Annotated in this window: 52 protein-coding genes, 2 tRNA genes and 1 pseudogene (1 of these 55 running past the window's edge); 27 read left to right on the forward strand and 28 right to left on the reverse strand. The window is 66.4% G+C overall.

The features are described 5' to 3' along the window. Nucleotides 1–7: 7 nt before the first annotated feature. From AC07M7_RS07695 to AC07M7_RS07735, 9 genes are all read left to right on the forward strand, one after another. Entirely contained in the window at nt 8–3,241 is a 3,234-nt protein-coding gene (locus tag AC07M7_RS07695) for an efflux RND transporter permease subunit (RefSeq protein WP_495207070.1), read from the forward strand. Nucleotides 3,242–3,272: 31 nt separating this feature from the next. Further along, nucleotides 3,273–6,395 (forward strand): efflux RND transporter permease subunit, encoded by a 3,123-nt coding sequence (locus tag AC07M7_RS07700; RefSeq protein ID WP_136639171.1) that lies wholly within the window; start codon nt 3,273–3,275, stop codon nt 6,393–6,395. A gap of 326 nt (nt 6,396–6,721) precedes the next feature. Beyond that, complete coding sequence (locus AC07M7_RS07705; RefSeq protein WP_495207071.1) at nt 6,722–8,779, forward strand: TonB-dependent siderophore receptor; 2,058 nt, start codon at nt 6,722–6,724, stop codon at nt 8,777–8,779. A gap of 103 nt (nt 8,780–8,882) precedes the next feature. Continuing rightward, complete coding sequence (yccS, locus tag AC07M7_RS07710) at nt 8,883–11,060, forward strand: YccS family putative transporter (protein WP_136639169.1); 2,178 nt, start codon at nt 8,883–8,885, stop codon at nt 11,058–11,060. A 121-nt stretch (nt 11,061–11,181) separates the two neighbouring features. Further along, complete coding sequence (locus AC07M7_RS07715) at nt 11,182–11,976, forward strand: SDR family NAD(P)-dependent oxidoreductase (protein WP_136639168.1); 795 nt, start codon at nt 11,182–11,184, stop codon at nt 11,974–11,976. Between the two features lie 97 nt (nt 11,977–12,073). Continuing rightward, complete coding sequence (locus tag AC07M7_RS07720) at nt 12,074–13,963, forward strand: MFS transporter (RefSeq protein ID WP_495207072.1); 1,890 nt, start codon at nt 12,074–12,076, stop codon at nt 13,961–13,963. A 182-nt stretch (nt 13,964–14,145) separates the two neighbouring features. Then, entirely contained in the window at nt 14,146–14,433 is a 288-nt protein-coding gene (locus AC07M7_RS07725) for a CD225/dispanin family protein (RefSeq protein WP_012512303.1), read from the forward strand. 34 nt (nt 14,434–14,467) lie between these two features. Beyond that, nucleotides 14,468–14,746, forward strand: coding sequence for a CD225/dispanin family protein (locus AC07M7_RS07730; protein WP_005411298.1), 279 nt, complete (start codon nt 14,468–14,470; stop codon nt 14,744–14,746). Between the two features lie 43 nt (nt 14,747–14,789). Then, entirely contained in the window at nt 14,790–15,215 is a 426-nt protein-coding gene (locus tag AC07M7_RS07735; protein ID WP_006473646.1) for a DUF2752 domain-containing protein, read from the forward strand. A 385-nt stretch (nt 15,216–15,600) separates the two neighbouring features. Here AC07M7_RS07735 and ampE read toward each other — a convergent pair whose 3' ends face one another. The 5 genes from ampE to AC07M7_RS07760 form a co-directional block, all read right to left on the reverse strand. Continuing rightward, nucleotides 15,601–16,488 (reverse strand): regulatory signaling modulator protein AmpE, encoded by an 888-nt coding sequence (gene ampE, locus AC07M7_RS07740; RefSeq protein ID WP_046983698.1) that lies wholly within the window; start codon nt 16,486–16,488, stop codon nt 15,601–15,603. 146 nt (nt 16,489–16,634) lie between these two features. After that, the gene (nudC, locus tag AC07M7_RS07745; RefSeq protein ID WP_136639165.1) at nt 16,635–17,540 is read right to left on the reverse strand and encodes an NAD(+) diphosphatase; all 906 of its coding nucleotides are present in this window, start codon (nt 17,538–17,540) and stop codon (nt 16,635–16,637) included. 118 nt (nt 17,541–17,658) lie between these two features. Further along, nucleotides 17,659–18,051, reverse strand: a complete 393-nt coding sequence (gene erpA / locus AC07M7_RS07750; RefSeq protein WP_495207073.1) for an iron-sulfur cluster insertion protein ErpA — start codon at nt 18,049–18,051, stop codon at nt 17,659–17,661. Nucleotides 18,052–18,082: 31 nt separating this feature from the next. Further along, a complete protein-coding gene (locus tag AC07M7_RS07755) occupies nt 18,083–18,547 on the reverse strand; it encodes a bactofilin family protein (RefSeq protein ID WP_046983695.1) in 465 nt (154 codons plus the stop codon). Between the two features lie 4 nt (nt 18,548–18,551). Next, complete coding sequence (locus tag AC07M7_RS07760) at nt 18,552–19,295, reverse strand: DUF6776 family protein (RefSeq protein WP_012512305.1); 744 nt, start codon at nt 19,293–19,295, stop codon at nt 18,552–18,554. A gap of 179 nt (nt 19,296–19,474) precedes the next feature. Between AC07M7_RS07760 and AC07M7_RS07765 the strand changes: the two genes are divergently transcribed. From AC07M7_RS07765 to AC07M7_RS07775, 3 genes are read left to right on the forward strand one after another with little or no spacing between them, the layout of a single operon-like run. Beyond that, nucleotides 19,475–20,092, forward strand: coding sequence for a DUF4126 domain-containing protein (locus AC07M7_RS07765; RefSeq protein WP_046983694.1), 618 nt, complete (start codon nt 19,475–19,477; stop codon nt 20,090–20,092). 44 nt (nt 20,093–20,136) lie between these two features. Next, on the forward strand, nt 20,137–22,023 hold the full coding sequence (locus tag AC07M7_RS07770; protein ID WP_495207074.1) for an EAL domain-containing protein: 1,887 nt from the start codon (nt 20,137–20,139) through the stop codon (nt 22,021–22,023). A 1-nt stretch (nt 22,024) separates the two neighbouring features. Next, nucleotides 22,025–24,223 (forward strand): ATP-binding protein, encoded by a 2,199-nt coding sequence (locus tag AC07M7_RS07775; protein WP_495207075.1) that lies wholly within the window; start codon nt 22,025–22,027, stop codon nt 24,221–24,223. A gap of 58 nt (nt 24,224–24,281) precedes the next feature. On the opposite strand, the gene bfr is transcribed toward AC07M7_RS07775, so the two are convergent. From bfr to AC07M7_RS07790, 3 genes are all read right to left on the reverse strand, one after another. Further along, nucleotides 24,282–24,752 (reverse strand): bacterioferritin, encoded by a 471-nt coding sequence (bfr, locus tag AC07M7_RS07780; protein ID WP_006398834.1) that lies wholly within the window; start codon nt 24,750–24,752, stop codon nt 24,282–24,284. Between the two features lie 144 nt (nt 24,753–24,896). After that, a complete protein-coding gene (locus AC07M7_RS07785; protein WP_032951724.1) occupies nt 24,897–25,106 on the reverse strand; it encodes a (2Fe-2S)-binding protein in 210 nt (69 codons plus the stop codon). 108 nt (nt 25,107–25,214) lie between these two features. Then, nucleotides 25,215–25,835: an RNA pyrophosphohydrolase gene (locus tag AC07M7_RS07790; protein WP_006398836.1), complete on the reverse strand. Its 621-nt coding sequence runs from the start codon at nt 25,833–25,835 to the stop codon at nt 25,215–25,217. Nucleotides 25,836–25,955: 120 nt separating this feature from the next. Here AC07M7_RS07790 and AC07M7_RS07795 point away from each other — a divergent pair. Both AC07M7_RS07795 and AC07M7_RS07800 read left to right on the forward strand, forming a co-directional pair. Further along, a tRNA-Met gene (locus AC07M7_RS07795) sits at nt 25,956–26,032 on the forward strand. 58 nt (nt 26,033–26,090) lie between these two features. Then, nucleotides 26,091–26,165: transfer RNA gene (locus AC07M7_RS07800), tRNA-Gln, on the forward strand. A gap of 238 nt (nt 26,166–26,403) precedes the next feature. Here the strand turns inward: AC07M7_RS07800 and rpsI are convergent. Both rpsI and rplM read right to left on the reverse strand, forming a co-directional pair. Further along, the gene (gene rpsI, locus AC07M7_RS07805) at nt 26,404–26,796 is read right to left on the reverse strand and encodes a 30S ribosomal protein S9 (protein WP_005411311.1); all 393 of its coding nucleotides are present in this window, start codon (nt 26,794–26,796) and stop codon (nt 26,404–26,406) included. A gap of 2 nt (nt 26,797–26,798) precedes the next feature. After that, the gene (rplM, locus tag AC07M7_RS07810) at nt 26,799–27,227 is read right to left on the reverse strand and encodes a 50S ribosomal protein L13 (protein ID WP_006398837.1); all 429 of its coding nucleotides are present in this window, start codon (nt 27,225–27,227) and stop codon (nt 26,799–26,801) included. 196 nt (nt 27,228–27,423) lie between these two features. On the opposite strand from rplM, the pseudogene coq7 reads away from it, so the two are divergent. Continuing rightward, a pseudogene (gene coq7, locus AC07M7_RS07815) lies at nt 27,424–28,062 on the forward strand (2-polyprenyl-3-methyl-6-methoxy-1,4-benzoquinone monooxygenase); the annotation flags it as partial. A 9-nt stretch (nt 28,063–28,071) separates the two neighbouring features. On the opposite strand, the gene AC07M7_RS07820 reads toward coq7, so the two are convergent. Together AC07M7_RS07820 and speD are read right to left on the reverse strand one after the other, a co-directional pair. Continuing rightward, nucleotides 28,072–28,392, reverse strand: a complete 321-nt coding sequence (locus tag AC07M7_RS07820; RefSeq protein WP_005411314.1) for a DMT family transporter — start codon at nt 28,390–28,392, stop codon at nt 28,072–28,074. Nucleotides 28,393–28,559: 167 nt separating this feature from the next. After that, nucleotides 28,560–29,354, reverse strand: a complete 795-nt coding sequence (gene speD / locus AC07M7_RS07825) for an adenosylmethionine decarboxylase (protein WP_006473908.1) — start codon at nt 29,352–29,354, stop codon at nt 28,560–28,562. 149 nt (nt 29,355–29,503) lie between these two features. On the opposite strand from speD, the gene crp reads away from it, so the two are divergent. After that, nucleotides 29,504–30,193 carry a cAMP-activated global transcriptional regulator CRP gene (gene crp, locus AC07M7_RS07830; RefSeq protein WP_010482649.1) on the forward strand — a complete coding sequence of 230 codons (690 nt, stop codon included), beginning with the start codon at nt 29,504–29,506 and terminating at the stop codon, nt 30,191–30,193. 55 nt (nt 30,194–30,248) lie between these two features. After that, complete coding sequence (locus AC07M7_RS07835) at nt 30,249–31,010, forward strand: sulfite exporter TauE/SafE family protein (protein ID WP_046983690.1); 762 nt, start codon at nt 30,249–30,251, stop codon at nt 31,008–31,010. Between the two features lie 101 nt (nt 31,011–31,111). On the opposite strand, the gene AC07M7_RS07840 is transcribed toward AC07M7_RS07835, so the two are convergent. From AC07M7_RS07840 to AC07M7_RS07870, 7 genes are all read right to left on the reverse strand, one after another. Next, a complete protein-coding gene (locus tag AC07M7_RS07840; RefSeq protein ID WP_136639161.1) occupies nt 31,112–31,828 on the reverse strand; it encodes a haloacid dehalogenase-like hydrolase in 717 nt (238 codons plus the stop codon). Further along, entirely contained in the window at nt 31,825–32,619 is a 795-nt protein-coding gene (trpC, locus tag AC07M7_RS07845; protein WP_495207076.1) for an indole-3-glycerol phosphate synthase TrpC, read from the reverse strand. Before trpC ends, AC07M7_RS07840 begins: the two co-directional genes overlap by 4 nt. A 74-nt stretch (nt 32,620–32,693) precedes the next feature. Then, on the reverse strand, nt 32,694–33,725 hold the full coding sequence (trpD, locus tag AC07M7_RS07850; RefSeq protein WP_046983687.1) for an anthranilate phosphoribosyltransferase: 1,032 nt from the start codon (nt 33,723–33,725) through the stop codon (nt 32,694–32,696). Between the two features lie 16 nt (nt 33,726–33,741). After that, a complete protein-coding gene (locus AC07M7_RS07855) occupies nt 33,742–34,329 on the reverse strand; it encodes an anthranilate synthase component II (protein ID WP_065723589.1) in 588 nt (195 codons plus the stop codon). A gap of 2 nt (nt 34,330–34,331) precedes the next feature. Further along, complete coding sequence (locus AC07M7_RS07860; RefSeq protein ID WP_046983685.1) at nt 34,332–35,111, reverse strand: SIMPL domain-containing protein; 780 nt, start codon at nt 35,109–35,111, stop codon at nt 34,332–34,334. Nucleotides 35,112–35,178: 67 nt separating this feature from the next. Then, the gene (gene trpE, locus AC07M7_RS07865; RefSeq protein WP_480983118.1) at nt 35,179–36,654 is read right to left on the reverse strand and encodes an anthranilate synthase component I; all 1,476 of its coding nucleotides are present in this window, start codon (nt 36,652–36,654) and stop codon (nt 35,179–35,181) included. Nucleotides 36,655–36,830: 176 nt separating this feature from the next. Then, complete coding sequence (locus AC07M7_RS07870) at nt 36,831–39,212, reverse strand: Tle-like phospholipase domain-containing protein (protein ID WP_495207077.1); 2,382 nt, start codon at nt 39,210–39,212, stop codon at nt 36,831–36,833. Between AC07M7_RS07870 and AC07M7_RS07875 the strand changes: the two genes are divergently transcribed. Beyond that, nucleotides 39,150–40,175 carry an ankyrin repeat domain-containing protein gene (locus tag AC07M7_RS07875; protein WP_495207078.1) on the forward strand — a complete coding sequence of 342 codons (1,026 nt, stop codon included), beginning with the start codon at nt 39,150–39,152 and terminating at the stop codon, nt 40,173–40,175. The genes AC07M7_RS07870 and AC07M7_RS07875 overlap by 63 nt on opposite strands. 8 nt (nt 40,176–40,183) lie before the next feature. Here AC07M7_RS07875 and yegS read toward each other — a convergent pair whose 3' ends face one another. From yegS to AC07M7_RS07900, 5 genes are all read right to left on the reverse strand, one after another. Further along, complete coding sequence (gene yegS, locus AC07M7_RS07880; protein WP_253079260.1) at nt 40,184–41,116, reverse strand: lipid kinase YegS; 933 nt, start codon at nt 41,114–41,116, stop codon at nt 40,184–40,186. 257 nt (nt 41,117–41,373) lie between these two features. Continuing rightward, nucleotides 41,374–41,961 carry a hypothetical protein gene (locus AC07M7_RS07885; protein ID WP_495207079.1) on the reverse strand — a complete coding sequence of 196 codons (588 nt, stop codon included), beginning with the start codon at nt 41,959–41,961 and terminating at the stop codon, nt 41,374–41,376. A 26-nt stretch (nt 41,962–41,987) separates the two neighbouring features. Beyond that, nucleotides 41,988–42,467 carry a GNAT family N-acetyltransferase gene (locus AC07M7_RS07890; protein WP_223497320.1) on the reverse strand — a complete coding sequence of 160 codons (480 nt, stop codon included), beginning with the start codon at nt 42,465–42,467 and terminating at the stop codon, nt 41,988–41,990. A 12-nt stretch (nt 42,468–42,479) separates the two neighbouring features. Continuing rightward, nucleotides 42,480–43,157, reverse strand: a complete 678-nt coding sequence (rpe, locus tag AC07M7_RS07895; RefSeq protein WP_046983681.1) for a ribulose-phosphate 3-epimerase — start codon at nt 43,155–43,157, stop codon at nt 42,480–42,482. A gap of 57 nt (nt 43,158–43,214) precedes the next feature. Next, a complete protein-coding gene (locus AC07M7_RS07900) occupies nt 43,215–43,544 on the reverse strand; it encodes a J domain-containing protein (RefSeq protein WP_006399039.1) in 330 nt (109 codons plus the stop codon). A gap of 141 nt (nt 43,545–43,685) precedes the next feature. Here AC07M7_RS07900 and AC07M7_RS07905 point away from each other — a divergent pair, with 141 nt between their 5' ends. The 8 genes from AC07M7_RS07905 (at nt 43,686) to AC07M7_RS07940 (ending at nt 51,498) form a co-directional block, all read left to right on the forward strand. Further along, nucleotides 43,686–44,612, forward strand: a complete 927-nt coding sequence (locus tag AC07M7_RS07905; protein WP_495207080.1) for a phosphoribosylaminoimidazolesuccinocarboxamide synthase — start codon at nt 43,686–43,688, stop codon at nt 44,610–44,612. Between the two features lie 144 nt (nt 44,613–44,756). Beyond that, nucleotides 44,757–45,242 (forward strand): Mpo1 family 2-hydroxy fatty acid dioxygenase, encoded by a 486-nt coding sequence (locus AC07M7_RS07910; RefSeq protein ID WP_495207081.1) that lies wholly within the window; start codon nt 44,757–44,759, stop codon nt 45,240–45,242. Between the two features lie 333 nt (nt 45,243–45,575). Continuing rightward, complete coding sequence (locus AC07M7_RS07915; RefSeq protein WP_495207082.1) at nt 45,576–48,404, forward strand: monovalent cation/H+ antiporter subunit A; 2,829 nt, start codon at nt 45,576–45,578, stop codon at nt 48,402–48,404. After that, nucleotides 48,404–48,796 carry a Na+/H+ antiporter subunit C gene (locus AC07M7_RS07920; protein ID WP_046984823.1) on the forward strand — a complete coding sequence of 131 codons (393 nt, stop codon included), beginning with the start codon at nt 48,404–48,406 and terminating at the stop codon, nt 48,794–48,796. The genes AC07M7_RS07915 and AC07M7_RS07920 overlap by 1 nt, the downstream gene beginning before the upstream one ends. Then, nucleotides 48,793–50,328, forward strand: coding sequence for a monovalent cation/H+ antiporter subunit D (locus tag AC07M7_RS07925; RefSeq protein ID WP_046984824.1), 1,536 nt, complete (start codon nt 48,793–48,795; stop codon nt 50,326–50,328). The genes AC07M7_RS07920 and AC07M7_RS07925 overlap by 4 nt, the downstream gene beginning before the upstream one ends. Beyond that, nucleotides 50,325–50,831 (forward strand): Na+/H+ antiporter subunit E, encoded by a 507-nt coding sequence (locus AC07M7_RS07930; protein ID WP_006399169.1) that lies wholly within the window; start codon nt 50,325–50,327, stop codon nt 50,829–50,831. The genes AC07M7_RS07925 and AC07M7_RS07930 overlap by 4 nt, the downstream gene beginning before the upstream one ends. Then, nucleotides 50,828–51,112 (forward strand): K+/H+ antiporter subunit F, encoded by a 285-nt coding sequence (locus AC07M7_RS07935; RefSeq protein ID WP_006399171.1) that lies wholly within the window; start codon nt 50,828–50,830, stop codon nt 51,110–51,112. The genes AC07M7_RS07930 and AC07M7_RS07935 overlap by 4 nt, the downstream gene beginning before the upstream one ends. After that, entirely contained in the window at nt 51,109–51,498 is a 390-nt protein-coding gene (locus AC07M7_RS07940; protein WP_049443927.1) for a Na+/H+ antiporter subunit G, read from the forward strand. The genes AC07M7_RS07935 and AC07M7_RS07940 overlap by 4 nt, the downstream gene beginning before the upstream one ends. A gap of 143 nt (nt 51,499–51,641) precedes the next feature. On the opposite strand, the gene AC07M7_RS07945 is transcribed toward AC07M7_RS07940, so the two are convergent. Both AC07M7_RS07945 and AC07M7_RS07950 read right to left on the reverse strand, forming a co-directional pair. Further along, the gene (locus AC07M7_RS07945; RefSeq protein WP_046984827.1) at nt 51,642–52,607 is read right to left on the reverse strand and encodes a sodium:calcium antiporter; all 966 of its coding nucleotides are present in this window, start codon (nt 52,605–52,607) and stop codon (nt 51,642–51,644) included. A gap of 73 nt (nt 52,608–52,680) precedes the next feature. Continuing rightward, nucleotides 52,681–53,334 (reverse strand): hypothetical protein, encoded by a 654-nt coding sequence (locus AC07M7_RS07950; RefSeq protein WP_046984828.1) that lies wholly within the window; start codon nt 53,332–53,334, stop codon nt 52,681–52,683. A gap of 125 nt (nt 53,335–53,459) precedes the next feature. On the opposite strand from AC07M7_RS07950, the gene AC07M7_RS07955 reads away from it, so the two are divergent. Beyond that, nucleotides 53,460–53,987 carry a hypothetical protein gene (locus tag AC07M7_RS07955; RefSeq protein WP_495207083.1) on the forward strand — a complete coding sequence of 176 codons (528 nt, stop codon included), beginning with the start codon at nt 53,460–53,462 and terminating at the stop codon, nt 53,985–53,987. A gap of 81 nt (nt 53,988–54,068) precedes the next feature. On the opposite strand, the gene hmgA is transcribed toward AC07M7_RS07955, so the two are convergent. Together hmgA and hppD are read right to left on the reverse strand one after the other, a co-directional pair. Then, complete coding sequence (hmgA, locus tag AC07M7_RS07960) at nt 54,069–55,376, reverse strand: homogentisate 1,2-dioxygenase (protein WP_426354966.1); 1,308 nt, start codon at nt 55,374–55,376, stop codon at nt 54,069–54,071. 102 nt (nt 55,377–55,478) lie between these two features. Beyond that, nucleotides 55,479–56,237, reverse strand: partial view of a 4-hydroxyphenylpyruvate dioxygenase gene (hppD, locus tag AC07M7_RS07965; RefSeq protein ID WP_211195207.1) — the 3' portion only. Its footprint extends 354 nt past the window's final position; the window shows 759 of its 1,113 coding nt (coding positions 355–1,113); its start codon lies beyond the right edge, outside the window; the stop codon is at nt 55,479–55,481.

Consider the following 56,237-nt stretch of genomic DNA (forward strand, 5'->3'; position numbering starts at 1 on the left):
TCAGTCCGTGGGCTTTTCGACGATCTTCATCCGCCGTCCCATCGCCACCTCGCTGTTGATGGCGGGCCTGTTGCTGCTGGGCATCCTCGGTTACCGCAAGCTGCCGGTGTCGGCGCTGCCGGAAATCGATGCGCCCAGCCTGGTGGTCACCACCCAGTACCCCGGTGCCAACGCGACCACGATGGCCTCGCTGGTCACCACCCCGCTGGAGCGCCAGTTCGGGCAGATCTCCGGGCTGGAGCTGATGACCTCCGACTCGTCGGCCGGGTTGTCCACGATCATCCTGCAGTTCTCGATGGACCGCGACATCGACATCGCCGCGCAGGACGTGCAGGCGGCGATCCGCCAAGCCACCCTGCCCTCGTCGCTGCCCTACCAGCCGGTCTACAACCGGGTGAATCCGGCGGACGCGGCCATCGTCACCCTGAAGCTGACCTCGGACACGCGCCCGCTGCGCGACGTCAACAACTACGCCGACTCGATCCTCGCCCAGCGCCTTTCGCAGGTGCAGGGCGTGGGCCTGGTGTCGATCGCCGGCAACGTGCGCCCGGCCGTGCGCATCCAGGTCAATCCGGCGCAGCTGTCGAACATGGGCCTGACCCTGGAACAGCTGCGCAGCGCGCTGACCCAGGCCAACGTCAACGCACCGAAGGGTTCGTTGAACGGCAAGACCCAGTCCTACAGCATTGGCACCAACGACCAGCTGTCCAGCGCCGCGGAGTACCGCGACACCATCATCAGCTACAAGAACGGCCGTCCGGTGCGGCTGTCGGACGTGGCCCAGGTGATCGATGGCGTTGAGAACGATCAGCTGGCCGCCTGGGCCGATGGCAAACCGGCGGTGCTGCTGGAAGTGCGTCGCCAGCCCGGCGCCAACATCGTGCAGACCGTCGAGCGCATCCGCGCGATCCTGCCGCAGCTGCAGGGCGTGTTGCCAGCCGACGTGCACCTGGAGATCTTCAACGACCGTACCGAGACCATCCGCGCCTCGGTGCATGAAGTGCAGTTCACCCTGATCCTCACCATCGGCCTGGTGGTAGCGGTGATCTTCGTGTTCCTGCGCCGGCTGTGGGCCACGATCATTCCCTCGGTGGCGGTGCCGCTGTCGCTGGCCGGCACCTTCGCGGTGATGGCCTTTGCCGGCATGTCGCTGGACAACCTGTCGCTGATGGCGCTGGTGGTGGCCACCGGCTTCGTGGTCGACGATGCGATCGTGATGATCGAGAACATCGTGCGTTACATCGAGCAGGGCAAGAGTGGCAAGGAAGCGGCCGAAATCGGTGCGCGCCAGATCGGCTTCACCGTGCTGTCGCTGACCGTTTCGCTGGTGGCGGTGTTCCTGCCGCTGCTGCTGATGCCCGGCGTCACCGGCCGCCTGTTCCATGAGTTCGCATGGGTACTGAGCATCGCCGTCGTGCTGTCGATGCTGATCTCGCTGACGCTGACGCCGATGATGTGCGCTTACCTGCTCAAGCCCGACGCGCTGCCCGAGGGCGAGGACGCGCATGAGCGTGCGGCCGCCGCCGGCAAGCAGAACCTGTGGACGCGCACGGTGGGCCTGTACGAACAGAGCCTGGACTGGGTGCTGGGCCACCAGCGCCTGACCCTGGCCGTGGCCGGCGGCGCGCTGGTGCTGACCGTGCTGCTGTACGTGCTGATTCCCAAGGGCCTGCTGCCCGAGCAGGACACCGGCCTGATCACCGGCGTGGTCCAGGCCGACCAGAACATCGCCTTCCCGCAGATGGAGCAGCGCACCAAGCAGGTGGCCGAAGCACTGCGCCAGGACCCGGACGTGACCGGCGTGTCGGCGTTCATCGGTGCTGGCAGCATGAACCCCACGCTCAACCAGGGCCAGCTGTCGATCGTGCTGAAGGAACGCGGCGAGCGTGACGGCCTGGACAAGATCCTGCCGCGCCTGCAGAAGGCCGTCGCCGGCATTCCAGGTGTCGCGCTGTACCTGAAGCCGGTACAGGACGTGACCCTGGATACCCGCGTGGCTGCCACCGAGTACCAGTACTCGCTGTCGGACGTGGATTCGGCCACGGTGGCCACCCAGGCCACGCGCCTGACCGAAGCACTGCGCAAGCGCCCGGAACTGGCCGACGTCGACAACAACCTGTCCAACCAGGGCCGTGCGCTTGAGCTGAACATCGACCGCGACAAGGCCAGCGTGCTGGGCGTGCCGATGCAGACCATCGACGACACCCTCTATGATGCGTTCGGCCAGCGCCAGATCTCGACCATCTTCACCGAGCTCAACCAGTATCGCGTTGTGCTGGAAGTGGCGCCGGAGTTCCGCACCAGCACCGCGCTGATGGAACAGCTGGCCGTTGCCTCCAATGGTGCCGGTGCACTGACAGGCACCAATGCCACCAGCTTCGGCCAGGTCACCTCGTCCAACTCGTCGACCGCGACCGGCATCGGTGCGCAGAACACCGGTATCACCGTCGGTGCCGGCAACATCATCCCGCTGTCGGCGCTGGCCGAGGGCAAGGTCAGCAGCGCGCCACTGCTGGTCAGCCATCAGCAGCAGCTGCCGGCGGTGACGGTCTCGTTCAACGTGGCACCGGGCTATTCGCTGTCCGAAGCGGTGCGGGCGATCCAGGAAACCAAGGACACCCTGGACATGCCCACCCACCTGCATGCCGAGTTCATCGGCAAGGCTGCCGAATTCACCGGCAGCCAGACCGATGTGGTGTGGCTGCTGCTGGCGTCGCTGGTGGTGATCTACATCGTGCTGGGCGTGCTGTACGAGAGCTACATCCACCCGATCACGATCATCTCCACGCTGCCGCCGGCCGGTGTTGGCGCGCTGCTGGCGCTGATGCTGTGCGGGCTGAGCCTGTCGGTGGATGGCATCGTCGGCATCGTGCTGCTGATCGGCATCGTCAAGAAGAACGGCATCATGATGGTGGACTTCGCGATCGAGGCACGCCGCGCCGGTGCCAACGCGCACGAAGCGATCCGCCGCGCCTGCCTGCTGCGTTTCCGCCCGATCATGATGACCACCGCCGCGGCCATGCTCGGCGCCCTGCCGCTGGCGCTGGGTACCGGCATCGGTTCGGAGCTGCGCCGCCCGTTGGGCATCGCCATCGTCGGCGGCCTGCTGCTGTCGCAGCTGGTGACCCTGTACACCACTCCGGTGATCTACCTGTACATGGAGCGCTTCTCCGAGTGGCTGGCACGCCGCCGTGAACAGCGCGCACTGCGCGATGGTTCACTGCAGGAGCCGCAGGCATGATCCACGCCCCACTGCCGTGGCGGCCCGCACGATGAACCTGTCCGGCCCCTTCATCCGCCGTCCGATCGGCACCGCGCTGCTGGCCATCGGCCTGTTCATGGTCGGCCTGATCTGCTACCTGCGGCTGGGCGTATCGGCGCTGCCGAACATCGAGATCCCGGTGATCTTCGTGCACGCCAGCCAATCGGGCGCAGATGCGGCGACCATGGCCTCGACGGTCACCGCACCGCTGGAGCGCCACCTCGGCCAGCTGCCCGGCATCGACCGCATGCGCTCGTCGAGTTCGGAAGGCAGCTCGCTGGTGTTCATGATCTTCCAGAGCGGCCACAACATCGATTCGGCCGCGCTGGACGTACAGACCGCGATCAATTCTGCACAGGCCGACCTGCCCTCGGGCATGGGTTCGCCGATGTACCAGAAGGCGAACCCGAACGACGATCCGGTCATCGCCATCGCGCTGACCTCGCAAACGCAGTCGGCCGACGAGCTGTACAACGTCGCTGACTCACTGCTGGCCCAGCGTATCCGCCAGATCAGCGGCGTGGCCTCGGTCGACATCGCCGGTGCGTCGACGCCGGCGGTGCGTGTGGACGTCAACCTGCGCCTGATGAACGCGCTGGGCCTGACCGCCGATGACCTGCGCAACGCGGTGCGTGCGGCCAACGTGACCTCACCCACCGGCTTCCTCAGCGATGGCAACACCACCACCGCGATCATCGCCAACGATTCGGTCGCACGCGCTGCCGACTTCGCCGACCTGGTGGTGAAGACCCAGGGCGACGGCCGGGTGATCCGCCTGAAGGACATCGCCAACGTCTACGACGGCCAGCAGGACGCCTACCAGGCCGCGTGGTTCGACCACAAACCGGCGGTGGTGATGTACGTGTTCACCCGCGCCGGCGCCAACATCGTGGAGACCGTAGACCGGGTCAAGGCGCAGATCCCGACCCTGCGCGACTACCTGCAGCCCGGCACCACGATGACGCCGTACTTCGATCGTACGCCGACCATCCGCTCGTCGCTGCATGAAGTGCAGATCACCCTGCTGATCAGCCTGGCGATGGTGGTGCTGACCATGGCGCTGTTCCTGCGCCGGCTGGCACCCACGCTGATCGCCGCAGTGACCGTGCCGCTGTCGCTGGCCGGTGCCGCGCTGGTGATGTACGTGATGGGCTTCACCCTGAACAACCTGAGCCTGCTGGCGCTGGTGATCGCGATCGGCTTCGTGGTCGATGATGCGATCGTGGTGATCGAGAACATCATGCGCCACCTCGACGAGGGCATGCCGCGCATGCAGGCGGCGCTGACCGGTGCCCGCGAGATCGGCTTCACCATCGTCTCGATCACCGCCTCGCTGGTGGCGGTGTTCATCCCACTGCTGTTCGCCAGCGGCATGATGGGTGCGTTCTTCCGCGAGTTCACCGTTACCCTGGTCGCGGCCATCGTGGTGTCGATGGTCGTCTCGCTGACGCTGACCCCGGCGCTGTGCAGCCGCTTCCTCAGTGCCCATGATCACAAGGCAGCGCCGTCGCGCTTCGGCCGTTGGCTGGATGCCGGCCACGAGCGCATGCTGCGCATCTACACCGTATTCCTCGACTTCTCGCTGCGCCACGCGTTGCTGCTGTCGTTGACGCCGCTGATCCTGATCGGCGTCACCATCTTCCTGTTCGGCGCAGTGAAGAAGGGCGCGTTCCCTCCGCAGGACACCGGCCTGATCTGGGGCCGCGCCAACTCCAGTGCCACCGTCTCCTTCGAGGACATGGTCGCCCGCCAGCGTCGCATCACCGACATGCTGATGGCCGACCCGGCGGTGAAGACCGTGGGCGTACGCCTGGGCAGCGGCCGCCAGGGCTCCAGCGCACAGTTCAACGTCGAGCTGAAATCGCGCAAGGAAGGCCGCCGCGAAACCACCGCACATGCACTGGCACGCTTGAGCGCCAAGGCCGACCGTTACCCCGACCTGCAGCTGCGCCTGCGTGCGATCCAGGATCTGCCCAGCAACGATGGCGGCGGCTCCAGCCAGGGCGCGCAGTACCGTATCTCGCTGCAGGGCAATGACCTGGCGTCCCTGCAGGAATGGCTGCCCAAGCTGCAGGCGGAACTGAAGAAGAACCCGAAGCTGCGCGATGTCGGCACCGATGTCGACAATGCCGGGCTGCGCCAGAACATCGAGATCGACCGCGCCAAGGCTGCGCGCCTGGGCGTTTCGGTCGGCGCCATCGATGGGGCGCTGTACGGCGCGTTCGGGCAGCGCCAGATCTCGACGATCTACTCGGACATCAACCAGTACAGCGTGGTGGTCAACGCCCTGCCCTCGCAGACCGCTACGCCGGCAGCGCTGGACGAGGTGTACGTGCGGGCGCGCAACGGCGAGATGGTGCCGATCACGGCGATGGCCAAGCAGGTGCCGGGGCTGGCGCCGTCGCAGATCACCCACGAGAACCAGTACACGACGATGGACCTGAGCTACAACCTGGCGCCGAACGTGAGCATGGGTGAGGCCAAGGCGATCATCGACGCGACCGTGGCCGGCATGCGCATGCCCGGCGACATCCGCCTGGCCGATGATGCGGGCTTCGGGTTCAACTCCGATCCCAGCGACATGCTGATCCTGGTGTTTGCCGCGATCCTGACCGTGTACCTGGTGCTGGGCATGCTGTACGAGAGCCTGATCCATCCGGTCACCATCCTGTCCACGCTGCCGGCGGCCGGAGTGGGCGCGCTGCTGGCGCTGTTCGGCACCAACACCGAACTGTCGGTGATCTCGATGATCGCACTGGTGCTGCTGATCGGCATCGTCAAGAAGAACGCGATCATGATGATCGACTTCGCGCTGGTGGCGCAGCGCGAGCATGGGCTGGCGCCGCGCGAAGCGGCACGCGAGGCCAGTATCGTGCGCTTCCGCCCGATCATGATGACCACGATGGTGGCGATCCTGGCCGCCGTACCGCTGGCGATCGGCCTCGGCGAAGGGTCCGAGCTGCGGCGCCCGCTGGGTATCGCGATGATCGGCGGCCTGCTGTTCTCGCAGAGCCTGACGCTGCTCAGCACACCAGCGCTGTACGTGATCTTCTCGTGCCTGGCCGAACGCTGGCGGGCACGCCGCGCACGCAAGCGCGAAGCGAAGCTGCTCAAGCGCGCGCAGCGGGCGTAGAAGGGTCATCCACGCATGGCGTGGATCTACTACTGGTAGAGCCGGCCGCTGGCCGGCGTTCTCCATACAGCCAATCTGCCGGCCAGCGGCCGGCACTACCGTGGATGCAGATGGTGGGTGTGGATGGTGGGTGCGGACCGTTGGTCCGCACGCCTGCGGGTTTGACGCGCCGTAACGAAAAGAGAACAATTCTCATCCAGCCATGGTCCTGCGCCCTTTCGCGGCGCCCCGCTGCCATCTCCGGCCAGCCTGCGTGATCCCAGCCATTCCCCCTTCCCCCCACTGTGGGCGGATGGCCCGTGGCCGTCCGTCGAGGATCACCGTCGATGCTGCCATTCCGATTTCCCCGCCTGGCCCTGCTGGCCGTAGCCTTGTCCGCCGCCTGTGCCGCCCACGCCGAAGCGCCGGCCGGCAGCCGTAGCGCCACCGATCTGGATGCGGTGAAAGTCACTGCCGAGCGCACCCATACCGACGCCGGCGCACTGGGCGACCGCGCCCTGCGCGACACTCCGTTCGCGATCACCGCGGTTGGCCGCGAGCAGATAGAGCAGCGCCAGGTGGTCTCGCTGGGTGAAGCCTTCCTGCTCGACCCCTCGGTCAGCACCCAGGTCAGCGCCTATGCCAGTGGCTGGAGCTCGCCGATCCGCAACCGCGGTCTGGAGCTGAACTACGACAGCTACCGGGTCAATGGCCTGCAGGTCTCGTCCTGGGGCACCGAATGGCCACTGGAAGTAATGGAACAGGTCGATCTGCTGAAAGGCCCGGGCGGATTCCTGTATGGCTTCGGCACCCCCGGCGGCATCGTCAACTACATCACCAAGAAGCCAACCGACACGCCCACGTTCTCCGCCCAGCTGGGCTGGCGCGAACAGGGCATCGTCAGCGGCGGCATCGACGTTGGCGGCCGCTTCGGCAACGAGCAGATGTTCGGCTACCGCTTCAACGCCTTCCAGGAAAAGGGCGAGACCTTCAACGGCGGGCATGTCGATCGCAAGGTGGGCGCGCTGTCGCTGGATGCGCGCCTGAGTGATGCGCTCACCTGGACCTTCGACGGTGTGTTCCAGTCGCGCGACCTGCGCGAGGAATCGCCGCAGTACTACTTCCGTGGCCTGACCTCGTTGCCGCGGCCGATCTCTGGAGATACCGACAACAGCGTACCCGGCACCTACTACGACACACGCTCCAGCCTGCTGTCGACCGGCTTGAACTGGCAGATCAACAGTGACTGGAAGGCCAGCCTGAGTTATGGCGTCACCACTTCATGGAATGACGTCAACAAGATCTTCGCCTACATCGATGATCTCAACGGCGACTACGACGTCAATGTCTACGAACTGGGTGGCAAGAGCGAGTGGAAGCTGGCCCAGGCGATGTTGCAGGGCAGCTTCCACACCGGTCCGCTGCAGCATCAGGTGGTGGCAGGCATCAGCCACCAGACCGGGCTGGGCTGGGACCGTCCCTACGAGTGGAACCTGATCGGCCGCGCCAACCTGTACCAGCGCCATGCCATCCGCCACGACGCCGTCGGTTCGCGGGTGATGACCCGCGGCGACGAGACGGTGCAGCAGGCGGTGTTCGCAAGCGATACGGTGAACCTCGGCAGCGGCTGGTCGGTGCTGGCGGGCTGGCGCTACAACGACTTCGAAACCAAGGGGCGATACCACACCTACCCGGTCACCCCGACCTACGCCGTGATGTTCAAGCCCAGCGAGGCGGTCACCCTTTACGCCAGCTACATCGAGTCGCTGGAAGCGGGCAGCCGCGTAGGCAACAGCTACATCAACGCCGGTGACGTGCTCGATCCCACCATCAGCAAGCAGTACGAGATCGGTGCCAAGGTCGAAGCGGCGCGTTGGAATGCGAACGTGGCCGCGTTCCGGCTGGAACGTGGTGCCAACATCGATGAGCTCACGCCGGCCGGCAAGCGCCTGGTGCAGGATGGCGTCACGCTGTACGAAGGCATCGAAGCCAGTGCCGACCTGCACCTCAACGATGCACTGACGGTCGGCGGCGGCGTCACCTGGCTGGATCCGACCTACGACAAGCTGTCCCCGGGCAGCGCCGCACAGGAAGGCAACCGTACCGCCGGTGCTGCGCGCTGGAGCGGCGTACTGCACGCCACCTACCAGCTGCCCTGGGTAGACGGTTTGGAGACCTATGCCGCCGTGCGCTACTACGGCGATGTCTGGTACGACGCCGACAACACCCTGAAGCTGCCCGACTACACGCTGGTGAACGCAGGCATCGGCTATCGCCTGCTGGCGTCCGGCCATCCGGTGACCCTGCGTGCCAGCGTCGAGAACCTGGCCAACCGCAGGTACTGGTCCAACGCCGGCGCCGGCCTGCCGCGCACGTTCGCGGTGAGCGTGCGTTGGGAGATGTGATCCAACGGTAGCGCCGCGCTGCGCCCTCGCCGGGCACGGCCCGGCGCTACCGGATTTCACGCAAGGCCCGCAATAATGGGGGCATTCCGCCTCCCGAGCCTGCATGTCCGCCCGCCAATCCAGTCTCAGTCGCCTGTGGGCCCACGAGAAGGCCAGTTATGGCCTGCGGGTGTTCATCGCCCTGACCGCAGCTGTCGCCGTGTGCTGGCAGCTGGATGCACTGACCGCGCTACCCGGCGTGTTCCTGGGCATCATCGCCAGCGCCATCGCCGAGACCGATGACAACTGGTGGGGCCGGACCAAGGCCGTGGCGCTGTCGCTGTTGTGCTTCTGCCTCGCCGCGGCTTCGGTGATCTGGCTGTTCCCATGGCCGTGGATCTTCATCGCCGCGCTGGCGCTGTCCACCTTCGGCCTGACCCTGCTCGGTGCGCTCGGCGAGCGCTATGCGTCCATCGCCCAGGCCACAGTGACGCTTGCGATCTACACCATGATCGGCCTCGAACAGCACGGGGCCAGCGATCTGCACAGCGCGCTGGAAGCGGTCAGCCACCTGCTGGCCGGTGCGGTCTGGTACGGCCTGCTGTCGATCCTGTGGACCACGCTGTTCGCCAACCGGCCGGTGCGCGAACGGGTGGCGCGCCTGTATGTGGAACTGGGCCGCTACCTGCAGCTGAAGGCCGCGCTGTTCGAACCGGTGCGCGAGGCCGACCTGCAGCGTCGCCAGCTGGACCTGGCCGAACAGAACCGGCGCGTGGTCGGTGCGCTCAACGAAGCCAAGACCGCGATCCTGGCCCGCTTCGGTCGCTCCGGCCGGCCCGGCGTCAATTCCGGCCTGTATCTGCGCCTGTACTACATGGCGCAGGATTTCCATGAGCGCGCCAGTTCCTCGCATTACCCGTACGGCGCGCTGGTCGATGCGTTCTTCCACAGCGACGTGCTGTACCGCTGCCAGCGCCTGCTCGACCTGCAGGGCCAGGCCTGTGCGCGGCTGGGCGAGGCGATCCGCCTGCGTCGTCCGTTCGTGTATGGCGAAAGCAACCAGCAGGCCGGGCGCGACCTGGCCGATGCGCTGGCCTACCTGCGCGACCAGCAGCGTCCGCAATGGCAGCGCCTGCTCGGCTCGCTGGACCTGCTGGTGCACAACCTGCGCAGCATCGAGCGCCGCCTGCTCGATGCGGAGCGTTCCGAGGCCAGCCTCGACAACGTTGACACCCGCCTGCGCGACAGCAACCCGCATAGCCTGCGCGAGATGGGCGTGCGTATCCGCCAGCAGCTCACGCCGGGCTCGGTGCTGTTCCGCCATGGACTGCGCATGGCGCTGGCACTGATCGCCGGCTTCGCTGCGATCCGCTTGTTCAATGCACAGAACGGCTCGTGGGTGCTGCTGACCATCGTGTTCGTGTGCCGTCCCAACTTCGGTGCAACCCGCCAGCGCCTTGCACAACGCATCGTCGGCACGCTGTTCGGCCTGGTGCTGACCTGGGCACTGCTGCAGCTGTTCCCGCAGCTGCACGTGCAGCTGCTGATCGCGCTGCTGTCGGCGCTGCTGTTCTTCTTCACCCGCACCGATCGCTACCTGGTGGCATCGGCGGCGATCACGGTGATGGCACTGACCTGCTTCAACCTGATCGGCGACGGCTTCGTGCTGATCGTGCCGCGCATGGTCGATACGCTGCTGGGCTGTGCGATCGCCGCTGCGGCCGCGTTCCTGATCCTGCCCGACTGGCAGGGCCGGCAACTGCATCTTGTACTGGCGCGGGTGCTGGACACCGCTGCGCGCTATCTGGATTCGGTACTGGGCCAGTACCGCAGCGGCATGCGTGACGATCTGGCCTACCGCATCGCCCGCCGCGACATGCACAACGCCGACGCCGCGCTGTCTACCGCGCTGTCGAACATGCTGCGCGAACCCGGCCACGTGCGCCGCAACCTGGACGCCGGCTTCCACTTCCTGGCGCTGTCCAACACGCTGCTCGGGCACCTGTCGGCCCTGGGTGCGCACCGCGACCAGGTGGACAGCTACGCCGGCGATCCGCTGGCACTGGCTGCCGGTGAGCGCGTGCGCAAGGCGCTGCAGCAGCTGGCGACGGCCCTGACCGCACGGCAGCCGGTCGCAGAGGAGGACAATGATGCCGACCGCGCGGTGGCCGCCGAGCTGGAGCAGATTGACGAGGCGATGCCGCCGAAGCTGCAGTTGATCCGCACGCAGATGGCGCTGGTGCTGCGGATGCTGCCGAAGGTGCGCGCGGCGGCCAATGAGGCGGTACGCACGCTCACCTGACAGCCTGCCGCCGTGCATCGCCCGGTGCTACCGCCAACGCAACATCGCGTTGCATCCAGCGCTGCATCCCGATCACGCAGCCACGCGGATACTGCGTGATCCCCCTGCCCCGGATTCCTCCATGAAGATCGAACTCAGCGGCCGTACCGCGCTGGTCACCGCCTCCACCGCCGGCATCGGCCTGGCGATTGCCCAGGGCCTGGCCGTCGCCGGTGCGCGGGTCATCCTCAATGGCCGCAGCACCGACAGCGTCGAGCGCGCCCGCCAGCGCCTGCTCGACGCCGTTCCAGATGCCGACGTGCTCGGCGTGGCTGCCGACCTGTCCGATGCGGCCGGTGTCGATACGCTGCTGGCCGGCTTGCCCAAGGTCGACATCCTGGTCAACAACGCCGGCATCTTCGGCCCCGAGGACTTCTTCGAGACCGACGATGCGACCTGGGAGCGCTACTGGCAGACCAACGTGATGTCCGGTGTGCGCCTGTCGCGGGCGCTGCTGCCGGCGATGGTCGATGCTGGCTGGGGCCGCGTGCTGTTCATCTCTTCCGAGTCGGCCCGCAACGTTCCCGCCGACATGATCCATTACGGGGTCAGCAAGACCGCGCAATTGTCGTTGTCGCGCGGCCTGGCCAAGCGCGTGGCCGGCAGCGGTGTCACCGTCAACGCGGTGCTGCCCGGCCCCACCCTGTCCGATGGTTTCGCGGCGATGTTCGAAGATGAACGCCAGCGCAGCGGCAAGCCACTGGAGCAGATCGGCCGCGAGTTCGTGATGGCGCACCGGCCGTCTTCGGTGATCCGGCGCACCGCCACGGTTGAAGAAGTGGCCAACATGGTGGTGTACCTGGCCTCGCCGCAGGCCTCGGCCACCTCGGGTGCGGCGCTGCGCGTGGATGGCGGCGTGGTCGACGATATCGTCTGACACCTTTCAAAGTGTGCGGACCAACGGTCCGCACCCACAGGTCCGCACCCACAGCGGATAGGCAGGAATGCTAGGCTGCGCCGGTCAAGGAGGCTCCATGTCCGGTCACAACCAGTTCGCCCTGCTGCGCCAGCGCCGTTTCCTGCCGTTCTTCGTCGTCCAGGCGCTCGGTGCGTTCAACGACAACGTATACCGGCAGGCGATCATCAGCATGTTGCTGTTCATGGCCGTGCCGGAGGAAGAACTGGGGCTGTACGCCACGCTGGCACCGGCCATCTTCATCCTGCCGTACTTCCTGTTCTCGGCACTGGCCGGGCAGATCGCCGACAAACTTGAGAAATCGCGGCTGATCGTGATCACCACCAGCATGGAGATCGTGATCATGTCGCTGGCGGCCACCGGGTTCCTCACCCAGAGCCTGCCGGTGCTGCTGATCGCGCTGTTCTGTACCGGCATGCAGTCGACGTTGTTCGGCCCGGTGAAGTACTCGGTGCTGCCGTCGGTGCTCAAGCCCGAAGAGCTGACCGGCGGCAACGGCCTGGTCGAGATGGGCACCTCGATGTCGATCCTCTCCGGCATGATCGTCGGCGGTCTGGTATTCACCGTTGCCGGCAGTCATGGCACGGTGGTGGCGGCCTGCGCGATCATCGGCCTTGCGATCTGCGGCAACATCGCCGCGCGGCTGATCCCCAAGGTCGATGCCGGCGACCCGAACCTGAAGATCAACTGGAACCCACTGCCGGAGTCGCTGGCGGTGCTGCGCATGGCACGCCAGCAGAAAGCGGTGCGCAACGCGATTCTGGGCGTGTCCTGGTTCTGGTTCGTCGGCACCGTGCTGACCTCGCAGCTGCCGGCCTATGCGGTGACCAACCTCGGCGGCGAACCGACCCTGTACATCTTCGCCCTGGCCCTGTTCTCGGTGGGCACCGGCGTCGGCTCGCTGCTGTGCGAGAAGCTGTCGGCACGCACGGTGGAAATCGGCCTGGTGCCGCTCGGTGCGTTTGGCATGACCGCGTTCCTGCTCGACCTGTACTTCGCCCGCAGCGGCGAGGCGACCGTGCACGGGCTGTCCATCGGCCCGTTCCTGCAACAGCCTGGCAGCATCCGTATCGTCATCGACCTGGTCGGCATCGGCCTGTTCACCGGCATCTTCGTGGTGCCGCTGTTCGCGCTGATCCAGAGCCGCACGCCGAAGGCGCAGATGTCACGCGTGTTCGCCGCGCTGAACATCCAGAACTCCGGCTTCATCGTCGGCGCCGCGTTGCTGTCGCTGGCCGCGCACAAGCTGCTGCACTGGACCATTCCGCAGCAGTTCCTGGCGCTGGCCATCGCCAACGCACTGGTGGCGATCTACATCTTCACCATCGTCCCCGAATTCCTGATGCGCTTCCTCAGCTGGGTGATGGTGCGCACGCTGTACCGGCTGCGCCCTCACGGCATCGAGGCCAACGTGCCCGACGAAGGCGCCGCGCTGCTGGTCTGCAACCATGTCAGCTACATGGACGCGCTGATCCTGTCGGCGACGATCCCGCGCCCGGTGCGCTTCGTCATGTACTACAAGATCTTCAACATTCCGGTGATGCGCTGGATCTTCCGTACCGCCAAGGCGATCCCGATCGCTGGTGCCCGCGAAGACCCGGTGTTGATGCAGGGCGCGTTCGACGAGATCGACGCGGCGCTGGCCGAAGGCGAACTGGTCTGCATCTTCCCCGAGGGTGCGCTGACCCGCGACGGGCAGATGGCACCGTTCAAGTCCGGGGTGGAGAAGATCCTCGAACGGCGGCCGGTGCCGGTGGTACCCATGGCGCTGCGTAGCATGTGGTCGAGCATGTGGAGCCGGCGCGACACCCGGCTGGGCCGCATGCGTGTACCGCGCCGCTTCCGCGCCACTGTAGAAGTGGTCGCCGCGCCGGCCGTGGATGGCCACACCACCAGCGCCCCGGTGCTGGAGGCCCAGGTGCGGGCGCTGCGTGGTGACCACGCCTGACGGAATCGGCTCGCCTAGGCAGACCCGGCGACCTTCCCGCATACGCTACCGTGCAGTGGCGAACACGGAATACCGCGACTGTAAACGCATACATGCAACGCCGGTTGCGGTAGATTACGCACCCACAGGGGGGAGGTCCGGCCGATTCACAACGGCCGACCACCAAGGAATGGAGTCTCGCTTTGAATCAACCACCACCGCTCAGCCGTCCGGTCTACATCCCCAACCATCTGGTCTGGGCAATCCTGACGACGCTGTTCTGCTGCCTGCCGTTGGGCGTGGTGTCGATCGTCTATGCCTCCCAGGTCGATGGCCGCCGCGCGGCCGGCGACCTGCCGGGGGCCTACAGCGCGTCGCGCAAGGCGGGCTGGTGGGCGGTGGCTTCGGCCGTGTCCCTGCCGGTCCTGTTGCTGTTGTGGTTCGGGCTGTTCGGCGGCTTGGCCGTACTGGGCGCTCTTTCCGACCAATGATTCACCACCACCACCCATCAAGGAGCTTGAACCCATGAATACTGCTACTCCGCAGGTCCCGAACAACCTGGTCTGGGCCATCCTGACCACCCTGTTCTGCTGCCTGCCGGCCGGCATCGTGTCGATCGTCTACGCCGCACAGGTCAACGGCAAGCTGGCGGCTGGCGACATCGCCGGTGCCCAGGACTCCGCTGCCAAGGCCAAGAAGTGGGCCATCTGGTCGGCCATCGCCTGGGCCGTGCTGGTCGTGCTGTACGTGCTGTTCTTCGTTGTGCTCGGCGGCATGGGCGCGATGAGCAACAGCGGCTACTGATACGCCTGGACGGATCCGGCGCCTGCGCCGGATCCGTTGTTGCATGTCCGCGCTTCCCGCTCGTTCCCGACTCGCCCGCTGGGCACCGCTGCTGGTCTCCGCCGGCCTGGCCGTGGGTGCCACGGTGGTGTTGCGCAACGTCAATCCGTATGTCGCCGGCAATCCGCTGCCGAGCTGCCCGCTGTACGCGCTGACCGGCCTGTACTGCCCCGGCTGTGGCAGCACGCGCTGCCTGTATTCCCTGGTCCATTTCGACCTGCCCGGCGCGATGGCGATGAACCCGCTGCTGGTCATCAGCCTGCCGTTCCTGTTGCTGATGCTGCTGAACATCGCCGGCATCCGCCCCCGTGTGCTCGACCCGCTGATGCGGGTACTGGCCAATCCCGTGTTCTGGCTCTGGGTGCTGCCCGGGTATGCGCTGCTGCGCAACCTGCCGTGGGCACCGTTCACTGCGCTGGCACCGATCTAGGTTTCCAGCCAACGGCGCAGCCCCTCGTGGTGGGCGGCGTTTGAAGGCAGAAGCTTTGGGGTTGGCCGGGTGGGTGGCCTGCGCAGGGGGCGCTGCAAGTCCCCCTCCGGGGTCCGGCCCAGCCGCTGCCGGCTGGGCGTTCGGTCGCTTGCGAAGCAATGCTTCGCAAGCAAAGCGCCCTCACCCATGTAAGCTCGGTCGCCGCTTGCACGTGTGCGCTGTCCTGCGCGCACGAGCGAGGCGCCATCGAGCCCCCAGGGACGGGTTTACGGCGTGTCCTGCAGCCCCACACCGTCCCGCCCAACCATCAGCAATCCAGAGCTGCTGTTGCTGTTGCTCCGACCTTTGCCTCTGCAGGTGCAGGGCTGCAAGCCCGGCAAAGCCACTACGTCACCCAGCCTGCAATCACCAGCAGGGCGAGGATCGCCAGCCACAGCAGCAGCATCCGCCACACCAGGCTCATCGCATCGCGCAGGTCCGGCAGCCGCTGCCATACCGGCAACAGTCCCGCCTCGGTGTAATCGTGCGCATCCTCGCGCAGCTCGGCGTTGACGCTGGCCCGTGCCACCGCGCCAAGAAAGCCGATGTCACCGGCCAGGCGTTCGCCATGGGCCTGGCGCCAGGCCTTCCACGCCGTATCGAAGTTACCCACCAGCGCCATCGAGAACGCCATCAACTGCGCCACCGGCCACTCGATCCAGCCCAGTAGGCGTTGTGCCAGTGCCAGCGGCTCCACCGGCACGCGCGCGCGCATCGGGCTTTCCGCCATCAGTGCCAGCAGACGGTACCCCAGCGCACCGGCCGGGCCCAGCAGCAGGAACCAGAACAGCACCGCGAACCAGCGCCGCAGCGCGTTGAGTACGGTCGCCTCGACCAGTGACGGAATGTCCTCGCGCAGGCTGCCGCCGGCCGACTGCAGGTTGCGCACCGCCGCCTGACGCGTCGCGGCATCGTCGGCATCGATGATCGCTTCGATATCGCGGTCCAGGTCGCGCGGGCCCCAGCACCACGCCAGTACCGCCACGCCCAGCAGCAACGATGGCAGGCCGAACAGCGCGCCGCGCAGCAGCCAGGCCAGCAGCGCCATCAGCAGCAGCGGCGGCAGCAGCGCCAGGGCCACGCCTGCCGGCCCCTGCCAGGCCTTGCCACCCCGCGCGTCCAGCCAGCCCAGCCAGCGCCGGAAGCCATCGAAACGGCGCAGCGAAGCGGCAGCGGCCGGAGCCACATGGCCCAAGGCCAGTGCCACCAGCACGGCGGCCAGAGTGGTGAACATGGCAGGTCTCCCTACGAAACAGAACGCTAGGCGTCGCTACCTTACCTGTCGCAGCGACGCCTCCTGCGATGGATCGCACTGTAACCCGAGGCGTGTTCAGGTGGCGGCAATGCTGGCACCAGAACACGCCTGGCAGCCCCTGGCCATCACCCCTGCTGCTGGCGGTACCAATGCTCGATCAGGCCCCGCGAGATCGAGATCGGCGGCGACAGGCGGATGCCCTGACCATCGTCCTCGACATCACGTGCCAGCGCCGCGCCGACGTCTTCGGCGCTGAACCAGCGCGCGTCTTCCAGCTCTCCGTCCACGGTCGGCAGGTCATCCTGGGCCTGCGCACGGAAGCCGATCATCAGCGCACCAGGGAACGGCCACGGCTGCGAACCGAGGTATTGGCAGGCGGTCACCCGCACCTTGCTTTCCTCGTGTACTTCGCGCACTACGGTCTGTTCGAAGGTCTCGCCCGGTTCGACAAAGCCGGCCAGCACCGAGTAACGGCGCGGCGCCCAGTTCGACTGCCGGCCCAGCAGCAGCCGGCCTTGGTTCTCCACCGCCACGATCACCGCCGGATCGACCCGAGGGTAGTGCTCGGTGGAACACTGCGTGCAACGGCCGACAAAGCCGCCACGGGCAAATGCCACGGCACCGCCGCACACGCCACAGAAGCGGGTGCGCGAATGCCAGTAGGACATGCCGCGGGCATAGCTGAAGGCGGTCGCATCGGCCATCGACCACAGCAGGGCGGCCTGGCGCAGGTCGAGCCGGCGCGGCGCAGTAACCGAAACGCTGGCGGCTTCGACCGAGAACCAGGCCTGCTCGCCACGCAGGCCGAGGAAGACTGCGGCACCAGGGCCACCACCGATGTCGGCGCCGGTCAGCGCCAAGGGCTGGTCGTCATCGCCGGTGAAGGCGGTACCGTCCTGATCGAGCACGAGAATGCGCGCGCCCGGCCACAGGCGCGCCAGTGCATCGGCATCGTCGCGCAGGGCATCGGCGCGCTCCAGCGGTTCGCCCACGAAGGCGAAACCGGAAAGCGGCGAAGGAGTATTGGGCATCCGGCAAGCGTGCCGTCAATCGATGCGGGTGGCAAGCCGCAGGCTTTGCGGAAACCAGCTGTGGGGTGAAGCTTGCTCCACACACCTTGTCGCGCAGGGGGCAGGCCCCGCGGCCTGTTTACATGCTGAAGCTGCTGCCGCAGCCGCAGGTAGTCTTGGCGTTCGGGTTGCGGATCACGAACTGGGCACCGGTCAGGCTCTCGGTGTAGTCCACCTCGGCACCCATCAGGTACTGCAGGCTCAGCGGATCGACCAGCAGGGTCACCCCGCTGGTCTGCACCGCCAGATCATCCTCGGCACGGTTCTCGTCGAACTCGAACCCATACTGGAAGCCCGAACAGCCGCCCCCCTCGATGTACACGCGCAGGGCCAGGTCGAGGTTGCCCTCTTCCTGGATCAGGGATTTGACCTTGGCGGCCGCCGACTCGGTGAAGTTCAGCGGGCGCTCCAGCGACTGGTAATCGGGCGCGGCGACCGGGCTGGCGCCGGGCAGGGAGACTAGCGTGCTCATGGTCTCAGCATGGGGGCGTCGACGCTGGGTTTCAAGCCATCGCCTCGGCCAGCTTGCGGCGCGCGGCGGTATCGCCCTTGCCACCGTTGGCGTCGTCGCTTTCCGGGGCCGGCAGGGCCGCCATCGGGGCGCTGGCGTGGATCAGGCGTCCATTCAGCTGGGCCCCCGCATTCATCTCCACCACCTGGTAATGGACATTGCCGTTGACCCGCGCGCTCGGGGTCAGCTCGACCTTCTCGGTGGCGTGCACGTCGCCGTCGAGACGACCGCTGATGACCACCACCTGGGCGCGGATCTCACCCTCGATCACACCATGCTCGGCGACCGTCAGGGTCGCGCCACTGGCACCTTCAGCGGCGATCACCTTGCCATGGATGCGGCCTTCCACGTACAGCCCGCCACTGAATTCCACATCACCGCGGATCACCACCTGGTTGCCGATCAGGGCATCCACCACCAGCTGGCCTTCACGGTTGGATTTGCTGCTTCCGAACATCTGCCTACTCCCCTTTGGCGGCCGGCGCACCGGCCTGTTTCCAGTCGAATACCTGGGTGGTGCCCCCCGCACCACTCCCCAATGTCACCCGCACGCGTTGCGGGGTGAAGTCAGCCGGCAGCATCACGCTGCCGCTGATCTGCTGGAAGTACCGGAACGAGTAATCCTGTCCCGGCACCTTGCTGCGCTGGTGCAGATCATCCCAGCTGATCGTGGCCAGCTTGCCGTTCTTCACGCCTTCCACGGTGAAGCGCATCTGCCCCTGGCTGATGGCACCGCGGTTGAGGTTCTGGGTCAGCACGGCGGTGTACTGCCAGGTGCCGGCCGCTTCCGGGCTGAACTCGATGGAATGGGTGTTCAGGCCCTTGCGCTGGCTGGTCGAACCCACCAGTCGCTCATAGAAGGCGACGTCGGCGCGCAGGCCGGCGATTTCTTCGTCACGCTCGGCCAGCGAGGACTGCACCTCGGTATTGGCGGCGCGGCTGATGCGGTCGGAGGCTTCCAGCGTGGCCTGTTTCTGGCGCAACTCGGTCAGCTGCGTCTGCAGGCCCTCGGCACGCTTCTCGGCGGCCTGCAGGCGCTGGCCCTGCGCATCGCGCGGCGTGGCCATCCAGCAGCCACCCAGCGCGGCCAACACCAGGCTGAGCAGCCAGATGCCACCGATCACCAGCAGGCGGCGACGGTCCATCGGCGGTTGCGGCGCGCCGGGCAGGCGCACCTGCACGCGCATGGGTGGGCGGTTGTTCATGGGTGGTTTCCGGGGCATCGCGAGGGCGACACCGATACGGCCCCTGTGGCAAACGACGGGCTAGTGTATGACAGGACAGGTGGGTTTCCTGCGCAGGGACCGGCGGCGGTCTGTGGCGTTCAGGCACGCCATCGCCGATAGTGTGGCCCCCTGCACAGTTCCGTCGCCGGAGCATCGCCATGACCGAAGCCCACCTGTTCGTGATCGGCATCCTGCTGGCCTGGCTGGCCGGTATTCGCGTCTACCTCACCGTGTTCGGCGTCGGCCTGGCCGGCCTGCTCGGCTGGGTCGACCTGCCACCCGCCCTGCAGGCCACCGAGTCATGGTGGGTGCTGGGCACCTCCGCGGCGCTGGCCGTGGCCGAATTCTTCGCCGACAAGATTCCCGGCGTGGACTCGGCCTGGGACCTTGTGCAGACGCTCGCGCGCGTGCCTGCCGGTGCCTTCCTCGCCGCCGCCACGCTGTCGCCCGATGGGCAGCTGGGCACCGGCGCGCTTGCTGCCGGTGCCGGTGTCGCGTTGGCCAGCCATGGCCTGAAGGCCGGCACCCGCGCGTTGCTCAACACCTCGCCGGAACCGGCCAGCAACTGGGTCGCGTCCGCTGCCGAAGACACCGTGGTGATCGGCGGCCTGGCACTGGCCCTGGCACATCCGTGGATCGCGCTGATCGTGGTGCTGGCCTGCAGCCTGGCCGGTGCCCTGCTGGTGTGGCTGGTCTGGCGCACCCTGTGGAAAGGCGTGCGCTGGCTGGCACGCGGTGTCGCCGCAGACGGTCCGCGACAGCCCGGCACCGGTTGAACGCCGGGCTTGTCGCATAATGGACGCGAACACCAGGAGCACCGATGGCCGCAAACGAATCCCCCGCGGGCGCCCGCCCGGGACGCGCTGAAACCCCTCCGGCCGATCATTGGCAACGCTGGACCGCTGAACCGGCAAGTCCGGTCGCAGCCGCCGCGGCGGCAACCCCGTCGCTGGCCGCGGTTGACACGCCGGCGACGATCGGCAGCGCACCGCCGCCGCTGCCCGGCCCTGGCGCACTGGCTGAAGCAGGCAACAATGACCAGGCACCGCCGCCCTCCGATTCGCCCTACCGCGTGCTGATCGTCGAGGATGACCGCGCCCAGGCCCTGTTCGCGCAGAGCGTACTGCACGGTGCCGGGATGCAGGCGATCGTGCACAGCGATGCCGATGGCGCGCTGCAGGCCATCAAGGAACATCGCCCCGACCTGATCCTGATGGACCTGCACCTGCCCGGCCTGGACGGCATGCGCCTGACCGCGCTGATCCGCCAGCAGCCTGGCCTGCAGTTGCTGCCGATCGTGTTCCTCAGCGGCGATCCGGATCCGGAGCGCCAGTTCGAGGTGCTCGACAGCGGTGCAGATGACTACCTGAGCAAGCCGATCCGCCCCCGCCACCTGATCGCGGCGGTGGCCAACCGCATCCGCCGCGCACGTGCCCAGGCCGCAACCTTGCCCGGTGCCACCGGCGCACCGGCCACCAGCAATCCGGAAACCGGCCTGCCGACCCGCCACCACGTGCTGCAGCAGCTCAACACCGCGCTCGCCCACCGCGACCACGGGGGCGTGTTCTTCATTGAAGTGGCCAGCGCGCTGGGCCTGCGCGAGCGCTACGGCTATGCCGCGTTCGAGCGCCTGATGGTGCAGGCCGGGCAGCGCCTGGCCGAAGCCGGTCATCCGCACCTGCTGGCGCGCTTGAACGACAACAGTTTCCTGCTGCTGGCCCGCAGTGCTGACGAAGACAGCCTCGAAGGCATCGCCGCGACCCTGCGCGAGCAGTTGTCGGCGCGGGCCTTCGTGATCCGCGACGACGAATCGGTGCACCTGCGCGGCGTGGTCGGTTACGCGCCGATGTCGCCGGGCTTCGACGATGCCAACAGCGCGCTGGAAGCGGTCGAGCGCACCACCCTGCAGGCGCGCCTGCTCAGCGCCGGCGTCGCCGGCCATGTGCATCGCCAGGCGATCACCGAACAGGAACACCTGGCCCTGCTGGAAGGCCAACTGGAACTGGCCTACCAGCCGATCGTCGCCGTCGCCGGCGGCAACACCGCGCAGTACCAGCTGTTGCTGCGCCTGCGCCAGGCCGATGGCACGGTACTGGCGGCCGGCCAGGTGATTCCGGCTGCGGAAGCGGCAGGCCGCATCGCTGATCTCGACCAGCAGGTGATGGACCATGCGCTGGGCCTGCTCGATCTGTACCGGCATGCCACGCAACCGTTGAACCTGTTCGTGTCGCAGTCGCTGCGTACCCTGCAGCGCGATGCCTTCGCCGACTGGCTGCTGGAATCGCTGCAGCGGCGCGACCTGCCCGGTAGCGCGCTGGTGATCGACGTACGCCTGCCCGACGCGTTGATCCACACCGTGCCACTGCAGCAGTTCTGCCAGCGCATGGCCGGCGCCGGAGTGCGTTTCTGCCTGAGCCAGTTCGAACCCAGTGCCGACGCCGATGCACTGCTGACCCAGCTGCCGCTATCGTTCGTGCGCATGGCCGCGCGCTTCTCCAGCAGCCATGCCAACCCGGCCACCCGCGAAGAACTGCGCAGGGCGATCGAGCAGGCGCATGCCGCCGGCCTGCAGATCATCGGGCAGCAGATCGAAGACCCACAAGCCGCAGCCGCGATGTGGGTCGGTGGCGTCGACTACATCCAGGGCAACATGGTGCAGTCGGCCGGCAGTGACCTGAACTTCGACTTCCACAACGCGGTGCTCTGACGTGCCGCTGTGGGGCGCGCTGCTGGTTGCCCTTGCTGCGGCCGCCATCGTGCTGCTGATGGGCCTGCGCCTGCGTACGCGCAACCGTGCGCTGGCCAGCCTGCAGCGCGAGCGCAGCGTACTGGCCAGCGAGCGCGACCAGCTGCGCCGCACCACCGAACGCCAGGGCCAGCTGGAACAGCAGCTGCTGCAGGCCAAGCAGGCCGCCGAAGCGGCGGTGCTGGCCAAGGGCGAGTTCCTGGCCACGATGAGCCATGAGATCCGCACCCCGCTCAACGGCATCCTGCCGATGCTGGAGCTGATCGCACGTGGACCGCTGGGCGAGGACCAGCGACAGATGCTGGCCACCGCCTCGGCCAGCTCGCAGCAGCTGCTGCGCATCGTCGACGACATCCTCGATTACTCGCGCCTGGAAGCGCAGGCGCTGGAACTGGAGATCACCAGCTTCAACCTGCGCGAGCTGCTCGATGGCGTGGTGCAGCTGATGCAGCGCGCCGCCGATTCGAAGGGCCTGGTACTGGGCCTGCAGCTGGACCCGTCGGTGCGGCTGCCGGTGCGTGGTGACCCGGTGCGCCTGCGCCAAGTGCTCAGCAACCTGCTTGCGAACGCGATCAAGTTCACCGCGCGTGGCCAGGTGCAGCTGCGCGTGCAACGGCTGGGCGAAGGTGCCGCGCAGCACCAGCTGCGCTTCGAGATCACCGATACCGGCATCGGCATCGACCAGGCACTGCAGGCGCGCCTGTTCCAGTCCTTCAGCCAGGCCGATGCCTCGACCACCCGCATCTACGGTGGCACCGGCCTGGGCCTGGCCATCTGCAAGCGCATCATCGACCTGATGCAGGGCCGCATCGGCGTGCAGTCCACGCCTGGCCAGGGTGCCACGTTCTGGTTCGAGATTCCGCTGCTGAAGGTCCCCGGCGACCTGCCCGCGATGGCGCGCGCACCGGCAGCGCTGCTGTTGTTCAGCGCCGATGCCTCGCTACAGGCACGCGTCGAGCGCGTCGCGGCCCACCACGGCCTGCAGGTTCAACCGCTGCCGCAACTGGATACGCTGGTCGAACGCCTGCGCGCGGTACCGCGCCCGGGCCAGCAGGCGTCCGTCTGGCTGCTGGTTGATGCACGTGCGCGCCGCAACGGCGAGGTGACGCTGCAGCGGGCGTTGGCCGAACGTGGCGAGGACGACGCACTGCGGGTGCTGTGGCTGCAGGACGAGGCGCTCCCGCCGCACCCGCGCCAGCACCAGCTACCCGCCCATTTCGATGATGCCGCCCTGCATGCGCTGCTGGCCGTTCCGGTGGCGCATGCGCGCCCGGCTGCGCTGCTGGCCAACGCCGAAGATGGGCAGCCGGCAGCGGCATTGCCGCCGCTGCACCTGCGCGTGCTGCTGGTGGAAGACAACACGGTCAACCGCATGGTGGCCGAACAACTGCTGCGGGTGTTCCAGTGCGAGGTGCGCAACGCCAGCGATGGCGAACAGGCACTGCTCGCGCTGCGCGAGGGCGGCGTGGATGTGGTGCTGATGGACTGCCAGATGCCGGTGCTGGATGGCTACGCCGCCACCCGCCAGTGGCGCGCCGAGGAAGCGGAATCCGGTCGCCCGCGGTTGCCGATCATCGCAATGACCGCCAATGCCATGGCCGGTGACCGCGAACGCTGCCTGCAGGCCGGAATGGATGACTACCTGTCCAAGCCGATCGCGCGCGCCACGTTGCATGCGCTGTTGAAGCGCTGGGGGCAACGATCGAGCGATGTCGCAGCGTCGAGCTTGCTCGACGGCAACGCCCCCGCGGCCGGTCGAGCCCCGCCAGCCGAGCATGGCTCGGCTCTACAAAACACAAAAGGCCACGCCGCTCCGCAGTCGGTGCTTGACCGCGGTGTTCTGGACGAACTGCACGCGGTGATCGGCGATGCCGCGCTCCAGATCGTCGCGGTGTTCCTGGAAGATGCACCCGCAATGGTGCAGCAGCTTCAGCAGGCCGCGCAGAACGGCGACGAGCCGCGCCTGCAGGCACTCGCGCACACCCTGAAATCATCCAGTGCGAATGTGGGCGTGTTGTCGCTGTCGGCGGTCGCGCAGCGCATCGAGCATGAAGCCCGTGCCGGCAGCCTGCAGCGCCCCGCCGTGGCGGTGGCGCTGCTGGTTGCGGAATTCGCCCGGGCGCGCGTGGCGCTGACGGGCTACCTGGCACAGCATCGGTAGCGTCGAGCTTGCTCGACCATCGCCATGCTGGACACAGTCGAGCAAGCTCGACGCTAAGTCACTCTTCCAGCTTGCTCAGCAGGTACTTCGGCTCACCGATACGCTCGATCAGGTCGAGCTGGGTTTCCAGCCAGTCAATGTGTTCTTCCTCCGAATCGAGGATCTTCACGAACAGCTGGCGGCTGACGTAGTCGCCGACTGAATCGGAATAGGCCACGGCCTCGCGCAGGGTGACCACGCCGTCGCGTTCCAGCGACAGGTCACACTGCAGGATCTCGGTCGGGTTCTCGCCGATGCGAAGCTTGCCCAGCGCCTGGAAGTTCGGCAGGCCTTCGAGGAACAGGATGCGGTCGGCGAGCATGTCGGCATGCTTCATCTCGTCGATCGATTCCTTGTACTCGTGTTCGGCCAGTTCCTTGATGCCCCAGTTCTTCAGCATCTTGGCATGCAGGAAGTACTGGTTGATCGCGGTCAGCTCGTTGTAGAGGACCTTGTTGAGGAATTCGATGACCTTGCTGTCGCCCTTCATGGGGGTGCTCCTGCGCGCTGAAAACGCAGGCACTTTAGCGCCTTGCGCGCGCCGGTGAAGGAACGCGAATCGTGCGCATTGGCCTGTGCGGCACGCAGTGAAGGGAACGAGTGAGCGGCGTCAATGCGCCGCGAAAAAGGTTGCTCAGGCGACCTGTGCCAGGCCGAGCACCGGCAACGGCAGGTCGTGGGTGGCGCGCGCCTTGGCCAGCAGTTCGCCGGCCATGTCCAGGCAGGAACCGCAGGTGGCGCCACAGCCGGTACGCATGGTCAGCTCGGCCACCGACGTGACGCCATGGCTGGCGGCTTCGCGGATCTGGTGGTCGGTGACTCCGTTGCAGATGCAGACGTACACAGGCGTAAACCGGGCTGACAGGCCAGAGGTGGCCTGTTGGCTATTCCAATGGAAACGAGAATGGTTGTCAATCAGAGACCTGAACCATTCTCGATACCGTTCAGCCGGTTACGCCGGCGGCACGTCGCCCTGCGCCTTCTTCGGCCAGTAGCCACGGCTGCGCGGACGCTTTCGCGGGCGATCGTGGCCAGCCGTGTGGCCGGGCATCCAGGCCTCGGCAGCACTCTTGGGCATGGCCGTGACGCCCTGCCCGGCCACCCCGCGTGCCAGCGGCGCCAAATGTCGCAAAGCGCGTGCATAGACGCCGCGCTTGAACATCACCACATGCTCCACCGGGTACCAGAAATCCACCCAGCGCCAGTGGTCGAACTCCGGCGAATCGGTATGGTCCAGGCACACATGGGATTCGTCACCGGTCAGGCGCAGCAGGAACCAGACCTGCTTCTGGCCGATGCAGACCTGCCGCTCGTTGCGGCGGATGGCCCGCGCCGGCAGCTTGTAGCGCAGCCAGCCGGGCGTTGCCCCGAGCACTTCCACGTGCTCAGGCAGCAGGCCGGTCTCTTCCTGCAGTTCACGATACATGGCCTCGACAGGCGTCTCGTCGGTATTCATGCCACCCTGCGGGAACTGCCAGCCATCCCGGCGCACACGTCGTGCCCAGAACACCTGGCCGTCCTGCCGCATCAGCACAATGCCGACGTTCGGTCGATAGCCGTCCGGATCGATCACGATGCGGACTCCTAAAAAATCTACTGGTTGGGACTATCCCATGCCGTCTGTCGGCCTACAAGCACGACACAAAAGTGTTGACAGGGTCGATACACATCAGCAGAATAGCGGGCTCACCGAGGCTATGTAGCTCAGCCGGTTAGAGCACAGCACTCATAATGCTGGGGTCGGTGGTTCGAGTCCACCCATAGCCACCACACTGAAATCCAAGTTGTTTTTCAGTGTGAAAAGTGAGAAAATAGTTACACGTTACATTGCCCCGTCGCCAAGCGGTAAGGCACCTGACTCTGACTCAGGCATTCGGTGGTTCGAATCCATCCGGGGCAGCCAGATTAAAAAGCAAAAGGCCAGATCGAAAGATCTGGCCTTTTGCTTTTTAATCTGGTCCCGCAACCTGGCGAAGAGCAGCCGAGCATCGGCTCGGCGCTACAGGAAGCCAAGGGTAGTGCCGGCCGCTGGCCAGCAACCTCAAAATGCATACCCCCAGAACGACAAAAGCCCGGCCGAAGCCGGGCTTTTGCTTTTCCATCCAGCGGGCCCCCGAAGGAGCCCAACCAGGCGCGGTAGATCAGCGCTTGGAGAACTGGGTGGCGCGACGGGCCTTGTGCAGACCGACCTTCTTACGCTCGACTTCACGGGCGTCACGGGTCATGAAGCCAGCCTTGCGCAGCTCGGACTTCAGGGTTTCGTCGTACTCGACCAGCGCACGGGCGATGCCCAGACGGATCGCACCGGCCTGGCCGGTGGTGCCGCCGCCAGCGGCGGTGACCAGGATGTCGAAGCTTTCGGTGTTCTTGGTCAGCTCGAGCGGCTGGCGCACGATCATGCGCGCGGTCTCACGACCGAAGAACTCGTCCAGCGGACGGCCATTGACGGTGATGTTGCCCGAACCCTTGCGCAGGAACACGCGAGCGGTGGAGGACTTGCGGCGGCCAGTGCCGTAGTTTTGAGTGATAGCCATGATTAGATATCCAGAACCTGCGGCTGCTGTGCGGCGTGCGGATGCTCAGTGCCGGCGTAGACCTTGAGCTTGCGGTACATCTGGCGACCCAGCGGGCCCTTCGGCAGCATGCCCTTGACGGCAGTCTCGATCACGCGCTCCGGGTGGCGCTCCAGCGCCTGAGCCAGGGACTCGGTCTTCAGGTTGCCGATGTAGCCGGTGAAACGGTGATACATCTTGTCCTGCAGCTTCTTGCCGGTGACGACAATCTTTTCTGCATTGATGACGACCAGGTAGTCGCCGGTATCAACGTGCGGGGTGTAGACCGGCTTGTGCTTGCCACGCAGACGGCGGGCCAGCTCGGTGCAGAGACGGCCCAGGGTCTTGCCCTCGGCGTCGACGAGGTACCAGTCGCGCTGGACGGTCTCGTTCTTGGCAGTGAAAGTGCTCATGAAGAACTCTAGTTAGGTCGGGCTCATTGCGGCGAAGGACTCGCCGGAACTCTGCCACGCGTTGTGAAAGATGAAGCGTAAGAGGCGGGATTGTACGCAGGTCAAGCCCCCGGTGCAAGCCACCCCCAGCCGCGGGTTGGCAGGGGCACGGGGCCGGGCGAGAATCGCGGGGTCTTCCGCCCCATCGCGTACCGCCATGACCGTGCTCCGCCAGACCACCCCGCTGGATCATCTGCTGACCGAGGCGCAACGCGCCCTGGACACGGTCTTCGGCAATCCGCCGGCGGCCCGCCCCTACCCGGCCGCGGATACCGACGAGCCGGGCATGGACAGCGTCGAGCGCCGCCACGCGGCCGGCCTGATGCGGATCAACCACGTGGGCGAAGTCTGCGCACAGGGCCTGTACTTCGGCCAGGCCGCCGTGGCCCGCGACCCGGCCACGCGCGAACACCTGCTGGAAGCGGCGCAGGAAGAAACCGACCACCTGGCGTGGTGCGCCACCCGGCTGGGCGAGCTGGACAGCCGCCCAAGCCTGTTCAACCCGCTGTGGTATGCCGGCAGCTACACCATCGGCACCCTGGCCGGGCTGCGCGGCGACGGCTGGAACCTGGGCTTCGTGGTCGAGACCGAGCGCCAGGTGGAGGCCCATCTGGACGAACACCTGGTCGATCTGCCCCCAGGCGACCTGCGCAGCCGCGCGGTCATCAAGGTGATGAAGGACGACGAGGCCCGCCACGCGGAGCACGCCGAGCGGGCCGGCGCACGCCGCCTGCCGTTCCCGATTCCGGGCGCGATGGCGCTGGCCTCCAAGGTGATGAAGACCATCGCCTACCGGCACTACCAGTTAATTGGGCGAGACCAGCTTCAGGCCGATCACGCCAGCCACGATCAGGCCCACGCAGGCCAGGCGTGCCGGCGACGCACTATCGTTGAACAGGTAGATGCCCAGCACCGCCACGCCCATGGCGCCGATGCCGGTCCAGATCGCATAGGCCGTGCCGACCGGGATGCTCTTCATCGCCTGGCTCATCAGGTACAGGCTGATCAGCGCGGACACCACCGTGGCGGCGGTGGGCAGGGGTTTGCTGAAGCCTTCGGAGTACTTCATTCCGAGGGCGAAACCGATCTCGAACAGGCCGGCCAGCAGCAGATAGATCCAGGGCATGGGTGGGGGCTCCTTACCTTTTTTGAAAAAACGAAACGGCCCGGTGTTTTCACACCGGGCCGTGGGTCGGTACATCACCGTGGAACTATACAGTGCGCAAAGCGCAGGTTCCACGGGGCGGGTCGTCCCGCCTGGGTGGCGATGCCTGCCGGCATCGCGCACGGGGCTTACTCGGACAGGTTCCGGCCGTGGAACAGCTCTTCGATCTCGCGCTTGAGCAGCGCTTCGATCTTCATGCGTTCCTTGAACGACAGGTTCTTGGCCTTCTCCTCGAACAGGTACTGGTCCAGGTCGAAGTCCTTCAGGTGCATCTTCGTGTGGAAGATGTTTTCCTGGTAGACGTTGACGTCGAACATCTCGTAACGCGACTTGATGTTCTTGGCAAGGAAGTTCTGGATCGAGTTGATCTTGTGGTCGATGTAGTGCTTCTTGCCCTTCACATCGCGGGTGAAGCCACGCACGCGGTAGTCCATGATCACGATGTCCGATTCCAGACTCTCGATCAGGTAGTTCAGCGCCTTCAGCGGCGAAATGACGCCACAGGTAGCCACATCGATGTCGGCGCGGAAGGTCGCGATACCTTCCTGCGGGTGCGTTTCCGGATAGGTGTGCACGGTGATGTGCGACTTGTCCATGTGCGCGACCACGGCATCGGAGATCAGCTCCTTGCCGGCCTGCTTCTTGTCGATCACCGGTTCTTCGGAGATCAGGATCGTCACCGAGGCACCCTGCGGATCGTAATCCTGGCGGGCCACGTTGAGGATGTTGGCGCCGATGATCTCAGCGACATCGGTCAAGATTTGAGTCAGCCTGTCGGCGTTGTACTCTTCATCGATGTATTCAATGTAACGCTGACGCTCCTCTTCGGTGCGCGCGTAACACACGTCATAGATGTTGAAGCTCAGCGCCTTGGTGAGGTTGTTGAAACCCTGCAGCCTCAGGCGAGGCAACGGCTTGACCACGGCGGTCGATTCCTGTGTAAGAAGGGAAAGGGTGAATTATGGGGCAAACTGTCCCCGGGGGGAACGTGAAGACCGCTCACATCTGGCACACTGTTTGCCCTTAACAATTGCGCTGGTTAAGCTCCGCTATCGACCCCGTGAATCCGTTCATGCGCAGAGGGAGCGCTCCTATCGTGTCAACCGTGCGCCTAGCTAGCAGTCCACTGGCCCTGGATATCGCCACAATCGATCGTTTCCTGGCGCACAGCCACAGGCGGCGATACCCCACCCGTACCGACGTCTTCCGACCCGGTGACCCGGCGGGAACCCTGTATTACGTCATCAGCGGCTCGGTTTCGATCATGGCCGAGGAAGATGACGATCGCGAGCTGGTACTGGGCTACTTCGGTGCCGGCGAGTTTGTCGGCGAGATGGGCCTGTTCGTTGAATCGGACCGCCGCGAGGTGATCCTGCGGACCCGTACCGCCTGCGAGCTGGCCGAAATCAGCTACGAGCGCCTGCACCAGCTGTTCCTCGGCCCGCTGTCGGCCGATGCCCCGCGCCTGCTCTACGCGCTGGGCCAGCAGATCTCCAAGCGCCTGCTCGACACCAGCCGCAAGGCCAGTCGCCTGGCGTTCCTGGACGTCACTGACCGGATCGTGCGCACCCTGCACGACCTGGCGCAGGAGCCGGAGGCGATGAGCCACCCGCAGGGCAGCCAGCTGCGCGTCTCGCGGCAGGAACTGGCCCGTCTGGTGGGCTGCTCGCGCGAAATGGCTGGCCGCGTGCTGAAGAAGCTGCAGACCGACGGCCTGCTGCATGCACGTGGCAAGACCGTGGTGCTGTACGGCACCCGTTGAGCAACCGGTGGGTGCGGACCTTGGTCCGCACTCCTTCGCGCGCTAGGCTCGGTGCATGGAACTGAGCAGCGAATTCTGGTGGTTCATCCTCATCGGCCTCGGCGCGCAGCTGGTGGACGGCGCGCTGGGCATGGCGTTCGGCCTGGTGTCCTCGTCGGTGATGCTGAGCATGGGCCTGCCGCCGGCGCAGGTCAGCGCCAGCATCCACACTGCGGAAGTGTTCACCACCGGCGCCTCGGGTGTGTCGCACCTGGCAGCCGGCAATGTCGATAAGCGCCTGTTCCTGCGTCTGGCACTGCCCGGCGCAGTGGGCGGCGCCGTGGGCGCCTACGTGCTCACCCAGATCCCCGGCGACATCATCCGGCCACTGATCTACCTCTACCTGCTGGTGCTGGCCATCATCATCCTGGCCCGCGCGGCCGGGCGCTGGATGCCCCAGGGCGAGATCCGTCGGGTGCCGGTGCTGGGCTTCTTCGCCGGCCTGCTCGACGCCAGCGGCGGCGGCGGCTGGGGCCCGGTGGCCACCTCCACCCTGCTCGCCCGCGGCGGCCAGGCGCGTACCACCATCGGTACGGTCAACGCGGCCGAGTTCATCGTCACCCTGACCATCTCGGCCACCTTCCTGCTGTCGATGGGCGTGCAGCACCTGCAGATCGTCGCCGGCCTGCTGATCGGCGGCATGATGGCCGCGCCGGTGGCGGCGATCCTGGTCAAGCGGGTGAAGGAGCGCTGGGTGCTGGTGGCCGTCGGCGTGCTGGTGCTGGGCATCAGCCTGTTCCAGATCGGCCACGCGGTGTACGGGCACCTGTACCGCTGACCGCTCGCCGGGCATGGCCCGACGCTACCCGCGTGGGATTCGGTAGTGCCGGCCGCTGGCCGGCACTACCGGGTCCCTGCCCGGCGGGCAGGCGGGATCGATTACGCCTTCTCGCCGCCGCGGTCGACGCAACCCCAGTTGAGGATGCGGGTACCGGCCGGCAGCACGCGGCGGAAGAACTCCACGCGGCCCGGCTTCGGGTTCACCACCACCGGCGCCTTGGCGGCCAGCAGCAGCGGCAGGTCGGCGGTGCTGTCGGAGTAGGCGATGTCGATATCGCCGTAGCCGCGCTCGCGCAGCATGCGCATCTTTTCTTCATTGTGGCAGTGGCGGGTCGGGCCGACCCCGCCCAGCCGCGGGCCGACCTCGGTACCGATCACCGGCACGTCCTGATGGGCGACGAAGGCCAGGATCGCGCGCGCAAGTTCCGGCGGTGCGCCTGTAGCCACCACCACGCGGTCCCCCTTGGCACGGTGCGCGGCGAACACCTCCAGCGCCTGCGGCAGCAGCTTGGCGCGCATCTGCGCCTCATTGCGCAGCACGTAGGCGTCGATCACCTTGTTGAAATCGCGCGCACGGTGCAGGCCGAAACTGCCGATCCACACATAGACCGAAATACCCGTTCGACGGGTCGGCAGCATCGCCACCAGCGGCCCGGCGATCGGGGTGACCAGCAGCGCCGCCAGCATCCGCAGCGGATTACGCTTGATCAGCGAGGCGAACAGGTGGGTGCCCGAATCGCCGTCGTACAGGGTGTGGTCGAAGTCGAAGACCACCAGCGGCGCATCCTCGCGCGGCGTTGGATAGTGCGTTTTCATGCCGCGAAGAATAGCTGACGCAGGCCCTCGCCCGGCTCTTCCACGCGCATGAAGGCCTCGCCCACCAGGAACGAGTGGATGCCGGCGTCGCGCATCAGCGCCACGTCCTGCGGGCAGAGGATGCCGCTCTCGGTGACCAGCAGGCGATCACGCGGCACCGCCTTCTGCATGTCCAGCGTGGTCTGCAGCGACACCTCGAAGGTGCGCAGGTTGCGGTTGTTGATGCCGATCATCGGCGCCGGCACCTGCAGCGCACGCTCCAGCTCGTCGATGTCGTGCACTTCCACCAGCACATCCATGCCCAGCGACATCGCCAGTTCGGACAGCGTGGCCAACTGCGTGTCGTCCAGCGCGGCGACGATCAGCAGGATGCAGTCGGCGCCCAGCACGCGCGCCTCGTACACCTGGTAGGCGTCGATCACGAAGTCCTTGCGCAGCACCGGCAGCGTGCAGGCGTCACGGGCCTGCTGCAGGTAGGCATCGGCACCCTGGAAGAAGTCCACATCGGTCAGCACCGACAGGCAACTGGCGCCGCCGAACTCGTAGCTGACGGCGATGTCGGCCGGGCGGAAATCCGGGCGGATCACGCCCTTGGACGGGCTGGCCTTCTTCACCTCGGCGATCACCGCCGGGTCGCCGTTGGCCACCGCCGCCTGCAGCGCGCGCACGAAGCCACGTACCGGCGGGGCGCTGGCAACGGCGGCCTGCAGGTCCTCGAGGGGACGCTGGGCACGGCGTTGGGCCACTTCTTCGGCCTTGCGGGCCAGGATCGTCTGCAGGATGTCGCTCATCGTCGTCGGTTCAATGCGGGGGCGGTGAGGACGGCCATTATCGGCCATCGAGGGGGTCGGGCTGAACCGCGCGCTCAGGCTACCAGCGCGCGGGTGGTGTCAACGTACTGCTGCAGGCGCTGACGGGCGCTGCCGTTGGCGATGGCGGCACGCGCGCGGGCCAGGCCATCGCCGATGTCGCTGGCCACGCCGGCCACGTACAGCGCGGCGCCTGCGTTCAGGGCCACGATGTCCAGCGCCGGGCCAGGGGTGTTGTCCAGCACCGCACGCAGCATGGCAATGGACTGCTCCGGGCCATCCACGCGCAGGTTGCGGCTGGCCGACATGGCGATGCCGAAGTCCTCCGGGTGGATCTCGTACTCGCGCACCTTGCCGTCACGCAGCTCGCCGACCAGGGTGCCGGCGCCCAGCGAGATCTCGTCCATGTTGTCGCGGCCCCAGACCACCATGGCGCGCTCGGTGCCCAGCTCGCGCAGCACGCGTGCCTGGATACCCACTAAATCGGGGTGGAACACGCCCATCAGCACCGACGGTGCGCTGGCCGGGTTGGTCAGCGGGCCGAGGATGTTGAAGATGGTGCGCACGCCCATCTCGCGGCGCACCGGCGCGACCACCTTCATCGACGGATGGTGGATCGGCGCAAACATGAAGCCGATACCGGTCTGTTCGATGGCCGCGGCCACCTGCGCCGGCTGCAGCTCGATAGCCGCACCCAGCGCTTCGACCGCGTCGGCGCTGCCGGACTTGGACGACACGCTGCGGTTGCCATGCTTGGCCACGCGCGCACCGGCCGCAGCGGCGACGAACATCGCGCAGGTAGAGATGTTGAAGGTGTGCGAGCCATCGCCACCGGTGCCGACGATGTCGACCAGGTGGGTGGTATCGGCCACCGGCACCGCCAGCGCGAATTCACGCATCACCGTTGCCGCAGCGGCGATCTCGTCGATGGTTTCCTTCTTCACCCGCAGGCCGGTGAGGATGGCGGCGGTCATCATCGGCGAGACGTCGCCGCGCATGATCTGCCGCATCAGGTCGACCATTTCGTCGAAGAAGATCTCGCGGTGTTCGATGGTGCGTTGCAGGGCTTCCTGGGGGGAGAAGCTCATCGGAATGCTCCTTGGATCAGGCCGCCGGACGCTGCAGGAAATTGCGCAGCAGGGCGTGGCCGTGTTCGGTGAGGATGGATTCGGGGTGGAACTGCACACCTTCCACCGGGAACTGGCGGTGGCGCAGGCCCATGATCTCTTCGATCGAGCCGTCGTCGTTCTCGGTCCAGGCGGTGACTTCCAGCGCGTCGGGCAGGCTGTTCTTGTCCACCACCAGCGAGTGGTAGCGGGTGGCCTGGTAGCGGTCCGGCAGGCCGGCGAACACGCCCTTGCCTTCATGGCGGATGGGAGATGTCTTGCCGTGCATGATGTTGCCGGCGCGGATGACCGTGCCGCCGTAGACCTGGCCGATGCCCTGGTGGCCCAGGCAGACGCCGAGGATCGGCGTGGTCGGTCCCAGACGCTCGATCAGCGCCAGCGACACGCCCGCTTCGTTGGGCGTGCACGGGCCGGGCGAGATGACGATGCGTTCGGGCTTCTGCGCGGCGATCTCGTCCACGCTCATCGCATCGTTGCGCACCACCTTCACCTCGGCACCCAGCGTCTGCAGGTACTGCACGAGGTTGTAGGTGAAGCTGTCGTAGTTGTCGATCATCCACAACATGGTCAGGTTCCGTCGCTTATCAGGAAAATGGCGTATACGTTTTCGGTGTAGGTGATGGGGCCGGCTTCGATGGATTCGCGTTCAGCGGGCGCCGGTGCCGAGGCCGGTGCGTAGCTGCCGGTCACCGAGATCCTGTCGAGATACTCACCATCCTCGCCCGGCTGCGGCCATTGCCCGGCCTGGATGCCATAGGCAAAGTTCGGCGCCACATCGGAGATGCTGTACAGACCGCGCACTTTTGTTCCATAGGCCTTGGCCAGCCCCTGCGCGGACTCCCGGGTCTTGGCCGCGGCCTCGCCCTTGAGCTCGCGGCGCAGCGCGACTTCACCGGAGTAGGTCGGGGCAACGCTGCTGACCTGCACGTTCTCATTGGCCTTCAGCGCACCCAGCACGTCCTGCATCTGCTTCACGCTGGCGAAACTGGCGCGCAACTGGCGCGACACCTGGGTACCCATGAAGACCTGCCGGCTCTGCTCATAGCGGGTTGCCGGGCCGATCCGCAGGTTGTCCGCACGTACGCTGCCTTCCACCGCCTTGTACTGCTTGAACAGCGCCAGCACGCGGGCAACGTTGTCCTGCACGCGGCGGCGCGCCGCATCCGCATCCATGTCGGTTTCCTCGATGTTCAACTGCAGGCCGAACCGGTCCGGCATCACCACGCGACGCGCCTCGCCCTTCACCAGCAGGTGCGGCTGCGAGGGAATGGTATTGGCCTGCGCCCACGCAGACGGGGCCATCGTGGCCAGCAGTGACGACCACAGCAATGCGCTCAGCAGCTTCATGCGGTACTCCTTGTCTTGAATGGGAACAGCGGAAGGTGCCGCGGCGTCGGCCACGGCACGGCAGAACTCACAGACCCTTGGCGGCCTGGGCGACGGCGCGGAACAGCGCGCGGCCCTTGTTCATCGTCTCGTCCCATTCCTTGTCCGGGTCCGAGTCGTAAACGATGCCGGCACCGGCCTGCACATAAAGGCGGCCGTCCTTGATCACTGCAGTGCGGATCGCGATCGCGGTATCGGCATCGCCGTGCCAGCCGATGTAGCCGATGCTGCCGGCGTAGACATTGCGCTTGATCGGTTCCAGCTCGCGGATCACTTCCAGCGCGCGGATCTTCGGCGCACCACTGACCGTACCGGCCGGGAAGGTGGCGCGCAGCACGTCGGCGTAGCTCAGGCCGGGCTGCAGCTGGCCGGTCACTTCGCTGACGATGTGCATGACATGGCTGTAGCGTTCGATCACGAACTGCTCGCCCACTTCCACGGTGCCCGCCTTCGAAACACGACCGGCGTCGTTGCGGCCGAGGTCGATCAGCATCAGGTGCTCGGCGCGTTCCTTCGGATCGGCCAGCAGCTCGGCTTCCAGCGCCAGGTCCTGCTCGACGGTGGCACCGCGCGGACGCGTGCCGGCGATCGGGCGCACGGTCACTTCACCGTCCTGCAGGCGCACCAGGATTTCCGGCGAGGAACCGACCACCTGCAGGTCGCCGACATCGAGGAAATACATGTACGGCGAAGGATTCAATGCGCGCAACGCGCGGTACACATCCACCGGGCGCGCCTTGAACGGCACGCTCAGGCGCTGGCTGAGCACCACCTGGAAGATGTCGCCGGCGCGGATGTATTCCTTGCTGCGCTGGACCGCATCGACGAAACCTTCGCGGGTGAACCCGGAGACGAAATCGGACTCGTCCAGCACGTCGCTGTTGAGCGGTGCCGGATAGCCGGCCCCCGGTGCGCGCAGCTTGGCGGTCAACGCATCCAGGCGTGCCTGGGCCTGCTCGAACGCACCCTCGACACGCGGGTCGGCATGCACGATCAGGTACAGCCGGCCCTTGAGGTTGTCGAACACCGCCAGTTCGTTGGAGTCCAGCAGCAGAATGTCCGGCGTGCCCAGTTCATCGCGGCCGGCCGGCGGTGCCAGGCGCGGTTCGATGTAGCCGATGCACTCGAAACCGAACCAGCCGACCAGGCCACCGGTGAAGCCCGGCAGGCCGTCCAGCTTCGGCACCGAGTGGGCGCTGCGCAGCGCCTCGACCTCGGCAAACGGATCGGCCACCTCGCGGGTTTCCACCACCTGGCCGTCCTCGCGCACCGTCAGGGTGTGGCCATGGAAGGCGTACACGCGACGTGCCGGCAGGCCGATGATCGAGTAACGACCAAAGCGCTCGCCGCCTTCGACGGATTCAAACAGGTAGGTATTGGGGCCGTCGGCGAGCTTCAGATAAACCGAAAGCGGCGTGTCCAGGTCGGACAGCACTTCGCGGACAACGGGAATATGGGTGTGGCCTTCAGCGGCCTGCTGCAGAAACTGAGCGTGCGAGTTCAAGACGACTTTCCTTCCGGGACACAGCGTTATGGGGACGGACGACGGCAACAGGCCACCATCGCCACCAACGGCGTGCGGAAGAAAGGGTATGCGGGGTCGTCAGGCTGGACACCCGATGACTGTATCGCAGCTTTGGCCGCAGGGAAACCCTTTGGCGACGGGCGGTTTGCGCCGCCCTAGCCCATCCGCCGTGCCTGTTCCTGGGTCTCCTGCACCTGCTGCTGGGCCAGCGATACCCCCTGCGCCTGCTCGCGACTGGCGTTGATCGCGTCAACCTGGGCCGTGCTCGCGCTCAGGGGTTGGGCCATGCCCGCTGCCACATCGACGTGGGCATGGCGGCGGTGCGCGGCGTTCAGGTCCGGCGTATCCACCGCGAAGGCACGGCTGTGATCCTCGCTGAGCACCACGTGGGAAATGGACTCCAGCCCTTCGCGCTTGGCCTGTACGGCCAGTGCGCCGGCGAGCTGGTCGCTCTGCAGGTCAGGCACCCGGTTGTGGGCGCGGTCCAGGGCGTGGACCCCGGTCTGTGCGCCATTGAACAACCGGTAGTCGGTGTGGCCAGGGTCATTGATGCCGTGCCCGCGCGCAGCGGGCTCTGCTGCCACGCTGGCGCGGCGGCCATCCTCGGGATGCTGTATGCGCTGGTGCTGCTCGACCAGCTTGCGGGCGACGGCTTCCTGCTTGATCAGTTCCGAGTCCAGGCTGGGAATGACAGTCTCGGCCATGCCATGGCGGGCAGTTGCCTCGCCAAACGCTGGACCGATGTCACGGATCAGTCGCGCGGACTGAGCGAGATTGGAGAGCTTCACCGCATCCAATGGCAGGACACCGGTGGGTACATGCGTTGCTGCCGCAGTGCCCACCCCCACACTGATGCCCCCGACCGTCGCCATGGCAGCTGGCGCTTGGGCTGTAACGCCCTTTACCTTCGATGCCACCAGGTCATAGCCGCGGTCCACATGGGCGCCGGCGGTGGCAAAACCGTTCTGCAGCTTGCCGGCCACCCACTGCCCGTCATTGCCGATGGCCGTGGCCGTCCGCTCGCCAAAGGCACGCGTCCCCTCGGCATCCGCATGTGCTTGCCGCGATGCGAGCACCGCACGCTGCTCGCCCGTAGTACGTGCCCTTTCGGCCTCTTTGGCCAACCTGTCGGACGCGTCATCCAAACCAATCCGACCGGCTACCCACGACAGTGCGGACATGCCATGGGAACTGGCCTGCGACTGCGCGCGGTGCAGGGTTGCCTCTATGCCTCCGGTCAGCTCGCGCCCGGAGGCGATCACGGTGGTGGTCGCCCGGGTACCCACCTGGAGCGTGGTCGATCCCATGTTCACGACCTGGCCAATGGCCATGCCCTGGGTCCTGAGGATCTGCTCTGCGCCATCGCCGACCCTGTCCAGCACATGCGCGCCAGTCGCACCCGCGCGTTCAACCTGCTCACCGATCACACGCCCACCGCGCATGCCGTAACCAGTGGCGTGCAGCACCGTGGACAGCGGTCCAGCCAGCTCTGCAACCTGGCTTGGCGCCGCTACCTGCGAACGATTGACGATATTGCCCTGTGCGTCGCGTGCCTTGGCCTCGAGCAGCAGTTCGGCACGGCCAGCGGCAACCGGGATATTGCGCAGGGCTTCCTGCCCCGGCTGGGTCGCCAGTTGTTCGATGAACTGCGCTGCGGACGTCTGCGCACCCGGTGGCATCATCTCGCGCAGCTTGTCGCCCACCAGCTTCTGCATGGCGGGCTCCTTCAGCAACATGCCCATTTCATTGGCAAGCACGCCATAGCCGCGACGCTGCTGCTCGCTCAGGCGCTGCATGCCGTTCTGCACGTCATTCAGCACCTCGCCGGTGGTCTGGTAGGTGTGCACGTTTTGTTGCGGGTTGAAGGTGGGCAGACCATTTTCCTTCGCGAAACGAGCCGCCGTTTCCGGATGCAGGCCTGCCGCATTGAAGGTGGTAGCCCGTGCGCCGGTGACGGCCGACGCGGCGGAAGCCATGCCGCCACCGAGGGAGTGACCGGCGATTTCGAAGTTATTGCCAATGCGATCATTCAGCTGCGTGGCAAGTGACATGGCGCGATCGTAGTAGTCGCTTCGCATCCCAATGCCTTGCTGCCCATTGTTCAGAAAATCCTCGCCGCCCGACTCACGCCATCCATTCGGTGCAAGAGGATCGGCGATCTTACCGGTGGAGCCTTTGTAGACCACCACCGGCTTTGCGTCTGCACCGAAAAGCGCTTTGTCGGGAACATATATTTCCGCACGGAATCCAGACTGCGGCGGTTGCAGAAGCTCACGCAACTCTTCGTCAGACATGTTGATGCCTGCAGCGCGCAGTGCATCCGGATCGGAGCTGCCGCGCGTCCATCCCACGGGAGGCGCACCTTCGTGCTTGGCTGATTGATAGACATCAGCTGCGAGACCAGACATTTCACGCGCGTGATAGGTCTCCTGAAGACGATCAGCTTCCCTGTCATTACCGCTTTCCCGCAGCTGTTGAACGAGAAGATCCTGCTGCTGGAGGGCGCGCGCACGCGCCTCGATGTCGGTTCCATTCATGGCAAACTCCATTGCGCCGGGCACGGGCTTGGGCACGCGACGCTTATCGATTATCAGAACTTTTTGCTAATGTCACGTTTCAGCCCAATCATCAGGATGATAATGCGCATTCACTTTCACAAATGTGTGCAGAAAGCCCTCATCTCCGCGGCTTGTCTCACACTTTTGCTGATCAGCGGCTGCGCGGCATCATCGAGTCATGGAGCAGACAACTACTTTGAAGGGAGGGCTCTGCAGCTTGCCATCGCCACGGAAAGCGGCGATTCAAAGGCCATTCGCCGCCTCATCGTTGAAGAGGGTGTCGATCCGGACAAGACGTTCTCGCGTGAAGACGGGATTCCCATGGTCGCCTGGCCTCTACGCACAGGCAGTCTGGACGGCCTCCGCGCACTTCTTGAAAACGGGGCAGATCCAAATGCCCGCGCTTACAAGGTCGTGGATGGCCGCAGACTTGGCTACAACAACGCCATGGTCTACGCCGCAAAGCTGGACGACGCGCGCTACCTGCAGTTGCTGCTCAAGTACGGCGGCGATCCCAACACGCGGAATTCGGCAGGCGAAACGTTGCTGTTTCAAGCCTTCATCGCAGGCAATCAGTGGGAGAACGTGAAACTTCTGATTGAGAATGGAGCGAACATCAATGAATCCAATCGCGGCACCGCCGACACAGTCCTCAGCTGGTACACCACCCGGGGTGGATTCGAGCATGCCTATTGGCTGCTGGAGCACGGGGCCGACCCTACGGTGATGCTGAAATCATCCATCGGCGCTCCCGACAGAATGCTGATCGCCGAGCACATCTTCTGGGGCATCACTACACCCGATCTTCTGCCATGGCAGAAGAAGTGCCAGCAGTGGCTTGTCGCCCGGGGCATCCCTCGTCCCCCGATGCCAAAAGGCATCCGCGACAAGCGTGAAGCCTTCGGCTTCCCCACAAAGGAAGAAGACATTCCGCTGCTCTGATTCCTGTCTCAGCTGCCGGAAAGCAGCACGCAGTCATCCGGCAGATGCATGCGCACCCTGCCGGCCACGCATTCGATGCGGAAGCGGCGTGCCTGCACCGGTTCGCCGTCCAGGTTCAACGTCAACGGCTGCGTTGCGTCGATCTGCAGCCACGGCAGCTGCGCGCGCGTGGCGACACGTTCAAGCGCCGCCTCCTTGCCGCCGGTCAGCATCTGTCCAAGGGTGGCTGCGACTTCACCCTCCAGTTCCGGCACTACGGTGACATCCAGCAGGCCGTCATCGATCAGTGCCTGCGGGCACAGCTGCTGACCACCACCCGCTTGGCGGCCGTTACCGATACCCAGCGCGATGAACCCACCTTCCCACTGGAAATCCGGCCCGCTCAGGCGCGCGGTGATCGGTTCGATGCGACCGAGCTTGGCGATGCCAGTAATGACATACGCCAAACCGCCAAGCATCTTCTTCAAGCCCGCATCGGTTTCCACCGTGACCTGGGTGCCGAAGCCACCGCTGGCGAGGTTGGCGCACCACCATGGCTTGCCGTCGGCATCGACGCGCAGCAGATCCATCGGGCGTGGGTGGCCGCCGGCAACCAGTGCGAAGGCCGCCTGCGGCTCCACCGGAATGCCCGCAGCGGTGGCGAAATCGTTGGCGGTGCCCATCGGGACCAGCGCGAGCGAAGGCAGCGCCTCAGCCGGCTCGTCGCGATGCGCCAGCGTCTCTGCGACCGCGCTGAGCGTGCCGTCGCCACCGGCCGCCACGATCACGTCCACGCCGTGGTCGATGGCCTCGGCGACGTAGCGCTCGGCATCACCGTCTTCCCAGGTCACCCGCACTTCCAGCTGCACACCGCGTTCGCGCCAGTGGCCCACGGCCTCGCGCAGGTCATCGTTGCCTGCGGACTTGCCGTTGAGGATCAGGCGCCAGCGCGGTGTGCTCATGCGGTGCTTCCAGGGAAGGGCGGCACAGGCTAGCAACCGCGCGTTCGGGGCCAGTGAAAGGAAGAGGCCACCGTTCAGGTCAGGGCGCTGGGCTCGCCCGCGCAGCATGTCATGCAGGTGTCATGGCCCACCCGGAGAATGGAAGCCCATAGCAGGGACGACGGATGGAGGCAGGATCAGCCTCCCACGCATGCAGCAAGGCCACGCCAGTGTTTGGCGTGGCTTTTTTTACCCATCGCGTGGGTGTAGATGCCGGCTCACAGGTAAGCCTCGATGGGACCGTGCAGGAGGCAGCTGTCGAAGGCATCGATGCTGCACAACATCGCTTCATCAATTGCGTACTCCTGCAACAGAAGGTCGAACGCCGGAATTCCGGTCACGAACCTGCGTTCCACCAGCGTCTGCGCGTCCTGCATGGCGTAGTCGTAGTCGAAGCCATAGGCGGTCTCGGTGAAGCGTGCGGCATGGGTGATCAAGCGCAGCTCGTAGGTGTCTTGTTCGCCAGGAATGACATGGGCGAAGCAGCGCAACCCGGCGCCCACCGAAGCCAGCTCCGCTGCCAGCGCCCATCCCTTTTCAAGCGCCGCAAATGGCCGCGGCGGCGGCGATGGGTAGCGGCGACGCCAAAGCATCATGGCGCGTTCCACGTCATGGCCAGCGGCCTGCAGTTCAATGGCGGCCTCGGCGACCCCCAACCCTGTGCGGTGCCCGTAATCGGCCACGAGCTGATCAACCACCAAGGCGTGCGCCTGTGACAGGTCACCGCCGGCAGCCTCCAGCGCCTGCCTGCAGACAGCAATCGAGGCCGGCAGCCGCTGGCGGAGTGCGGCAATGGCGTATTTCATCGGCACACCAGTCACCAGGACTCGGCCTACCCGGCGAATGCCTTCAGCGCCTCACCTTCCAACCGGTACACCGTCCACTCGTCCTGCGGTCTGGCGCCGGCTGCGGTGTAGAACTCGATGGCCGGCGTGTTCCAGTCCAGCACTGACCATTCGAAGCGACCACAACCTTCAGCTACCGCCTGGCGGGCGATGTACTTCAGCAGCGCTTTGCCCGCGCCGGAGCCACGTTTTTCCGGGCTCACGTACAGGTCTTCCAGGTAGATGCCCTTGCGCCCCAGCCAGGTGGAATAGTTGTAGAAATACACCGCGTAGCCGATGGCTTCGCCGTTCGCCTCGCAGACCAGCGCTCGGGCGGTGGCGTCGGCGCCGAACAGGCTTTCGGCGATGCCGATCTCATCGGTCTGCACCGACTGCTCGGCCTTCTCGTAGATCGCCAGTTCGCGGATGAACCGAAGGATCAGGCCAGCATCGGCGACGGTGGCCGGACGGATGTTCAACACGGCCACCGTGCTCATGGCTCAGCCCCGCGCTGCAGCGACGTTGGCGCGCATCTGCGCGATCACGTCCTGGTAGCTGGTCTTGGCGTTGAAGATGGCCGAGCCGGCGACGAACGTGTCGGCGCCAGCGGCGGCGATCTCGCCGATGTTGTCGGCCTTCACGCCACCGTCGATCTCCAGGCGGATGTCACGGCCGCTGGCATCGATCTTCTGGCGCACCACGCGCAGCTTGTCCAAGGCCGACGGAATGAAGGCCTGGCCGCCGAAGCCCGGGTTGACCGACATCAGCAGCACCAGGTCGAGGTCGTCCAGCACCCAGTCGAGGATGTCCACCGGGGTGGCCGGGTTGAGCACGATGCCCGGCTTGCAGCCCAGCGAGCGGATCAGCTGGATGGTGCGATGGACGTGGCGCGAGGCTTCCGGGTGGAAGCTGATGTAGGTGGCACCGGCCTCGGCGAAGTCCGGGATGATGCGGTCCACCGGCTCGACCATCAGGTGCACGTCGATCGGCGCGGTGACGCCGTGCTTGCGCAGGGCTTGGCAGACCATCGGGCCGATGGTCAGGTTGGGCACGTAGTGGTTGTCCATCACATCGAAATGGACCCAGTCGGCACCCGCGGCCAGGACGTTGTCGACTTCCTCGCCCAGGCGGGCGAAGTTGGCCGAGAGGATGGAAGGAGCGATGAGGCAGTTGGACATGGCCGGGGCCTTCGGAACGGGGAAAGGGGTCTCCCGCCCGCAGGCGGGGCAATGGGGTCAGCGCTTGCGCAGGGTCTTGATGCGGTCGTAGGCGGCATTGATCCGCCGCGACTTCTGCTCGGCCTGCTGCTGCAGCTCGGGGGCCGCGCCGCCGAGCTTGTCGGGGTGGTACTGGGAGATCAGCTTGCGGTAGGCGCGCTCGACTTCGGCATCGGTGGCCTCGGAGGTCAGCCCCAGCTCCCGGTACGGGTTTTCCTTGTTCAGGCGGAACCAGTCCGAATCGAAGGCATGGCCGATCAGCAGGCCGATGACCGCACCGAACAGCGGATTGGGCCGGAACAGCAGGGCGCCGGCGATGAATCCGAGCAGTTTTCCGTACCAGCGCATGGCGCCCCAGGGTCGACCGGCGAAATGGACGCTCATTTTACGTCACAGCGGGCCCGGACCGCTTTACACTAGGCCGCCCGCTGGTCAGCGGGCCCGCCGGGTCCGTTGGGCAGCCGTATCGACGAAGCCCCAGGAGTGCCCGTGCCAACCACGCTGTTGCAATCCGATCTCCCCGGCCTGCCCTTGCGCCACCGCGGCAAGGTGCGTGACGTGTTCGATATCCCGCGCGAGCGGCTGCCAGCCGGGACCCCACCAGGCGACTACCTGCTGATGGTGGCCACCGATCGCCTGTCGGCCTTCGATGTGGTCCTGCCCGACCCGATCCCGGGCAAGGGCGAGATGCTCTGCCAGGTGTCCAACTTCTGGTTCGCCAAGACCGCGCACCTGATGCCCAACCACTTGACCGGCATCGATGTGGCCAGCGTGCTGCCCGAGAGCGTGGACGCGGCCCTGTACGCCAAGCGTGCGGTGGTCACCCGCAAGCTGAAGCCGGTACCGGTGGAAGCGATCGCCCGCGGCTACCTGATCGGCAGCGGCTGGAAGGATTACCAGCGCACCGGCAAGGTCAGCGGCATCGACCTGCCCGACGGCCTGCGCCAGGCCGAACAGCTGCCCGAGCCGATCTTCACCCCCTCGACCAAGGCCGCCGTCGGCGACCATGACGAGAACATCGACTTCGATGCGATGGTGAAGCAGGTCGGCGCCGAAATGGCCGAGCGCGTGCGCGATGCCACCCTGCGCATCTACAAGTTCGCCGCTGATTACGCCCGCGAGCGCGGCATCATCCTGGCCGATACCAAGTTCGAGTTCGGTACCGACGCCGATGGCCGCCTGTACATCATGGACGAGATGCTGACGCCGGATTCCTCGCGTTACTGGCCGGCCGACGAGTACGAAGTGGGTACCAGCCCGCCGAGCTACGACAAGCAGTTCGTACGTGATTACCTGGAGACGCTGGACTGGGGCAAGACCGCCCCGGGCCCGACCATTCCGGCCGAGATCATCGAGCGCACCCGCGCCAAGTACGCCGAGGCGCTGCAGCGTCTGGCCGGGATCAGCGTCGACTGATCCCCCTGCGCCCCCGGCCGGTCCGGCTGGGGGCGTTCTGAATGGGGTAGTGCCGGCCGCTGGCCGGCAATCTCGCGAACTCGGCTATGCTCTGGATTGTCGGCCAGCGGCCGGCACTACCGTTGTCCGAGGAAGCGACGCAGCATGCAGACATCCACCGAGCTTGCGCGGCCGATCGACCGCTATTTCGCCAGCTATTCCGACGACCACCGCAATGTCATCAACCAGCGCATCCACGTGGTGGCGGTGCCGGCGATCCTGTGGTCGGTGGTGGCCCTGCTGTGGTGCGTGCCGCCGCTGATCACCTGGTTCCAGTACGGGATCTGGTCGGCCTTCGCGATGTTCAGCGCCTGGTGCTTCTACAACAAGCTGTCGCGCCCGCTGGGCATCGGCATGCTCATCCAGTTCTTCGTGTTCGGCTGCCTGTGCCGGCTGCTGGAGGCGGAAATCGGCCTGCACAATCTTTTCTTGCTGGCGGTGGGCGTGTTCGTGGTGGCCTGGATCGCACAGTTCATCGGCCACAAGTTCGAGGGCCGCAAGCCCAGCTTCCTGACCGACCTGACCTACCTGCTGATCGGCCCGGCCTGGGTGATGGCCAAGGCCTATCGGAAGCTCGACTGGCGCTACTGACCCGACCACGACCGACAAGGGCCGTTGTTTCCTGAACGGGCAGATTCCGTCACCCGTAGTCCACGGCGGCCCTGCCAGCCTGCGCCGGTGACCCGCCCCCCACCTCCCGCCCGTCGACGGCAGCCCCTGTGCGACAGGGCCTGCGGTCTCCCTGCGTGGGCGTAGGGTGATCCCCGAGGGCAGCCAGGGAGCGACTGCAGGAACGTGATGTTGCGCCGCAGAAAAAATGAATCAGCGAACGTTACATGCAATTGATCGCTGTTCGATGGGTTTCGGCGACATTTCGCAGCCTGTTATCCTCCCTGACCTGCTCGTGAATCATGGATTCCCTGCATGCTCCCCAGCCTGCCCCTGCTGCTGGCCCTGCCGTTCCTGATGGCAGTGGCTGTTGCGGCCTTCCCCCGTAGTTCGCGCTCGACTGCTGCCTGGCTGGCGGCGCTGGCGCCGTTGGGCGGGCTGGCCATCCTCGCCTGGCTGACCCCATCGGTGCTCGACGGCCAGGTGGTGCGGACGATGGTCCCCTGGCTGCCGCAGATCGGCCTGGACTTCACCCTGCGCCTGGATGGGCTGGCCTGGATGTTCGCCGGGTTGGTGCTGGGCATCGGCGCGCTGGTGGTGCTGTATGCGCGCTATTACCTGAGCAGCCAGGACAACGCACACCGCTTCTACATCTACCTGCTGCTGTTCATGGGCGCCATGCTGGGCATGGTGGTGTCGGGCAACCTGTTGCTGCTGATGGTTTTCTGGGAAATGACCAGCATCAGCTCGTTCCTGCTGATCGGTTTCTGGTCGCACCGCCAGGACGCGCGCGAGGGCGCGCGCATGGCGCTGGTGACCACTGGCGGCGGCGGCCTGGCGCTGCTGGCCGGCGTGCTGCTGATCGGCCGCATCGTCGGTAGTTTCGACCTGGACGTGGTGCTGGCCGCCGGCGAGCAGATCCGCGCCAGCGCGCTGTACCCGTACGCGCTGTTCCTGGTGCTGGCCGGCATCTTCACCAAGAGCGCGCAGTTCCCGTTCCACTTCTGGCTGCCGCACGCAATGGCCGCGCCGACCCCGGTCTCGGCCTACCTGCACTCGGCCACCATGGTGAAGGCCGGCGTGTTCCTGCTGGCGCGCCTGCATCCGGCATTGGCCGGCAGCGATCTGTTCTTCTATACGGTCAGTGGCATCGGCGCGCTGACCCTGCTGGTCGGTGCCTGGAACGCGATCTTCCAGCATGACCTGAAGGGCCTGCTGGCCTACTCCACCATTTCCCATCTGGGTCTGATCACCCTGCTGTTCGGCCTGTCCACGCCGATGGCGGTGGTGGCCGGCGTGTTCCATATCCTCAACCACGCCACCTTCAAGGCCTCGCTGTTCATGGCCGCCGGCATCATCGACCACGAAACCGGCACCCGTGACATGCGCAAGCTGGGCGGGCTGCGCAGGCTGATGCCGTTCACCAGCGCGCTGGCGATCATCGCCTCGCTGGCAATGGCCGGCATTCCACTGCTCAACGGCTTCCTGTCCAAGGAAATGCTGTTCGCCGAGGCGATCAGCGCAGGCGGCACCCAGGCCATGCGCACCGCGGTGTCGATCGCCGCGCTGCTGGCCGGCGTGTTCGGCGTGGCCTACAGCCTGCGCTTCGTGCATGACACCTTCTTCGGCCCCGGCCCGCACGATCTGGACCGCGTACCGCACGAGCCGCCGCGCTGGATGAAGGTGCCGGTGGAGATCCTGGTAGTGATCTGCGTGGCGGTGGGCGTGGCCCCGGCATTGACCGTGGCGCCGGTGCTGCACGCCGCTGCGGCCTCGATCCTCGGCAATGCCATGCCCGAATACAGCCTGGCGGTGTGGCATGGCTTCAACCTGCCGCTGGCGATGAGCGCGATCGGCGTGGTCGGTGGCGTGGCGCTGTACTTCGGCCTGCGCAGGCTGATCAACCTGCACGGGGTGACCAATACCAGCCCCGGCCGCAACGTGTTCCACCGCCAGCTGGACCTGCTTTCGGCCGCAGCACAGCGACTGACCAACGGCATCGCCAACGGCAGCCTGCAGCGCATGCTGCTGGGCCTGGTGCTGGTGGCGATCGTGGTCGCCGCCGCGCCGTTCGTGGCCAATCCGGCCTCGCCGAACTGGACCGCGCCGCAGCCGATCCCGCTGCTGGGCTGGGCGCTGTGGCTGGTGATGATGGCCTGCGCGGTCGCCACCCTGCGCGTCTACAAGCAACGCCTGCTGGCGGTGCTGCTGGTCGGCGGCGTCGGCCTGATGGTGGCGCTGACCTTCGTGTTCCTGTCCGCACCGGACCTGGCGCTGACCCAGCTGCTGGTGGAGATGGTGACCCTGGTGCTGATGCTGCTGGGCATGAACTACCTGCCCGCGCAGTCCGGGCCGGAGCGCCCGCGCTGGCGCAAGCGCCGCGATGCGGTGATCGCGATCATCGCCGGTGCCGGCCTGGGTGCGCTCGCCTACACCGCGATGACGCTGCCGCCGAACACCATGGCTGGCGAGCTGCTCGCCCGCGCCCTGCCCGAGGCCTACGGCCAGAACGTGGTCAACGTGATCCTGGTCGACTTCCGCGGCTTCGATACCTTCGGCGAGATCACCGTGTTCGGCATTGCCGCGCTGGTGGTACACGCACTGCTGCGACGCACGCGGATGGCACCGGAGCAGATCATGCCCGGCCCGCCGATCAAGCTGCCGGTGCCGGCCGACCTGGCCCAGATCATGTTCCCTCTGACCCTGACCGTGTCGATCTTCCTGTTCCTGCGCGGCCACAACGCACCCGGCGGCGGTTTCATCGCCGGCCTGGTGCTGGCCGTGCCACTGCTGATCCAGTACGTGATCCAGGGCACCGCATCGGTGGAATCGCGCTTCGGCTTCGACTACATCCGTTGCATCGGCATGGGCCTGCTGATCGCCATTCTCAGCGGCAGTGCGTCGATGCTGTTCGGCGTGCCGTTCCTGACCAGCGGCCACCTCGACCTGCACCTGCCGCTGATCGGCGAGGTACCGCTGGCCAGCGCGATCGGCTTCGATATCGGCGTGTACCTGGTGGTGTTCGGTGGCGCGATGCTGATGCTGTCGATGATGGCCACCGTGAAACCCTCTCGTACCCGCACCGCGCGAAAGGGCGAGATCGACCTGCAACGCCGCTCGGCACGTACCGGGGAGATGCACTGATGGAACTGGCCCTGGCCTCCGCGATCGGCGTGCTGACCGCCATCGGCATCTACCTGCTGCTGCGCGCGCGCAGCTTCGATGTGATCCTGGGCATGACCTTCCTGTCCTACGCCACCAACCTGCTGATCTTCGCCGGTGGCCGTGTGGTGCTGGGCAAGGCGCCGGTGCTGCAGGAAGGCGTGGACAGCAACCTCGGCAACTACACCGATCCACTGCCACAGGCGCTGGTGCTGACCGCCATCGTCATTGCCTTCGCGATGACCGCAGTGAGCATCGTGCTGGCCATGCGCAGCCGCAGCGACAACCACAGCGACCACGTGGACGCTCACGAGCCGGATGACGACCTGCAGGATGAGGGTGTGCCGCCGCGCCAGGGCGAGGACCGCGCATGAACCACCTGGTGATCCTGCCGATCCTGGTTCCCCTGCTCGGTGCCGCGCTGTCGCTGTTCGTCGAGCACCGCCGTTATGGCCCGAAGGTGCAGCGCGCGGTGGCCTGGACGTCGCTGTCGGCGCTGGCGCTGGTGGTGGGCCTGTTGTTCGCCACCACCGCCAGCGGCGATATCAGCGTCTACCTGCTCGGCGACTGGCCGTCGCGGCTGGGCATCGCGCTGGTCGCCGACCGGCTGTCGGCGTGGATGCTGCTGACCACCCTGCTGCTGGCCATTCCCTGCCTGCTGCATGCCTGCTCGGGCTGGGACCGCCGCGCACCGCACTTCCATGCGCTGTTCCAGTTCCAGCTGGTCGGCCTCAACGGTGCGTTCCTGACCGGCGACATCTTCAACCTGTTCGTGTTCTTCGAGGTGATGCTGATCGCCTCCTACGGCCTGCTGCTCAGTGGCGGCCGCGGCCTGCGCATGCGCATCGGCCTGCACTACGTGGTGTTCAACGTCACCGCCTCGACGTTGTTCCTGATCGCGCTGGGCCTGCTGTACGCCTCGCTGGGCTCATTGAACATGGCCGAGCTGTCGCAGCGCATCGCCGAGGTGCCGCCGGCACAGCTGACCCTGGTGAAGGCGACGATGGGCCTGTTGCTGCTGGTGTTCTGCGCCAAGGCCGCACTGATGCCGCTGTACCTGTGGCTGCCTGAAGCCTATTCGCGCGCGCCGGCCGCAGTGGCCGCACTGTTCGCGATCATGACCAAGGTCGGCCTGTATGCGGTGCTGCGCATCCAGATGCTGTGGTTCGGCGACGATGCCGGTGCGATGGCCGGCTATGGCCGCGACTGGCTGCTGTGGGCCGGCGTGGCGACACTGGTGCTCGGTGGCCTCGGTGCGCTGGCCGCGACCCGCCTGCGCGTGCTGATCTCCTACCTGGTGATCGTCTCGGCCGCCACGCTGTTCATCGCCTTCTCGGTGGGCACGCCGCAAGTACTTTCGGCCGGCCTGTACTACCTGCCGCACAGCAGCTTCGTCGCCGCCGCGCTGTTCCTGATCGCCGACCTGATCCGCCGCCGCCGTGGTGGCGCCAGCGACCGCAAGGAAGTGGTGGCGCCGATGCCGGGCAAGGAGACGCCGGCGGTGCTGTTCCTGATCGCCGCGGTGTCGGTGGCTGGCCTGCCGCCGCTGTCCGGCTTCCTGGCCAAGGCCGCGCTGCTGGCCGGCATGCCGGCGCAGTACACCGGCCCGGTCTGGACCGCCGTTCTTGTCAGCAGCCTGCTGGTGATCATGGGCCTGACCCGCGGTGGCATCCGCCTGTTCTGGCGCGTGCCGCCGGTCGATCCGGAAGCGCCGCCGCCGCGCAAGGCACGGCTGCGCCGGGTCGAGCTGTACGCCGCCTGCATCCTGCTGGCCTATGGCATCGGCATGACCCTGGCCGCCGCGCCGCTGATGCGCTACACCGACGCCACCGCCGCACAGCTGCTGCAGCCCGGCGAGTACGTGCAGCAGCTGCGCGCGACCGCACCGGAGATCCGCCAGCCATGACCGCCCAGCGCTCACTGTTCCGCCGCATCATTCCCTCACCGATGCTCAGCATCATGGTGGTGGCGTTCTGGTTGCTGATGTCCGACAGCTTCACCGTCGGCCAGACCGTGCTCGGCCTGGTGCTGGGCGTGGTGGTGCCACTGTTCGCCGCGCGCCTGGACCGCGAGTTCGCCCGCATCGGTACCCTGCGCCCGCTGCCCAAGCTGCTGTGCGTGACCCTGTGGGACATCCTGATGTCCAACATCCGCGTCGCCCTGCAGGTGCTGGGCCCGGAGAAGAACATCCATCCGGGCTTCATCTGGCTGCCGTTGGACATCGCCAACATCCACGGCATCGCCGCGCTGACCAGCATGATCACGCTGACCCCGGGCACGGTCTCGGCCGCGCTCAGCGAAGACCGCAGGTTCCTGCTGGTGCATGTGCTGCACCTGGAGGATCCGCAGGCGCTGATCGATACGATCAAACGACGTTACGAAGCCCCGTTGATGGAGATTTTCCCATGACTGGATTCCAGATCATCCAGACCACGCTGGTGGTGTGCATGCACGTGGTCGGCCTGGCCATGCTGCTGGCCACCTGGCGCCTGCTGCGCGGACCGACCGTGCCCGACCGCATCCTTGCGCTGGATACGCTGTCGGTGACCGCCATCGCCGAGCTGATGCTGTTCGGCATGTACCTGAACTCCGCGATCTACTTCGAGGCTGCCCTGGTCATCGCCATGCTCGGCTTCGGCAGCACCGTGGTGCTGAGCAAGTTCGTGCTGCGCCGGGACATCGTCGAATGATCACCGCGATCCAGATCGGCCTGTCGATCCTGCTGCTGTTCGGCTGCTTCTTCATCCTGGTCGGTGCGCTGGGCCTGGTGAAGCTGTCCACGTTCTTCAAGCGCCTGCACGCGCCGACCAAGGCCAGCACGCTGGGCGTGGGCTGCGTGCTGGTGTGCTCGGTGTGCTACCACATCTTCCTCGGCCAGGACCCGCAGCCGCGCGAGCTGCTGATCACCGTGTTCCTGTTCATCACCGCACCGATCAGCGCGCACATGATGGCCAAGGCCGCGCTGTCGCTGCTGATGGAAACCCGCCCCAGCCTGCCCGGCAACGAACCGGCTGCCGAAGAGCAGCTGCCGCCGCCGGAGCCGGTGCGGGAAGAAGAGCACGCGCAGAACCGGTAACCCCGGTAGATGCCGACCTTGGTCGGCGCTTTGTTGCTGCGAGTGCCAACCAAGGTTGGCAGCTACCGCATCATTGGCGGGGTGACCGGTAGGTGCCGACCTTGGTCGGCACGGAACCAACCGCATCCACGCATGGTGTGGCTCTACAACCCGGGTGCACCCACCAGCAGCAGCTCCAGCACGAACCAGCCAACAAACGCGACCAGCAGGATCACGCCTTCGCCACGGCTGATCTTCAGGTCGCCACGCAGCATCGGGTACAGCACCAGCGCGAAGGCCAGCAGCGCCGGCAGCTCCAGGCGCACGAACGAGGCCGGCAGCGCCAGCGGCTGCAGGACCGCCATCGCACCGATCACCAGCAGCAGGTTGACCACGCTGGAGCCCAGCACGTGGCCCATCACCATGTCGCCATGGCCACGGCGTGCCGCAGCGATCGCGGTTGCCACCTCCGGCAGCGCGGTACCGATCGCGACCGGCAGCAGACCGACCAGCAGCGGCGTCCACCCCAGTGCAACACCGAAGTCCGCCGCCGCACCGACCACCAGGCGGGCGCCCCAGTACAGCGCCAGCGCCGCGATCACCACGCGCAGCACGTTCAACGGCAGGCTGGTACGGCTCAACGCGGACTCGGCGATCACCGCCTGCACCTCGGCGCTCTCGCTGCGGCCACGACGCAGCAGCACCACCTGCACGATGATGAAACCGGCCACCAGCACGCCGCCTTCCCAGCGCGCCAGGCCACCATCAAGACCGAACAGGATCAGCACCACGCCCGCCGCCAGCAGCGACCACCACAGTACCGTCTGCAATCGCGCGCGCAGCAGCAGCGGCGCAGCCATCGCAGCGACGGCCAGGGTCAGGCCCAGGTTGACGATGCTGCTGCCCACCGCGTTGCCCAGCGCCAGCTCCGGCTGGCCGACCGCCAGCGCGCGTGCGTTGACCGCCAGTTCCGGCAGCGAAGTGGTCACCCCGAGCAGCAACAGGCCAGCCGTGAACGGACTGGCGCCGAAGCGTTGCGCCAGGCCGGACACGGCCTTGACGATGGAGTCCCCGCCCAGCGCCAGCAGCAGCAGGCCGAGCAGGAACCAGGCAATTGCAATGGCGATCATCGAGCACTCCCCCAGCGGTCGTGGCGCGATTCTACGCTTGGCCCGCGCGCAAGGCTGGGCCGTGGATCAAGGATCAGCCACAGCCTTCCACATAATCGACCTGCGGGGTCTGGCCCACCCGCCACGCGCCGACCCGGCCGTCCGCACCGAGTGCGAAGTCGACCACCGCACCGCCCTCCTGCGCCGGCCGCACGCGCAGGTGCTGGGCCTTCTCGTCGTACTTGTCGGGGACGACGTCACCGCGCTCGGGATACAGCACCTGCAACTCGCCCAGGGTCATGCCGACCTTGCCGCCGCCCGGTGCGATGACCGCAGCATTGTGCACGTCATAGCGCACCAGCTTGCGGCCTTCGATCATCAGGCGCGGATCTTCGGCATTCTGCGGACGCAGGAAATAGCAGCCATCGTTGTTGTCGTCGACCGGCAGCGGTTTGCCGGCAGCATCGCTGCCCACGCCCCGCAGCGGCGTGCCGAAGCCGCTGCGGACCTCGGCGATGGCTGCACCGAGCTTCGCGCCGGCGTAGCCGTCCAGGTGTGCTGGGCTGTCGCTGCGGAGATCATTGGCCGGGCGCGCGGCCAGATCGGGATCGGCGGACTGTGCGGGCCCGGTCGCCGACGCGGTTTCGGCTGGGGTGTCGCTGCCACTGCCGGCCGCCCCCTGTTTGTCCTGGCCGCCGCAGGCGGTGAGCGAAAGCAGCAACAGACCAGCAATCGGGAGATGCTTCATCGGTGCGGTTCCCTGGCACGAAGGTGGCTGCACGCTAGCGCAGCACATGTGCAGGTGCTGCATTGTCATCGCCGTTTCATGGCCTTCGTTCAGGCTCGGCGTGCACCGACTTGGCCGTCCCCTCCATGCAACCGCGTAAGACCGATCTCGCCCGAACCGCGCTGCAGGCCCACCGCGCGCCGCTGGACATGCGCCAGAGGCGGCTGCTGATCCTGTGCGACGGCCAGCGCAGCATCACCGACTTGACCGGCCTGCTTGGCCCGGAGGCTCCGGCGATGGTCATCCAGCTGGTGCAGGCGGGCTATCTGAGCACAGGGCCGGCCGCAGCGACGCCCGCCCCCTCCCCCGAAGCCGCTGCCATCTTGCCAGCGCAGGCTGCGGTGCCTGCGACACCGGTCGAACGCCGCCGCTCGCTGGTGGCCGCGCGCATCTACGTGCTGGGCATCCTGGAGATGCAGCGCCACCCGCAGGCCGCTGCGGTGTTCCGCGACCTGCAGCAGGCGCGTGCGGAAGTCGAAGTGCTGCAGCGGCTGCAGTCAGCGCTGCAGGTGCTGCCCGCGCTGAACTCGGACGGCTACTGCCAGCGCGTACGCCAGCGCCTGCTGGAAGCGCTGCCGCTGGAGCATTGCGACGCGTTCGCCGAGATGGCGTAACCGCAGGTTCCGACGGCAATCATCCACGCATGGCGTGGATGCGATCAGGATCCGTGCCGACCAAGGTCGGCACCCACCAAGCTAGCGGGACGACCGGAAGTTGTTGCGCAGGCCGTTCCAGCACTGCTGGTAATCACCCTGCCGATGGCCGGCAGCCAAGGCCTGCGCGGTCGGGCGGATCACCGCGCGGGTCTCGAACATGAAGGCCATGGTGTCCTTGATCACGTCCGGCTTGGACAGGTCTGCGTTGGAGGCCTTGTCGAAGGTCGGCGCATCCGGGCCATGGCCGCTCATGCAGTTGTGCAGCGACGCGCCGCCGGGCACGAAGCCTTCGGCCTTGGCGTCGTAGGCGCCATGCACCAGGCCCATGAACTCGCTGGCGATGTTGCGGTGGAACCACGGCGGGCGGAACGTGTTCTGCGCCACCAGCCAGCGCGGCGGGAAGATCGCGAAGTCCATGTTGCTGGTCCCCGGTGTGTCGCTGGGCGAATGCAGCACCAGGAAGATCGACGGGTCCGGATGGTCATGGCTGATCGAGCCGATGGTGTTGAAGCGGCGCAGGTCGTAGCGGTACGGCGCGTAATTGCCGTGCCAGGCCACCACGTCCAGCGGCGAATGGTCGATCGGCGCGCGCCACAGGCGGCCTTCGAACTTGGCGATCAGTTCGAAATCACCATCGATATCCTCGAACGCCGCGTGCGGGGTCTCGAAGTCGCGCGGGTTGGCCAGGCCGTTGGAGCCGATCGGGCCGAGGTCAGGCAGCTTCAGCAGCGCACCGTAGTTCTCGCAGATGTAGCCGCGGCTCGGGCCATCGGGCAGTTCGACGCGGAACCGCACGCCACGCGGAATCACCGCGATCTGCTGCGGTTCGATCTCGATCACGCCCAGTTCGGTCAGCAGGCGCAGCGCTCCCAGCTGCGGCACGATCAGCAGTTCGCCATCGGCATCGTAGAAGTAGCGGCCAACCATGTCGCGGTTGGCGGCGTAGAGGTGGATGCCCACACCGGCATGCGCGTCGGGCGAGCCGTTGCCACCCATCGTGTACAGGCCTTCCACAAAGTCGGTCGGCAGTTCCGGCAGCGGCAGCGGGCTCCAGCGCAGCTGGTTCGGCGACGCCGGCTGCGCAGCGAAATCGCACTGCAGCTGGGACTGCGCGAACGGGGTGAACTCACCATGGGTGACCGCCGGGCGGATCCGGTACAGCCAGCTGCGGCGGTTGCTGCCGCGCGGCGCGGTGAAGGCGGTGCCGGTCAACTGTTCGGCGTACAGGCCGTGGGCCACCTTCTGTGGCGAGTTCTGCCCGACCGGCAGCGCACCGGCGACGGCCTCGGTGGCGAATTCGTTGCCGAAGCCGGACTGGTAGCCGCGGGCGGTGATGGCGGGGGACATGGTGGCTCCTGGAACGGCGATGCCGGAACGGATAGCAGCCGAGCATGGCTCGGCTCTACAGATGAGCAGCCGCCGGGCGTGGCCCGGCGCTACCGATGAACGTTACAGCACGCCGCGGCGGATCTGGTCGCGCTCGATGCTTTCGAACAGCGCGGTGAAGTTGCCTTCGCCAAAGCCTTCGTTGCCCTTGCGCTGGATGATCTCGAAGAAGATCGGGCCGATGCAGTTCTGGGTGAAGATCTGCAGCAGCTTGCGCTGGTGGGTTTCCGGATCGGCATCGATCAGGATCTTGTTCTTCGCCAGGCGCGCCACGTCTTCACCGTGGTTCGGCACGCGCTGGTCGATCACGTCGAAGTAGGTCTCCGGCGTATCGAGGAAGTCCACGCCCTGCGCGCGCATCGCTTCGACGGTCTCGTAGATGTTCTCGGTGAAGCAGGCGATGTGCTGGATGCCCTCTCCCTTGTACGCGTCCAGGTACTCGTTGATCTGGCTCTTCGGGTCGGACGATTCGTTCAGCGGGATGCGCACGATGCCGTCCGGCGCGGTCATCGCCTTGGACACCAGGCCGGTCTTCAAGCCCTTGATGTCGAAGTAGCGGATCTCGCGGAAATTGAACAGACGCTCGTAGTAGTCCGACCACTGCTGCATGTTGCCGAAGTACAGGTTGTGGGTCAGGTGGTCGATGAAGGTCAGGCCGAAGCCCACCGGGTGCAGGTCGGCGCCGGCGATCAACTCATAGTCGCCGTCGAAGATGCTGCCGGCGCTGCCATAGCGGTCGACCAGGTACAGCATGCAGTCGCCGATGCCCTTGATGACCGGGGCATTGACCGCCTTGCTGTCCGGCTTGAAGGCGATGGCTTC

The organism is Stenotrophomonas sp. GW821-FHT09E08 (genome assembly GCF_059416125.1).

What these genes read in the sequence shown, in the direction of transcription:
- AC07M7_RS07700 (WP_136639171.1), top strand. Translation starts at nt 3,273, where the DNA reads ATGAACCTGTCCGGCCCCTTCATCCGCCGTCCGATCGGCACCGCGCTG.
- AC07M7_RS07705 (WP_495207071.1), top strand. Translation starts at nt 6,722, where the DNA reads ATGCTGCCATTCCGATTTCCCCGCCTGGCCCTGCTGGCCGTAGCCTTG.
- yccS (WP_136639169.1), top strand. Translation starts at nt 8,883, where the DNA reads ATGTCCGCCCGCCAATCCAGTCTCAGTCGCCTGTGGGCCCACGAGAAG.
- AC07M7_RS07715 (WP_136639168.1), top strand. Translation starts at nt 11,182, where the DNA reads ATGAAGATCGAACTCAGCGGCCGTACCGCGCTGGTCACCGCCTCCACC.
- AC07M7_RS07720 (WP_495207072.1), top strand. Translation starts at nt 12,074, where the DNA reads ATGTCCGGTCACAACCAGTTCGCCCTGCTGCGCCAGCGCCGTTTCCTG.
- AC07M7_RS07730 (WP_005411298.1), top strand. Translation starts at nt 14,468, where the DNA reads ATGAATACTGCTACTCCGCAGGTCCCGAACAACCTGGTCTGGGCCATC.
- AC07M7_RS07735 (WP_006473646.1), top strand. Translation starts at nt 14,790, where the DNA reads ATGTCCGCGCTTCCCGCTCGTTCCCGACTCGCCCGCTGGGCACCGCTG.
- ampE (WP_046983698.1), bottom strand. Translation starts at nt 16,488, where the DNA reads ATGTTCACCACTCTGGCCGCCGTGCTGGTGGCACTGGCCTTGGGCCAT.
- nudC (WP_136639165.1), bottom strand. Translation starts at nt 17,540, where the DNA reads ATGCCCAATACTCCTTCGCCGCTTTCCGGTTTCGCCTTCGTGGGCGAA.
- erpA (WP_495207073.1), bottom strand. Translation starts at nt 18,051, where the DNA reads ATGAGCACGCTAGTCTCCCTGCCCGGCGCCAGCCCGGTCGCCGCGCCC.
- AC07M7_RS07755 (WP_046983695.1), bottom strand. Translation starts at nt 18,547, where the DNA reads ATGTTCGGAAGCAGCAAATCCAACCGTGAAGGCCAGCTGGTGGTGGAT.
- AC07M7_RS07760 (WP_012512305.1), bottom strand. Translation starts at nt 19,295, where the DNA reads ATGAACAACCGCCCACCCATGCGCGTGCAGGTGCGCCTGCCCGGCGCG.
- AC07M7_RS07765 (WP_046983694.1), top strand. Translation starts at nt 19,475, where the DNA reads ATGACCGAAGCCCACCTGTTCGTGATCGGCATCCTGCTGGCCTGGCTG.
- AC07M7_RS07770 (WP_495207074.1), top strand. Translation starts at nt 20,137, where the DNA reads ATGGCCGCAAACGAATCCCCCGCGGGCGCCCGCCCGGGACGCGCTGAA.
- bfr (WP_006398834.1), bottom strand. Translation starts at nt 24,752, where the DNA reads ATGAAGGGCGACAGCAAGGTCATCGAATTCCTCAACAAGGTCCTCTAC.
- rpsI (WP_005411311.1), bottom strand. Translation starts at nt 26,796, where the DNA reads ATGGCTATCACTCAAAACTACGGCACTGGCCGCCGCAAGTCCTCCACC.
- rplM (WP_006398837.1), bottom strand. Translation starts at nt 27,227, where the DNA reads ATGAGCACTTTCACTGCCAAGAACGAGACCGTCCAGCGCGACTGGTAC.
- AC07M7_RS07820 (WP_005411314.1), bottom strand. Translation starts at nt 28,392, where the DNA reads ATGCCCTGGATCTATCTGCTGCTGGCCGGCCTGTTCGAGATCGGTTTC.
- crp (WP_010482649.1), top strand. Translation starts at nt 29,504, where the DNA reads ATGCGCAGAGGGAGCGCTCCTATCGTGTCAACCGTGCGCCTAGCTAGC.
- AC07M7_RS07835 (WP_046983690.1), top strand. Translation starts at nt 30,249, where the DNA reads ATGGAACTGAGCAGCGAATTCTGGTGGTTCATCCTCATCGGCCTCGGC.
- AC07M7_RS07840 (WP_136639161.1), bottom strand. Translation starts at nt 31,828, where the DNA reads ATGAAAACGCACTATCCAACGCCGCGCGAGGATGCGCCGCTGGTGGTC.
- trpC (WP_495207076.1), bottom strand. Translation starts at nt 32,619, where the DNA reads ATGAGCGACATCCTGCAGACGATCCTGGCCCGCAAGGCCGAAGAAGTG.
- trpD (WP_046983687.1), bottom strand. Translation starts at nt 33,725, where the DNA reads ATGAGCTTCTCCCCCCAGGAAGCCCTGCAACGCACCATCGAACACCGC.
- AC07M7_RS07855 (WP_065723589.1), bottom strand. Translation starts at nt 34,329, where the DNA reads ATGTTGTGGATGATCGACAACTACGACAGCTTCACCTACAACCTCGTG.
- AC07M7_RS07860 (WP_046983685.1), bottom strand. Translation starts at nt 35,111, where the DNA reads ATGAAGCTGCTGAGCGCATTGCTGTGGTCGTCACTGCTGGCCACGATG.
- AC07M7_RS07870 (WP_495207077.1), bottom strand. Translation starts at nt 39,212, where the DNA reads ATGAATGGAACCGACATCGAGGCGCGTGCGCGCGCCCTCCAGCAGCAG.
- yegS (WP_253079260.1), bottom strand. Translation starts at nt 41,116, where the DNA reads ATGAGCACACCGCGCTGGCGCCTGATCCTCAACGGCAAGTCCGCAGGC.
- AC07M7_RS07885 (WP_495207079.1), bottom strand. Translation starts at nt 41,961, where the DNA reads ATGAAATACGCCATTGCCGCACTCCGCCAGCGGCTGCCGGCCTCGATT.
- rpe (WP_046983681.1), bottom strand. Translation starts at nt 43,157, where the DNA reads ATGTCCAACTGCCTCATCGCTCCTTCCATCCTCTCGGCCAACTTCGCC.
- AC07M7_RS07900 (WP_006399039.1), bottom strand. Translation starts at nt 43,544, where the DNA reads ATGCGCTGGTACGGAAAACTGCTCGGATTCATCGCCGGCGCCCTGCTG.
- AC07M7_RS07910 (WP_495207081.1), top strand. Translation starts at nt 44,757, where the DNA reads ATGCAGACATCCACCGAGCTTGCGCGGCCGATCGACCGCTATTTCGCC.
- AC07M7_RS07915 (WP_495207082.1), top strand. Translation starts at nt 45,576, where the DNA reads ATGCTCCCCAGCCTGCCCCTGCTGCTGGCCCTGCCGTTCCTGATGGCA.
- AC07M7_RS07920 (WP_046984823.1), top strand. Translation starts at nt 48,404, where the DNA reads ATGGAACTGGCCCTGGCCTCCGCGATCGGCGTGCTGACCGCCATCGGC.
- AC07M7_RS07925 (WP_046984824.1), top strand. Translation starts at nt 48,793, where the DNA reads ATGAACCACCTGGTGATCCTGCCGATCCTGGTTCCCCTGCTCGGTGCC.
- AC07M7_RS07930 (WP_006399169.1), top strand. Translation starts at nt 50,325, where the DNA reads ATGACCGCCCAGCGCTCACTGTTCCGCCGCATCATTCCCTCACCGATG.
- AC07M7_RS07935 (WP_006399171.1), top strand. Translation starts at nt 50,828, where the DNA reads ATGACTGGATTCCAGATCATCCAGACCACGCTGGTGGTGTGCATGCAC.
- AC07M7_RS07940 (WP_049443927.1), top strand. Translation starts at nt 51,109, where the DNA reads ATGATCACCGCGATCCAGATCGGCCTGTCGATCCTGCTGCTGTTCGGC.
- AC07M7_RS07945 (WP_046984827.1), bottom strand. Translation starts at nt 52,607, where the DNA reads ATGATCGCCATTGCAATTGCCTGGTTCCTGCTCGGCCTGCTGCTGCTG.
- AC07M7_RS07950 (WP_046984828.1), bottom strand. Translation starts at nt 53,334, where the DNA reads ATGAAGCATCTCCCGATTGCTGGTCTGTTGCTGCTTTCGCTCACCGCC.
- AC07M7_RS07955 (WP_495207083.1), top strand. Translation starts at nt 53,460, where the DNA reads ATGCAACCGCGTAAGACCGATCTCGCCCGAACCGCGCTGCAGGCCCAC.
- hmgA (WP_426354966.1), bottom strand. Translation starts at nt 55,376, where the DNA reads ATGTCCCCCGCCATCACCGCCCGCGGCTACCAGTCCGGCTTCGGCAAC.